50 protein-coding genes and 1 riboswitch (1 of these 51 running past the window's edge) are annotated in these 57,671 nt (G+C 43.5%); of the genes, 48 read left to right on the top strand and 2 right to left on the bottom strand.

Features of this window, described 5'->3' with window-relative positions:
• Together EJP82_RS22730 and EJP82_RS22725 are read right to left on the bottom strand one after the other, a co-directional pair.
• Positions 1-2,472, bottom strand: partial view of an efflux RND transporter permease subunit gene (locus EJP82_RS22730; RefSeq protein WP_127194364.1) — the 5' portion only. 672 nt of this gene lie to the left of the window's left edge; 2,472 of the gene's 3,144 nt are visible here — the first part of the coding sequence; it begins with the start codon at positions 2,470-2,472; its stop codon lies beyond the left edge, outside the window.
• A 78-nt stretch (positions 2,473-2,550) separates the two neighbouring features.
• The gene (locus tag EJP82_RS22725) at positions 2,551-3,468 is read right to left on the bottom strand and encodes a TetR/AcrR family transcriptional regulator (protein ID WP_281278210.1); all 918 of its coding nucleotides are present in this window, start codon (positions 3,466-3,468) and stop codon (positions 2,551-2,553) included.
• A 174-nt stretch (positions 3,469-3,642) separates the two neighbouring features.
• On the opposite strand from EJP82_RS22725, the gene cls reads away from it, so the two are divergent.
• From cls to EJP82_RS22485, 48 genes are all read left to right on the top strand, one after another.
• Positions 3,643-5,151 carry a cardiolipin synthase gene (gene cls / locus EJP82_RS22720; RefSeq protein ID WP_127194362.1) on the top strand — a complete coding sequence of 503 codons (1,509 nt, stop codon included), beginning with the start codon at positions 3,643-3,645 and terminating at the stop codon, positions 5,149-5,151.
• 52 nt (positions 5,152-5,203) lie between these two features.
• On the top strand, positions 5,204-6,232 hold the full coding sequence (gene fni, locus EJP82_RS22715) for a type 2 isopentenyl-diphosphate Delta-isomerase (protein WP_127194361.1): 1,029 nt from the start codon (positions 5,204-5,206) through the stop codon (positions 6,230-6,232).
• 216 nt (positions 6,233-6,448) lie between these two features.
• Entirely contained in the window at positions 6,449-7,009 is a 561-nt protein-coding gene (locus tag EJP82_RS22710; protein WP_127194360.1) for an ECF-type riboflavin transporter substrate-binding protein, read from the top strand.
• A 14-nt stretch (positions 7,010-7,023) separates the two neighbouring features.
• On the top strand, positions 7,024-8,733 hold the full coding sequence (locus EJP82_RS22705; protein ID WP_127194359.1) for an ABC transporter ATP-binding protein: 1,710 nt from the start codon (positions 7,024-7,026) through the stop codon (positions 8,731-8,733).
• A complete protein-coding gene (locus EJP82_RS22700) occupies positions 8,726-9,553 on the top strand; it encodes an energy-coupling factor transporter transmembrane component T family protein (protein ID WP_127194358.1) in 828 nt (275 codons plus the stop codon). The genes EJP82_RS22705 and EJP82_RS22700 overlap by 8 nt, the downstream gene beginning before the upstream one ends.
• A 25-nt stretch (positions 9,554-9,578) precedes the next feature.
• Positions 9,579-10,055, top strand: a complete 477-nt coding sequence (locus EJP82_RS22695; protein ID WP_127194357.1) for a GNAT family N-acetyltransferase — start codon at positions 9,579-9,581, stop codon at positions 10,053-10,055.
• Positions 10,056-10,286: 231 nt separating this feature from the next.
• Positions 10,287-11,387 carry a redox-regulated ATPase YchF gene (gene ychF, locus EJP82_RS22690; protein WP_127194356.1) on the top strand — a complete coding sequence of 367 codons (1,101 nt, stop codon included), beginning with the start codon at positions 10,287-10,289 and terminating at the stop codon, positions 11,385-11,387.
• Between the two features lie 278 nt (positions 11,388-11,665).
• Complete coding sequence (gene prfA / locus EJP82_RS22685; protein WP_127194355.1) at positions 11,666-12,733, top strand: peptide chain release factor 1; 1,068 nt, start codon at positions 11,666-11,668, stop codon at positions 12,731-12,733.
• Positions 12,734-12,737: 4 nt separating this feature from the next.
• Positions 12,738-13,628 carry a peptide chain release factor N(5)-glutamine methyltransferase gene (gene prmC, locus EJP82_RS22680; protein WP_127194354.1) on the top strand — a complete coding sequence of 297 codons (891 nt, stop codon included), beginning with the start codon at positions 12,738-12,740 and terminating at the stop codon, positions 13,626-13,628.
• Positions 13,629-13,831: 203 nt separating this feature from the next.
• Entirely contained in the window at positions 13,832-15,190 is a 1,359-nt protein-coding gene (locus EJP82_RS22675; RefSeq protein ID WP_127194353.1) for an FAD-dependent oxidoreductase, read from the top strand.
• Positions 15,191-15,233: 43 nt separating this feature from the next.
• Positions 15,234-16,532, top strand: a complete 1,299-nt coding sequence (locus tag EJP82_RS22670; protein ID WP_246054398.1) for a citrate transporter — start codon at positions 15,234-15,236, stop codon at positions 16,530-16,532.
• A gap of 65 nt (positions 16,533-16,597) precedes the next feature.
• Entirely contained in the window at positions 16,598-18,745 is a 2,148-nt protein-coding gene (locus EJP82_RS22665; protein ID WP_127194352.1) for a hydantoinase/oxoprolinase family protein, read from the top strand.
• Between the two features lie 61 nt (positions 18,746-18,806).
• Complete coding sequence (locus EJP82_RS22660) at positions 18,807-19,463, top strand: hypothetical protein (protein WP_246054397.1); 657 nt, start codon at positions 18,807-18,809, stop codon at positions 19,461-19,463.
• A gap of 107 nt (positions 19,464-19,570) precedes the next feature.
• A complete protein-coding gene (locus EJP82_RS22655) occupies positions 19,571-20,431 on the top strand; it encodes a MurR/RpiR family transcriptional regulator (RefSeq protein ID WP_127194351.1) in 861 nt (286 codons plus the stop codon).
• A gap of 236 nt (positions 20,432-20,667) precedes the next feature.
• A complete protein-coding gene (locus EJP82_RS22650) occupies positions 20,668-21,897 on the top strand; it encodes an FtsW/RodA/SpoVE family cell cycle protein (RefSeq protein ID WP_127194350.1) in 1,230 nt (409 codons plus the stop codon).
• Between the two features lie 105 nt (positions 21,898-22,002).
• Positions 22,003-23,184, top strand: coding sequence for an FtsW/RodA/SpoVE family cell cycle protein (locus EJP82_RS22645; protein WP_127194349.1), 1,182 nt, complete (start codon positions 22,003-22,005; stop codon positions 23,182-23,184).
• Between the two features lie 113 nt (positions 23,185-23,297).
• Complete coding sequence (gene spoIIR / locus EJP82_RS22640) at positions 23,298-23,951, top strand: stage II sporulation protein R (RefSeq protein WP_211350250.1); 654 nt, start codon at positions 23,298-23,300, stop codon at positions 23,949-23,951.
• Between the two features lie 875 nt (positions 23,952-24,826).
• Complete coding sequence (locus tag EJP82_RS22635) at positions 24,827-25,972, top strand: L-threonylcarbamoyladenylate synthase (protein WP_127194347.1); 1,146 nt, start codon at positions 24,827-24,829, stop codon at positions 25,970-25,972.
• 35 nt (positions 25,973-26,007) lie between these two features.
• Entirely contained in the window at positions 26,008-28,029 is a 2,022-nt protein-coding gene (locus tag EJP82_RS22630) for a Na+/H+ antiporter (protein WP_127194346.1), read from the top strand.
• 65 nt (positions 28,030-28,094) lie between these two features.
• Complete coding sequence (locus tag EJP82_RS22625) at positions 28,095-28,655, top strand: manganese efflux pump MntP (RefSeq protein WP_127194345.1); 561 nt, start codon at positions 28,095-28,097, stop codon at positions 28,653-28,655.
• 82 nt (positions 28,656-28,737) lie between these two features.
• The gene (locus tag EJP82_RS22620) at positions 28,738-29,322 is read left to right on the top strand and encodes a low molecular weight protein arginine phosphatase (RefSeq protein ID WP_127194344.1); all 585 of its coding nucleotides are present in this window, start codon (positions 28,738-28,740) and stop codon (positions 29,320-29,322) included.
• 78 nt (positions 29,323-29,400) lie between these two features.
• Positions 29,401-29,483: riboswitch (ZMP/ZTP riboswitch) on the top strand.
• 145 nt (positions 29,484-29,628) lie between these two features.
• On the top strand, positions 29,629-30,216 hold the full coding sequence (locus tag EJP82_RS22615; RefSeq protein WP_127194343.1) for a TIGR01440 family protein: 588 nt from the start codon (positions 29,629-29,631) through the stop codon (positions 30,214-30,216).
• Between the two features lie 36 nt (positions 30,217-30,252).
• A complete protein-coding gene (locus EJP82_RS22610; RefSeq protein ID WP_127194342.1) occupies positions 30,253-31,503 on the top strand; it encodes a serine hydroxymethyltransferase in 1,251 nt (416 codons plus the stop codon).
• Positions 31,504-32,130: 627 nt separating this feature from the next.
• Positions 32,131-32,652: a MauE/DoxX family redox-associated membrane protein gene (locus EJP82_RS22605; protein ID WP_127194341.1), complete on the top strand. Its 522-nt coding sequence runs from the start codon at positions 32,131-32,133 to the stop codon at positions 32,650-32,652.
• Positions 32,653-32,673: 21 nt separating this feature from the next.
• Positions 32,674-33,213, top strand: a complete 540-nt coding sequence (locus EJP82_RS22600; protein ID WP_127194340.1) for a thioredoxin domain-containing protein — start codon at positions 32,674-32,676, stop codon at positions 33,211-33,213.
• Between the two features lie 324 nt (positions 33,214-33,537).
• On the top strand, positions 33,538-34,017 hold the full coding sequence (locus EJP82_RS22595; protein ID WP_127194339.1) for a peroxiredoxin family protein: 480 nt from the start codon (positions 33,538-33,540) through the stop codon (positions 34,015-34,017).
• A 48-nt stretch (positions 34,018-34,065) separates the two neighbouring features.
• Positions 34,066-34,587: a hypothetical protein gene (locus EJP82_RS22590; protein ID WP_127194338.1), complete on the top strand. Its 522-nt coding sequence runs from the start codon at positions 34,066-34,068 to the stop codon at positions 34,585-34,587.
• Positions 34,584-35,033: a hypothetical protein gene (locus tag EJP82_RS22585; protein ID WP_127194337.1), complete on the top strand. Its 450-nt coding sequence runs from the start codon at positions 34,584-34,586 to the stop codon at positions 35,031-35,033. The genes EJP82_RS22590 and EJP82_RS22585 overlap by 4 nt, the downstream gene beginning before the upstream one ends.
• 24 nt (positions 35,034-35,057) lie before the next feature.
• On the top strand, positions 35,058-36,233 hold the full coding sequence (locus EJP82_RS22580) for a cysteine desulfurase family protein (RefSeq protein WP_127194336.1): 1,176 nt from the start codon (positions 35,058-35,060) through the stop codon (positions 36,231-36,233).
• A gap of 67 nt (positions 36,234-36,300) precedes the next feature.
• On the top strand, positions 36,301-38,133 hold the full coding sequence (locus EJP82_RS22575) for an ABC transporter ATP-binding protein (protein WP_127194335.1): 1,833 nt from the start codon (positions 36,301-36,303) through the stop codon (positions 38,131-38,133).
• Positions 38,134-38,166: 33 nt separating this feature from the next.
• The gene (locus EJP82_RS22570) at positions 38,167-39,462 is read left to right on the top strand and encodes an ABC transporter substrate-binding protein (RefSeq protein ID WP_127194334.1); all 1,296 of its coding nucleotides are present in this window, start codon (positions 38,167-38,169) and stop codon (positions 39,460-39,462) included.
• Between the two features lie 81 nt (positions 39,463-39,543).
• Complete coding sequence (locus EJP82_RS22565; protein WP_170220276.1) at positions 39,544-40,944, top strand: ABC transporter substrate-binding protein; 1,401 nt, start codon at positions 39,544-39,546, stop codon at positions 40,942-40,944.
• Positions 40,945-41,075: 131 nt separating this feature from the next.
• On the top strand, positions 41,076-42,368 hold the full coding sequence (locus tag EJP82_RS22560; RefSeq protein WP_127194332.1) for an ABC transporter substrate-binding protein: 1,293 nt from the start codon (positions 41,076-41,078) through the stop codon (positions 42,366-42,368).
• A gap of 420 nt (positions 42,369-42,788) precedes the next feature.
• A complete protein-coding gene (gene upp / locus EJP82_RS22555) occupies positions 42,789-43,418 on the top strand; it encodes a uracil phosphoribosyltransferase (RefSeq protein ID WP_127194331.1) in 630 nt (209 codons plus the stop codon).
• Positions 43,419-43,433: 15 nt separating this feature from the next.
• Positions 43,434-44,600 (top strand): non-hydrolyzing UDP-N-acetylglucosamine 2-epimerase, encoded by a 1,167-nt coding sequence (gene wecB / locus EJP82_RS22550; protein WP_127194330.1) that lies wholly within the window; start codon positions 43,434-43,436, stop codon positions 44,598-44,600.
• 227 nt (positions 44,601-44,827) lie between these two features.
• Positions 44,828-45,205: an ATP synthase subunit I gene (locus EJP82_RS22545; RefSeq protein WP_127194329.1), complete on the top strand. Its 378-nt coding sequence runs from the start codon at positions 44,828-44,830 to the stop codon at positions 45,203-45,205.
• Positions 45,206-45,239: 34 nt separating this feature from the next.
• Positions 45,240-46,007 (top strand): F0F1 ATP synthase subunit A, encoded by a 768-nt coding sequence (atpB, locus tag EJP82_RS22540; RefSeq protein WP_127194328.1) that lies wholly within the window; start codon positions 45,240-45,242, stop codon positions 46,005-46,007.
• A gap of 90 nt (positions 46,008-46,097) precedes the next feature.
• Positions 46,098-46,316 carry a F0F1 ATP synthase subunit C gene (gene atpE, locus EJP82_RS22535; RefSeq protein ID WP_127194327.1) on the top strand — a complete coding sequence of 73 codons (219 nt, stop codon included), beginning with the start codon at positions 46,098-46,100 and terminating at the stop codon, positions 46,314-46,316.
• A 102-nt stretch (positions 46,317-46,418) separates the two neighbouring features.
• Positions 46,419-46,910 (top strand): F0F1 ATP synthase subunit B, encoded by a 492-nt coding sequence (gene atpF, locus EJP82_RS22530; protein ID WP_127194326.1) that lies wholly within the window; start codon positions 46,419-46,421, stop codon positions 46,908-46,910.
• Positions 46,907-47,455 carry a F0F1 ATP synthase subunit delta gene (locus tag EJP82_RS22525; protein ID WP_127194325.1) on the top strand — a complete coding sequence of 183 codons (549 nt, stop codon included), beginning with the start codon at positions 46,907-46,909 and terminating at the stop codon, positions 47,453-47,455. Before atpF ends, EJP82_RS22525 begins: the two co-directional genes overlap by 4 nt.
• A gap of 15 nt (positions 47,456-47,470) precedes the next feature.
• Positions 47,471-48,988 (top strand): F0F1 ATP synthase subunit alpha, encoded by a 1,518-nt coding sequence (gene atpA, locus EJP82_RS22520; protein WP_127194324.1) that lies wholly within the window; start codon positions 47,471-47,473, stop codon positions 48,986-48,988.
• A 265-nt stretch (positions 48,989-49,253) separates the two neighbouring features.
• A complete protein-coding gene (atpG, locus tag EJP82_RS22515; protein ID WP_127194323.1) occupies positions 49,254-50,114 on the top strand; it encodes an ATP synthase F1 subunit gamma in 861 nt (286 codons plus the stop codon).
• Positions 50,115-50,144: 30 nt separating this feature from the next.
• Positions 50,145-51,545, top strand: coding sequence for a F0F1 ATP synthase subunit beta (gene atpD, locus EJP82_RS22510; protein WP_127194322.1), 1,401 nt, complete (start codon positions 50,145-50,147; stop codon positions 51,543-51,545).
• Between the two features lie 60 nt (positions 51,546-51,605).
• The gene (locus EJP82_RS22505; RefSeq protein ID WP_127194321.1) at positions 51,606-52,019 is read left to right on the top strand and encodes a F0F1 ATP synthase subunit epsilon; all 414 of its coding nucleotides are present in this window, start codon (positions 51,606-51,608) and stop codon (positions 52,017-52,019) included.
• Positions 52,020-52,540: 521 nt separating this feature from the next.
• Positions 52,541-52,792: a DUF1146 family protein gene (locus EJP82_RS22500; protein ID WP_127194320.1), complete on the top strand. Its 252-nt coding sequence runs from the start codon at positions 52,541-52,543 to the stop codon at positions 52,790-52,792.
• Positions 52,793-53,074: 282 nt separating this feature from the next.
• Positions 53,075-54,418 carry a UDP-N-acetylglucosamine 1-carboxyvinyltransferase gene (gene murA / locus EJP82_RS22495; protein ID WP_127194319.1) on the top strand — a complete coding sequence of 448 codons (1,344 nt, stop codon included), beginning with the start codon at positions 53,075-53,077 and terminating at the stop codon, positions 54,416-54,418.
• 515 nt (positions 54,419-54,933) lie between these two features.
• Positions 54,934-56,766 carry a stage II sporulation protein D gene (spoIID, locus tag EJP82_RS22490; protein ID WP_246054396.1) on the top strand — a complete coding sequence of 611 codons (1,833 nt, stop codon included), beginning with the start codon at positions 54,934-54,936 and terminating at the stop codon, positions 56,764-56,766.
• A gap of 77 nt (positions 56,767-56,843) precedes the next feature.
• Positions 56,844-57,593, top strand: coding sequence for a M23 family metallopeptidase (locus tag EJP82_RS22485; protein ID WP_127194318.1), 750 nt, complete (start codon positions 56,844-56,846; stop codon positions 57,591-57,593).
• Positions 57,594-57,671 lie beyond the last annotated feature (78 nt).

Here is a 57,671-nt window from a genome sequence, read left to right as displayed (position 1 = left end):
CATTTTACCGTCGATACGCATGATAGAGTCTGGTGAGCTACCTTTCTCTACCTTAGCAATATCTTTAATGGGCACTTGTATGCCTAAAGGAGAAGTTAAGGTTTCGTTCTCAATATCTGCGATACTGGTATAGGTGTTGGTATCCGTTTCAATATATACCTTATAGTCCTTCCCATCGATTGCGACTTCCGTCAGGACGGGACGTTCATGTAATGGACTTAGCTTCATAGCAAGCTGTCCAGCCGTGAGACCAAGAGAACTCAGTTTCTGCTGATCCGCTACGAGTGTATACTGACCATAAGCTTCGGAAAGGCTGGTGCTTGCTTTCTCAAATTGTTTAGTGTCAGCTTCGATCAACTTGAGGATTTGTTCAGTAACGGGCTTAATATCCTCCAAGCTATCGCCAAACACGTTGACGCTAAGGGAGCCACCGCCTAATCCTCCCATCATCATTTCGGACATGTCAGACCAAGTGCCCTTGTCAACTTGCTCTTTCAAACCATTAATGAGTTCTTCTTTGACCGTTTCAAACTTCTTAGTGTCTTCATTATAAGCAACATAGAAGAGTGCTGAGTTAGAAGAACCGATCCCCATAGGAGTGCTTCCCCCAACGGAGTATTGCATTTTCTCAACGTCAGGTTGATCTAGAATATATTTTTCTGCTGTAAGCATTTTTTGCTCCACATCGGTTAGACGATCGCCAGGAGCTGGAGAATAAGTAAGCATGACGTACTTATCACTTTGTTCGGGTAGGAAGCTGACACCAACTAGTGGGTAAAGGAATAAGCTTCCGACTAGTAGAACCACGGCAGACCCGAAGGTGATTAGTTTATGGGATAATGACCAGTTAAGTGCACGTTGGTATACACGGGCGAGTCCTTGTGGTTTCTCTTCGTGATCATGTTTCTTCTTGAGTCCATTACGGAAAAGTGTATGCGCTAGTGCAGGGACGAGAGTAATAGCTACGACTAGGGAAGCGAGTAGCGAGAATACCATAGTCAGTGCAAATGGCTTGAATAATTCGCCTACCATGCCGCTAACGAATGCTAACGGTAAGAACACCGCAATCGTGACAATCGTTGAAGCCATGATCGGCAAGAACATTTCGCGAGTAGCATCTACTATAAGCTTACTTCCACTTAGCTTCTCACCCGTAAGAGACATACGGCGATATATGTTCTCTATGACGACAATGGAGTCGTCGACAACCCGACCAATCGCTACTGTCATAGCGCCAAGAGTCATCATATTTAAGGTAATATCCATCTGCTTAAGGCAAAGAACAGCAATCAGTAGCGATAAGGGAATGGAAATAATGGAGATAATAGTAGAACGTAAATTGCGTAGAAAGATCATGATGATCAGGACCGCAAATAACGCACCGAATACGGCTTTTGACAACATCGTATTAACGGAATCCGTGATCGGTTTTCCTTGATCCATCAGGACTGTCAAATCAATATGAGGATAGTCTTTCTTTAATTGTTCTGCTTTGTCCTTAACTAGGTTCACGACGTCTACTGTGTTGGCATCGTTAGATTTCACAATTTGGATACCTATAGATTCTTTACCGTTTGTACGGGAAATGGATTCTGCTTCACCAACTACTTCGATTGTAGCGATGTCACTGAGTTTTACAGTAGGAATCCCCATCGCCATTTCTGTCGGTGCTCCAGGTACAGCTGTATTATTCGCAATACCTGGTACTGCGTTAGAACTTGCATTAGGTATAACTGGGATTGCAATGTTCTGTAGGTCCTCGACGTTCGTTATGTTCCCATCGACGACAATAGCCTTTTGAGATTCCTCCATCTCAAACAGGCCGAGTGGTACGCGAAGTGCCGATGCCTGTACAATCCCTTTCACTGTATCTTCGCTAAGACCTAGCTCCTGCATCTTTGCTTGATTAAACTTAAGGGTTATTTCCTTGGCAAATTGACCAGAGACTTGCACAGAGGCAACGCCGTCCAGATCTTCTAGAACTGGCTTGATATCGTTCTCCACGGTGCGGGTTAAATTTTCTAAATCCCCCGACTCGTTATCCGATAAACTGAGAGAAACAACAGGCAATGAGTTCATACTGAATCTTGTGATTTGAGGTTTTTGTGCGCCATCAGGGAGCTTAACATCATTGAGGGCTTCACGAAGTGCTGCGGTAGCATTATCGAGGTTGGTGTCGTATTTAAATTCGATGAACAACGAAGCAGCGTTCTCCATCGAGGTGGAGGTTAATGTCTTAACGCCATCGACGTTACGTAGTCGTTGCTCCAACGGCTTGGTGATATCTTTCACGACACCTTCTGGTGCTGCACCAGGATAAATAGCTGTCACACTAAGAAAAGGGACATTGATGTTCGGAATGGTCTCCTGTTTCATGGTTAACCCGCTATATATACCAACAGCGGTAACAATAATAGTCAGAAGCCAGATCGCAAACTTATTGCGAAGTGAGAATTGAATCAGGTTTTTCATACTTTAGTTTCTGCTCCTCTCTTTATACTCTCTAGGTTTTGTGGTTCAATAGATAATTCGACAAACTTTTTCCTGTAATTACTTGTTCAAATAGGGCTGTAATAAAACTTTTAATTCTAAAAGTTGATTCTCAAGCCCCCAGAAATCTGTAAGATTGCCAAGCATCCCGTTAATAATGGCATGACGAGGACGAAGTGCTGCGATTTCATCCTCTAGAATCTGTAATGATTCTAGAACGTGCTTGCGCTCTCGCGGGTCATCAAGTAAGTCTTCAGATGCTGTCTTCAATTCTTTGATCACTTGTAGTGGATGCCGACTAGGTTGCATTCTACAAGGCTGCTTATGACTTAACCCAGTTAATATTTCTTCAGAGATGAGCGGTTGGGGGCGGTCCCGCAACAGACTAGCAGCGGTGACATCCAATAAATCCACGAGGTGGCTTGCCAAGCGAGAGGTTTCAATGGCAACCTGCGGATGAAATAGCAATTGGGTATAAGAACTAATCATGCCATTCGCGAGCATTAGAAGGTCCGCTATATACGGTGAGATATCTATACCGTACAGACTGATAAGCTTTTCCTTACCGAAAATGAACAACTGATCGTTGTGCTTCTTAATAAAATGCTGTTTATGATTAGGATCTCCATTGGTTATCCAGTCTTTTAACTGCATCATTAAAAACTCACGAAGCTCAAGGACCAAATTCAGCAAGACTTCAACTTGACGGCATAGTTTCTCGCGTGGGGGGAGTTCTGGCTGACGCTCTACCTGAAGCAGATGATCTTGAAGCATCTCGTAACAGTAGTCAAATACACTGTGTTCCAATTCTTCTTTCGATTTGAATTGCAGATAGAGACTTCCTTTGGACATCCCGCAAATATCGGCGATTTCTTGCATGGACGTGGCGGGGACTCCTTTTATAGCAAAGAGTTGCATCGCTGTTCTTAATATTAGTTTTTTCTTTTCCTCTGATTTTGTTGATAACAGATCCTTCATCATCCCTTCTGACTCAATGGTTCTTATTATGACTCAATAGTCAGAAAGATTATATTACAAAACAAAATCAGATAGCAAATATATCCAACGTATTATAATTTGGCTAGGAAGTAGGGCGTAGTTCATGTAAGATATAATCAATTACCATTCACCAAAGTGTAGAGGAGTACAACTATGAGACGTGGGTTACAAATTATTTTAATTGCCGCAGTTTTATTTGCCTTTTATTATTTTGGTTTCGGCGTCTTCGGGCATTTTGGTGGTACGCTAATTAGTATATTTCAAACTTTGACAGTCATTACGATTGGATTCGCTATCTTTATGGAGAACCGTAATCCCTCCAGTACAGTGGCATGGATTTTAGTGCTGGCATTGTTACCGGTCGTTGGACTGGTTATATATTTCTTGCTCGGCCAAAACTACTTCAAACGGCGGAAATACGATAAAAAGGCGGAGCAGGATCGTAAAGGTTACGAAATGATCGATCACATAGGCAGTAAGCAACCGCGTGATTTATCACAATTTACCCCTGGCCAGCAACGGCTACTTCAACTGTCACAACGAATTGCTCGTACACCTTTCTCTATGGCAACAAGAACAAGGGTGCTGACCAACGGAGAAGAGACCTTTTCTTCACTCTTGAGAGAATTGAAGTTGGCTGAGCACCATATTCATATGGAATATTATATTTACCGTGCAGATGACATTGGTCGTGAAATTCAGAAGACATTAATTCAGAAGGCTCGTGCAGGTGTAGAGGTACGATTTATGTTCGACGCCGTTGGTAGCATTGGCTTACCTAAATCGTTCATTAAAGAGCTGGAGAATGCAGGTGTTAAGGTCGGTATTTATGGACAAGTACGATTCTTGGCGCTATCGAGTCGGGTGAACTACCGTAATCACCGGAAGATTGTCGTGATCGATGGTAACACGGGGTTCATCGGTGGCTTAAATGTGGGTGACGAGTATTTGAGCCGGAGTAAGACATATGGCTTCTGGCGGGACACCCATATGCTGGTGAAGGGAGAGGCTGTTCGATCACTGCAAGTTATTTTTCTTCAGGATTGGCAGTATGTCACCGGTGAGAAAATTATGGATATAGAATATCTATCACCTGAGCTTGAACAAGGTTGTAGTGGGGCGATACAGATTATCCCGAGCGGCCCGGACAATGAGAGTTCGACGCTTAAGAATATTTTTTTCTCAATGATTACAACGGCCAAGAAATCGGTATGGCTTGCTACGCCATATTTCATTCCTGACGAAGATATCCTTACGGCGCTACGGGTAGCGGGGTTGTCTGGTCTTGATGTGCGGATATTGTTTCCAGCAAAACCTGACAAATGGCTGCCCTTCCTTGCATCCCATTCGTACTTTCCTGCATTGTTGGAGGCGGGGGTTAAGATATACGAGTATGAAAAGGGCTTCCTTCATTCAAAGCTACTTATTGTAGATGGGGAGGTTGCTACGGTGGGTACGGCGAACATGGATATGCGTAGCTTTCATTTGAACTTTGAGGTGAATGCATTACTCGTACAAAGTGATAGCGTGGCCAAAGTTGTGAAGGACTTTGAACGCGATCTGATTTCAGCCACCTTAATAGATATCGAGGCTTTTGAGAAGAAGAGAATGATTGTACGTTTTATGGAATCTGCGGCACGGTTATTTTCACCGCTACTATAAGTAAGCAGAGTATTGTATTCGTATCTTGGTGTAAAGGAGGAGGAATGGCAGCGTGACTGATATAGGGGGACGAAAAACGGAACATATCCGTCTTTGCTTGGAAGAGGAAGTGGGTGCGGAAGGCATAAGTACAGGGTTTGAAAAATATATGTTTCGGCATAATGCCTTACCAGAGTTGAATTTTGAGGATATTAGTTTAAAAACAACATTTTTAGGCGCACCCGTTCGTACACCGTTTCTTATTAGTTCTATGACCGGCGGAAGTGAACTTGCGGCGATGATTAATGATCGGCTTGCCGAGGCAGCAGAGCGACGGGGCTGGGCAATGGGTGTGGGTTCGGTTAGAGCTGCAGTGGAAAGAAACGAGTTGTCCTCGACGTTTGCGGTTCGACGTAAAGCTCCCAGCATTCCGATTATTGCTAACTTAGGTGCTGTTCAGCTTAATTATGGATTTAGTACTGAGGATTGTATGCGTGCGGTAGACATTGTAGGAGCGGACATGCTAGTGCTGCATTTGAACAGTCTGCAGGAAGTGTTCCAGCCGGAAGGCAATAAAGCCTTTGGAGGCTTGTTGTCTCGTATCGAAGATATATGCCGTAGCTTGCCAATCCCAGTAGGGGTTAAGGAAGTAGGCTGGGGAATCGACGGAGTGACGGCGAAGCGGCTACGCGGAGCAGGTGTAGCTTTTATTGATGTAGCTGGCGCAGGCGGAACGTCATGGAGCCAGGTCGAGAAGTTCCGCAGCGCAGACCCTGTGCGCCGCGCGGCAGCGGAGGCTTTCGCGGATTGGGGCATCCCCACCGCGGAATGCATCCGCGAAGTACGGGCGGCGGTGCCAGATGCCGCCCTGATCGGTAGCGGCGGCCTGAACAACGGCGTGGACGCGGCCAAGGCGCTTGCGCTGGGCGCGAACCTGGCCGGATTCGGCCGGGCGCTGCTTGAACCGGCGGTGCATTCAGAGGAGCGGCTTGACGCGCTGCTTGAGCGCGTGGAGTTTGAGCTCCGCACCGCCATGTTTGGGATTGGCACCGGAGATATCCCGGCGCTGAATAGCACGACGCGATTAGTGCGGAGAGAGTAGTAACGTAGTAAAAAAACAATAATCTTATAATTCCTAGTGGTATACAGAGAATTTTTCATTGCTTTTCAGAGAATGACCCCTTATATTAGGTGTAGAAGCTAACTTGACCGGTACGACAGTAGGAAATGGACTACGGTGGCAAGAAGGCAACCAAACTTAATGAACACAGGGATCCAAGGTAGTGGTTCCAGTGGAGAATGTAAAGGGGGATTTTTAATGAAACCATCAATTTGGAAGTGGAGTACCCGTACGGTTGTAACAATTGGGATCGGTGCTGCACTATACGGTGCGACGAGCTGGATTGGTATTCCTATCGCTCCAGATACGCAGCTTCGCCCAGCGATTGCGTTGTTAGCTATTTTTGGAGCATTATTTGGTCCGGTGGTTGGCTTTATTGCTGGATTTATCGGGCATGTCATTAATGACTTTATCCAGAGTGGTACGGTATGGTGGGGATGGGCGCTTGGCTCGGGTATTACTGCAGCGTTTATGGGATTGATCTATCTTTCTAAGGATTTCAATCCGAAAGATGGAGTTATTAAGAAAAAGCACTTGATTTCATTTATTATTTACGGAGTAGTTGGCATTTTCGTATCCTTGGCATTTTCGGGTTTGTTCGATATTTACGCAATGGGCGAGCCAAATAACAAGATTGTTATACAAGTAATCTCTGCAGGTCTTGTAAATCTAGCTGTATTTCTGATTCTGGGTGTTCCGGCGGTGTGGGCATACGCGAAGCGGAATCGAAACAATGCGAACTTGACTGTGGAAAGATAGGAGTTACCTGACATATGCAACCTGTTATTTCATTTCGGGACTTTAGTTTCCGTTATAAAAGCCAGTCCTCCGCAACACTAAAAAACATCAACCTCGACATTGTGCGAGGCGAGAAAATATGGATTGCCGGACCAAGCGGTTCTGGTAAGTCGACCTTAGCCCATTGTATCAATGGGCTAATTCCTTTTTCATACGGAGGCGAGATCACTGGCGAACTTTACGTGAATGGGAAGGACTCAAGCTCGCAGGATATTTTCGAACGCAGCAAGAGTGTAGGGACTATCCTACAAAATCCAGATGCTCAGTTCGTGGGGCAAACCGTAGGTGAAGATGTAGCATTCCAGATGGAAAATGAAGCGACTCCGCAAGCGGAGATGAAGACTGCGGTCTTCTCGGCGCTTGATCTAGTGGGTATGCTGGACTACGAAGGGCAGGGTCCACATGATCTGTCCGGTGGTCAGAAACAAAGTGTCTCATTGGCTGGGGTTCTATCAACAAAGGCGGATATTTTACTGTTTGATGAGCCGCTGGCAAATCTGGATCCGGCAAGTGGAGTCAAGGCAATGCGACTCATAGAAGAAATACACCAAGCCGGAGGTAAGACCGTTATTATCATAGAACATCGAGTAGAGGACGTTCTACAAGAACCAATCGACCGGATCGTTGTGATGAACGAAGGGGAAATTGCGGCGATTGGAACACCGGATGATTTACTTGCAGGAGGTACTCTTGCCTCATTTGGACTGCGACAGCCGATTTATTTAGATGCCATGGCTTATGCTGGATTATCACTACAAGGTCTTAGCAATTTGAGGACACCGGAAGGGATACTCGGCACGTTAGATAAGGGCAAGCTTGAAGTATGGATGGACAGCGTGGAATCGCCTCAAGAACAAAGGGATGGGGATGTCCTGCTAGAGCTACGGGATGTAACTTACGCGTATGATGCTGGGCGTGATGTTGTTCGGCAAGTATCTCTATCTATTGGAGCGGGTGAGACGATTGCGTTGCTTGGAGGCAACGGAGCAGGCAAATCTACCTTATCCGGTATTATTACAGGGCTCTTCAAACCCAGAATTGGGGAAGTTCGGCTATGGGGTGAGTCCATCAATAATTGGTCGATCCGCCGTAGAGGTACGGAAATTGGATATGTGATGCAGAATCCGAATCATATGATCACCCAACATATGATATGGGATGAAGTGGGGCTAGGTCTTACCGCACGAGGATTCTCACCTACAGAACGTGAGGAGAGAAGTGACGAAGTATTGAAAATATGCGGATTATATCCCTACCGTAACTGGCCGGTATCTGCACTGAGTTTCGGACAGAAGAAACGCCTCAGTATCGCTTCGATCCTAGCTTTGAGCCCGAAGTTAATGATTCTGGATGAACCGACGGCGGGACAGGATTATCGGCATTATACCGAATTTATGGATTTTATAGCCGAACTATCGAATCAAGGGATGGCATTTTTGTTTATTACGCATGACATGCACTTGGCATTAGAATATGCTGATCGTGCTGTTGTTATGGCGGAAGGCGGAGTCATTGCTGCGGATACAGTGGCGAATGTACTCTCAAACAGCGAGGTTACTAGCAAGGCACGCCTAAGGGAGACGAGCCTTGCAAGGTTTGCGAGAGCCTGGGGATTATCGTCCCCATCGCGATTTGTGCAAGCTTTCATCGATTATGAGCAGAAGGGAAAGACGTCACATGAGTAAATCAAGCAGTTTATATGTGGACGGTGATTCCTTCTTCCATCGGATGGATGGAGCAGTGAAACTTGTGTTGCTGCTGGTATGGACGGCAGTGACGTTTCTGTTCCTTGATCTGCGTATCTTTGTCGTTCTGTTGGTTGCCGGTATATCCATGTTATTAGTGGCTCGGATTCCGATTAAACGAATGAAATTCCTCTTCTGGATGTTAACCCTATTTACACTGATGAACAGTATTTTCATTCTACTGATTACACCTCGCTTCGGGTCAACACTGACCGGAAGTAACACACCACTTATTCCACTTGGCTATGATACAATTAATGTAGAGACCTTATTTTATGTATTAACGTTGTCTTTGAAATACTTAACTTTATGTCCGATTACACTGCTGTTTATTTTCACGACGCATCCGAGTCGGTTTGCCGCAAGTTTGAATAAGCTTGGCGTCCCGTACAAAATGGCTTACGCCGTCAGTATTGCTTTTCGATATATTCCTGATTTAAGTCAGGAGTTCCGTCATATTCTGAATGCAATGCAAATGCGCGGTCTAGGAATTTCACGGGGCGATGGTAATCTCAAGCAGCGAATGCGGAATCTTTCGCTTGTTGTTGTGCCCTTATTGCAATCATCACTTCAGCATATCGAATCGGTATCTGATGCGATGGATCTACGTGGTTTCGGTACGAAGCCTAAACGTACGTGGTACATGGGCACTAGGGCTATGCGGAGTGACAAGATAGTCGTGCTGCTTTGTGTTCTGTTACTTACAGTAGGTATTGTACTGAAACTGCAGGTAGTTCAAGGATTCTGGTATCCGCTATGATGAAGATTTGAATGGAGATGTTTAGATGGCAAAGGTTCAACTCAAAGAAATGAGCGCTGGAGAATACGAAGTGTTCTTAAATCGTTCTGCTAAGGATTACGCAAATGATAAGGTTGAGGCAGGTACATGGAGCGAAGATGAGGCTATGGCCCGTTCGTTGGAATCGTTTCAGAAATACCTTCCAGAAGGTAAGGACACTAAGGATGCCTTTCTCTATACGGTTGTGGATCAAGAGATAGGAAATGAGGTAGGGTACGTCTGGTTTAACATTGCCGAAGAACCAACGGGACGAACCACTTTTATTTACGATATTCTTATATACGAGGAATACCAAGGCAAGGGCTACGGCAAGGCAACGATGTCTGCTGTAGATGAAGCAGCTAGAGAACAGGGAGCGTATAAGATTTCTCTTCATGTATTCGGACATAATCAAAGAGCGTTCCAATTGTATCAGAAAGTGGGATATGAGGTTACGGATATTTCAATGACGAAGAAATTATAGAGCAGAAGTGACGCCTGTATATCTTAATAGTTGTACAAAATACACTTATTTGTGAAAAAGGTAGTAGAGAGGTAATAGTTGCATGAAGTACAGTTAAAAATAGGGTTAGCAGTATAACCTAATGCTCAATTGTATGGGAATATTTACGGAACATCCTTGAAATATGGGCGGGGTATATGTACTATGATTGAAGAAGATGAGTGAATACAAGAATGAGGAGTTGTCATAGATATGGCTTTAAAAGCGGGAATTGTCGGACTTCCAAATGTAGGGAAATCCACCCTGTTTAATGCAATTACACAAGCGGGGGCTGAATCCGCGAACTATCCATTTTGCACGATCGATCCAAACGTTGGTGTGGTAGAAGTTCCAGATGAGCGCCTTGATAAACTGACTGAGCTGGTCGTTCCAAATCGTACGGTACCTACTGCATTTGAATTTGTTGATATTGCGGGATTGGTGCGCGGTGCAAGTAAGGGCGAAGGCTTGGGCAATAAATTTTTGGCTCATATTCGTGAAGTAGATGCAATCGTACATGTTGTACGGTGCTTTGAAGATGAGAATATTACCCACGTTGAAGGTAAAATCAACCCAATCAGTGACATCCAGACGATCAATCTTGAATTGATTCTGGCTGATTTGGATAGTGTAGAGAAGAAAATTGATCGCTCCCGTAAAAATATGAAGGGCGGCAACAAACAATCTGCAATGGAAGTGGAAGTACTCGAACGTGTCAAGGAAGCGTTGTACAACGATCAACCAGCACGTAGTTTGGATTTGACAGAGGATGAGAAAGCGATTGTCCGCGATCTTCATCTCTTGACGCTCAAACCCGTATTATATGCTGCGAACGTTAGTGAAGACGGTGTTACCGATGCTGAGAACAATCCTTTTGTTCAACAAGTAAGAGAATTCGCAGCGGCGGAGAATGCTGAAGTAGTTCCGATTAGTGCCAAAGTGGAAGCAGAAATTGCTGAGCTTGAAGGCGAAGACAAGGCAATGTTCCTCGAGGAGCTAGGTTTGGAATCCTCAGGACTCGACCGTCTCATTACTGCGGCGTATCGTTTGCTTGGTCTATATACGTATTTCACTGCAGGAGTACAAGAAGTACGCGCTTGGACGATTCGTAAAGGTACAAAAGCCCCTGGAGCTGCGGGTGTCATTCACACTGACTTTGAACGTGGTTTCATTCGTGCAGAGGTTGTATCTTTCAATGATCTAGCAGCTGCGGGTACGATGAATGTGGCTAAAGAGCGTGGTCAAGTTCGTTTGGAAGGTAAAGATTATGTCGTGCAGGACGGCGATGTTATGCACTTCCGTTTTAACGTATAAATAAGATGTAGAGCTTAGGGCTCTTGTGAAAAGGAGCCGTCCCTTAGGTAGTCTTTGTCTACTGGAGGGGTGGCTTCTGTTTTTTGTAAAAAATGAGTGCGGAAGGTTGAGCGAGTTACGTCGTTATCTTGGATAAACCATCCCTGTTCGGGCTAACCCTACCTATTCACATTTCCCAAAAGTATGCTATAATAAAAAGTCGTTTATCCTTTTTTTAGTGAAAAGGAACGGCCTTTTTTCAGAAGTTTGTTATGTTAAGTAAAGAGAGGTGATCTCCCTTGTTGGACCGACTAGAATCCCTAGCTGGACGTTATGAGAAACTCAGCGAGTTGCTCTGTGATCCGGATGTAACTAATGATACAAAGAAATTGCGAGATTATTCTAAGGAACAATCGGATTTACAACCAGTTTATGATGCATATATCGAATATAAGAGTGTTATGGAAGAACTCGAAGCCGCAAAAACAATGCAGGCGGAGAAGCTAGACGAAGAAATGCGCGAAATGGTCAAGATGGAAATCGATGAGCTTAGCATACGTCAGAAGGAATTGGAAGAGAAGATTCACTTTCTGTTGCTTCCAAAAGATCCGAATGACGATAAGAATGTTATTGTGGAAATTCGTGGTGCTGCTGGTGGAGATGAGGCGGCGTTGTTTGCGGCTGATTTATTCCGCATGTACACGCGTTTTGCTGATACACAAGGCTGGCGAGTAGATGTTATGGATACGAATGAAAGCGACCTTGGCGGATTTAAAGAAGTAATCTTTATGATTAATGGCCGCGGGGCATACAGTAAGATGAAGTTTGAAAGTGGTGCGCACCGTGTACAACGGATTCCTGCTACAGAATCGGGTGGACGGATTCATACATCAACTTCGACAGTCTCGGTCATGCCGGAAGCTGAAGAATTAGATATTGAAATTCACGATAGAGATATTCGTGTTGATACGTTCTGTTCCAGTGGTGCAGGTGGTCAGTCTGTTAATACAACGAAATCCGCTGTGCGGGTTACACATATTCCAACGGGGATTATGGCGACTTGTCAGGATGGTAAATCGCAAAACTCCAATAAGGATAAAGCATTGCAGGTACTTCGTGCTCGTATTTCAGACAAAATACGTCAAGAAGAAGAAGCTAAGTATGCTGGTGAACGGAAGAGTAAGGTAGGTACAGGTGACCGTAGTGAGCGTATCCGTACGTATAACTTCCCGCAAAGCCGCGTTACTGATCATCGCATCGGATTGACCCTTCATAAGTTGGATCAAGTGATGAACGGGGATATCGAAGAGTTTGTTTCGGCGCTAACACTAGCTGAACAGGCTGATATGATGGATAAAGGAGAATAATATTTTGAACGATGACGGATATGTTCTATCTGGAGCGCTCAACATTTCAGAAGCCCGTAGAGAGGCTTCTTCTTTTTTAGAGGCAGCTGGGGTGAGTGAGCCCTTATCTAATACGGAGTTATTACTCCGCCATGTGTTAGGGCTCTCTGGCGCCGCATATTTGACGGCGCTACGTGATCCTTTCCCACAAGACCGTAAGGCCCTGTGGGAAGAGGCAATCCGCCGCAAGGCGGCGGGCGAGCCAGCGCAGTACATTATCGGGGAACAGGAATTCTACGGCTTGACCTTTCAGGTCACGCCGGCGGTGCTGATTCCCCGCCCCGAAACGGAGCTGCTCGTGGAGGCGATTGCTGACGCAGGCAATCGCCTCTGGCCAGGCGGCGCTCCGCTGGTCGCCGACATCGGCACCGGCAGCGGCGCAATTGCCGCTGCGCTCGCGCATCTGCGCCCGTCGTGGCGCATCACGGCGAGTGATATCTCGCCGGAAGCGCTGGCGGTGGCGCAGGCGAATGTCCAGCGGCTCGGCCTAGACGTTACGTTCAAGCAGGGAAATCTGCTTGAACCCTTCGCGGGCGAACCGCTGGACATTGTAGTGTCGAACCCGCCATATATACCGGCGGAGACGATTGAGGGCCTTCAACCAGAGGTGCGCGATTATGAACCTCGTGGTGCACTTGATGGTGGGCCGGATGGTTTGGGACCTTACCGCATCATGATGGAGCAGCTTAGTCTTCTGCCACAGCCGCCTCGCCTAATAGGTTTTGAACTGGGAATGGGGCAAGCAGAAGAAGTGGCGGAGATGCTACGGCAGGCAGGTTTTTGGAACGAGATCGTAACGATCCCTGACCTGGCTGGAATTGACCGCCATGTGCTGGGGCTGGCGAGAGAAGAATAGATCGGACTGAGTGTCCTTGGACGAGAGTATGCAGGTGTAGATACCGCTGAAATCGAACAAGGATTTTTTTGCGCCTGAAAATGATTTTCTTTATTTACGTTTATTAAGAAAATAATATCCTGAAAGCATTTACATTTTGGTTTTGTTTTGTTAATCTAGATTCAGGAAGCGAACAAACATTACTTTAGGGAGTGAAGTTTGGAATGGGGAATAGTCAACAATATGACGTTGTTGTGATGGGCGGAGGTATTTCAGGCGCCATGGCAGCGATTGCTGCATCTAGTGCAGGGGCAAGGACACTGATCATAGAATCGCAGGGTTTCTTGGGCGGTACGTTAACGGCTAACGGGGTAGGACCCATGATGACGTTCCATGCAGGTGAGAAGCAAGCGATTCAAGGATTCACAGATCAACTTATTGAACGTCTGAAAAAGCTAGGTAAATCGCCAGGGCACATCGTTGACACGGTAGGTTTTACGTATTCTGTTACACCATTTGATGCAGAGGCTATGAAACATGAGTTGGAATTAATGGTGGTGGAGAACGGCGGCGAAATTTTATACCACACCATGTTAGTCAGTGTGAAGACTGAGAGCGGGAACATTGTTAGTGTTACCGTATGCAACAAGTCGGGACTTAGTGAAATTGAGGCTACTGTGTTCATTGACGCCACTGGTGATGGTGACCTATCTGCTAGAGCTGGAGTTGAATATACGAAGGGCAGAGAGTCCGATGGGGCGACGCAGCCGATGACACTGAATATGAAAATGTATAACGTGAATATTCCTAGAGTCAAACAGTACATTCATGAGCATCCAGATGATTTTCCACTGTATAACGGTGATACCTCAATTATTGAAACATCATCCCGGTTATCTGTGGGCGGATTCGATAGCCTATTCAAAGAAGCGAAGGCTAGAGGAGAAATATCGATCCCTCGGGAGAATATTCTATTCTTTGAGACCAATAATCCTGGCGAGGTTATTCTGAATACTACCCGAATTTTGGGCCACGATGCAACAGATGCACTCAGCTTAAGTAAGGCAGAAATGGTAGGCCGTAAACAGTGTCGAGAGCTCGAAATGTTCGTACATAAATATATTCCTGGTTTTGAGGATGCAGTAGTAGAATCTACGGGGCCTTCTATCGGTGTAAGGGGTTCAAGGCAGATTAAAGGTCTATATACGCTAACTGCTGAGGATCTTCTTGAACAGCGGAAATTTACAGATACGATTGCTCATTCGGGATATCCGATTGATATCCATAGTCCAGATGGAGAAGGAACGAAGCATGAGAAGCTAGAATGGGGCGGTATGTACAGTATTCCGTACTCTTGTATGATTACGGAATCGGTTAAGAACTTGATTGTTATTGGTAGATGTATTTCAGCAACCTTTGAGGCTCAAGCAGCCATGAGAACTACACCAACAACAGGGGCCATTGGTCACGCCGGAGGTGTTGCAGCTGCAATGGCAGTCAAGAAAGGTACAACGGTACAGGATGTGAACATCAGGGATGTGCAGGCTGTCTTGAAAGAACAGGGTGCATACCTAGAGGTATAGACAAGTGCGGTGAAATGCAATCATTTTGAGAGGGGAAATTATAGTGACATCTTTAATGTGGTTTCAAGCTATTGGAATTCTTGCGGTCTTCTTAATATTCATAGGATTAATGATGATGAGGAAGCTTCCAACGATTCTTGCATTGCCAATTATGGCAATCCTATTTGCATTGATTGCAGGAGTTCCGTGGATGTCGGACGATCCGGAAGTGACTACAACAATAGCCAAGACGGTTCTATCTGCGGGCTCGATGAGGTTGTCGGGTGCAATCGCAGGTTTGGTATTCGGTGCTTGGTTCGGTCAAATTCTTAATAAAGTAGGAATTACGAAATCGATCATACGAAAAGCGGCTGAACTTGCGGGTGATAAGCCGGTGATGATCGCAGTACTATTCTTTGTTACCGGCTCGATTATCTTCTCAGCAGCGGGCGGTCTTGGTATGGTTATCTTGGTAGGTACGATCGTTATTCCGATCATGCTGACAGCCGGGATATCACAGTTCGTAGCTTCTATTGTCGTAATCTCGTCAGTCGGTGTGGGTGCGTTGTTTAACGTATCTAACTGGGCGGTGTATGTAGATGTTCTTGGTCTGGATGTTCAGACGATTGGGGATTACACACTTGTTGCTGCACTACCACTAATTATCATTTCCTTGGCTATGATTATCTTCAATATTAAGAAAGATGGCAAAGGTAAAAAGGCGTGGGCAATGCCAAACGCCACCGGAGGAGGAGAGGGCAAGAAGGTTCCGACCATTGCGTTGATTAGTCCACTCGTTCCAGTTATTCTCGTCTATGCATTCAAGCTCGATATCGTTCCTGCTGTTATTATCGGTGCGATCGTGACAATTATTCTGACTTTACCGAAACGGCCGATTCATATTCTGTCCAGTGCCCTCGTAGAAGGAATCCAAGATATTGCTGGGGCTATGGCCCTGATGATCGGTATTGGTATGTTGCTCAATTCTGTTATGGCGCCACAAGTAGCATCACTCATATCACCATTGATTGAAAGTGTGCTTCCAAGCACTCCGTTGATGTACATCATCTTTTTCACTTTGTTATCACCTCTTGCGATTTATCGCGGACCTCTAAATGTGTGGGGACTCGGTAGCGGTATTGCTGCTCTGTTTGTAACTGCTGGCATGACGCCGGTAGCAGCTATGCTGGCCTTACGTGTTGTAAGTAACGTCCAAGCTGTATCTGATCCAACCAATTCACACAATGTTTGGGTAGCGGACTTCACTAAGAGTGATATTAATGAAATTCTGAAAAAGACGTTGCCTTGGATGGTTGTTTCTGTCCTGATTTCCATGATTATTGGATCATTCATGGTGTTCTAATTGTAGAAAATATATCAGGCAGGGAGCCTTTCGAGGGACCCTGCCTATCATTTCAGGAGGATAATATGGAGAGAAAAAAGGTTAGAGTAGGGATAGATGTTGGGGGTACGTTTACCGATGCTGCTGTTATAGACAATGAAACGTTCGAAGTAATTGAGAAAATGAAAATTCCGACCACTCACCACGACGAAGATGGCGTGGCGAAAGGGATCGTTCAAATTTTGAATCAAATATTGGAGAGCCGGGGTATCCTGCCGGAAGATGTTACTTTTATTGCTCATGGAACGACCCAGGCCACGAATGCACTGTTAGAAGGTGATGTAGCACGTGTAGGTATTATTGGTATGGGCTCCGGGTTAGATGGTATCGGTGCTCGTTCGGAATCTAATACCGGGGACATTGAGCTTGCCCCAGGTAAATATTTAAAGGCTTATCATACGTATATAGATTCTAAGGACTTGAAGGAAGAGCAAATTGTTGCGGCGATTGATGAACTAGTGAAGCAAGGTGCTGAAGTCATTGTTGCATCCGAAGCGTATAGCGTTGATAACCCGACCAATGAGCTTCGTGTGGTAGAAATTGCGAATAAGAAAGGCATTTACGCGACAGGAGGCCATGAGATTTCCCAATTGTACGGATTGAAAACACGTACAAGAACTGCAGTTGTTAACGCCTCGCTCATTCCGAAAATGATGGAAACGGCTAACATGACGGAGAAATCCGTTAAGAACGCAAACATCAAGTCCCAACTGATGATTATGCGTTGTGACGGCGGAGTGATGAGTATTGATGAAGTTCGTAAACGTCCGATTCTTACGATGCTGTCCGGTCTTGCAGCGGGTGTTGCCGGAGCGTTGATGTATGAAAAGATCTCAGATGGGATTTTCTTTGAGGTCGGCGGGACAAGCGTGGATATATCCGTAATTAAGAATGGGAAGGTTATGATCAAGAATGCCCAGGTTGGCGGGCATCGCACGTATCTGCAATCCCTAGATGTTCGCACCCTTGGTATCGCCGGGGGAAGTATGATAAAGGTAGTCGACGGCAAAATAACAGATGTAGGACCGCGAAGCGCGCACATTGCAGGCAAAGAGTATGAGGCATTTGCACCAAGTGATCAAATTGTGGATCCCAAAGTGAAATTCCTTAGTCCTAGAGAAGGAGACCCGCAGGAATATATAATTTGTGAAAGTGCGAATGGGAAAGATTATTCCTATACTCTGGCTGGTGCGGCTAATATCCTAGGATACATACCTAAAGGGGATTATGCCGAGGGTAACAAGGAAGCGGCGATTAAAGCGTGGGAAGCGCTCGCCTCCCATACTGGCCTAACGGTCGAGGAAGCGGCTAGACAGGTGATGAATATTGCAATAGACAAGACGATGAAGACAGTGAATGAAATGATTGATGATTATGAATTGGATCGATCCTTCGTAACCTTGGTAGGTGGAGGAGGAAGCGGTACGGTACTCGTTCCGGCGATGGCTGAACGGGAGAACATGAAATGCAAGATAGCTAACAATGCGCCTTACGTTTCTACAATCGGTGTTGCTTTGGCTATGGTTAAGGAGCAGTTAGAGAGAACGGTTGTTAATCCAACCGAGGACGATATTAAGCGGATTCGATCTGAAATCGTTGAACGAATTGTCAAATCAGGTGCTAGTGAGGAAACGGTTGAGGTTACCATTGAAATTGATAGTCAGAAAAATATTCTGCGTGCAGTAGCCACGGGTTCGACGGAGCTTCGTTCCAAAGATTTGGGCCAGGAGAATATGTCTGTCGAGGCCATGCGTGAAACAGCTGCTCATTCGGTAGACCAACCGCTTGAATTAACGAAAATGGTGGCGCAAACGGGGAGATGGAGTCTTTTTAGCAGTGAAAGTGTAAAGAAATCATTCTTCGGTTTGATGAAGAAGAGATCAACATATGCTAGCGTACTCGACCGTGAAGGAGTCGTCCGCTTCAAGAAGGGCAATGTCCAATTTACGAAAATCACCAAATCCCAGTTTGGAGGGTGGCTCGGTGAATTTCTGGATGACAACACAATTTATTCCGATGCAAATGCAACCATACCTAAGGTATTTGTTTTTTATAAAGAAAAGATGTTGGATCTGACAGGGATGCAGACGAAGGAGCAACTTATGTCTATTCTTGAGATTGAGACGGAGATGCTGAGAGCAGAAGACGAACTGATTGTAATCGCGTATCAATAGTAATAACATATCAAAGAAGTAACACCAATATATTGTGAAGCAATAGAAGAGGAGATGGGCCGTGTCGATACAGGAAGTGATAAACTCTCTCTCTGAAGAAATGCTGGCTTGCGCCGAATTGGAGCAGGATCCTCTATTTCACAAAATACCTAGAGATAAAATTCCTTATTATGTGAAAGAGTCGTTAGACAAGGGTAAGCAGATCGGTGCTGCTTTCACTGGAAACTCAGTGAGAGCGCTATGTCAGCGTGAAGGCTTGAAATATGAAATTACGGGTAAGTCAGGTAAATTTCATCAAGTCTCTTTTCGTGCACAGATTGATTTTGCTAAGGCACCGCCGGAAATTACAGTGTATTCCGCTTCTTTGTCAGAGATGCAACAAGCTCTTGAGGCGCTTATGGGACATCACGAGAGCCCAGATATGGAGCAACTCATTGATATTCACTTGGCACATGAATTCTATCATTACCTTGAATACAAGTCAGGACGCTTTACTAACGAACTATTGGAACCGATAGATGTTCTAAAGCTTGGGTTCTACACGAAACGATCCAGTGTGGTGAAATGCAGTGAAATTGCAGCCCATGCTTTTTGTAAGGAGATCACTGGACTTACATATCTACCAAACTTACTAGACTACGTTTACCTTATCGAGAACAAGACGATGTCGATAGAACAATTCAAGCATAAAATGCAAGATTGGAAAAGTTGGTTATGATTTACTTTTGATTCTCTCAATACCTTACTTGGTGTGATATAATGTATAATGCTAGCGGGGAGTAACCGGGTAGCCATATTCCATCGTTAGATCAGGGGGAGAGTATCATGTCTTCGCAGGTTCCGGCAGTTATTGCAAAGATCGTATCGCAAACGCAAAAGTTCACATATGGAGAGAATCAGATCGCAAGTTTTGTTATCCATAATCCGGAGTTCATTACTAGCAATACGATTACTGGAATTGCTAATGAAATAGGTGTATCTGAGACGAGTATTAACCGTTTCTGTAAAAAGGTTGGTTTCAAAGGGTTCATTGACTTTAAAATCGCTTTTGCCCAGGACGCGTTCTATAGAGAGATGCAGGCTAAGAAGAAAGAGAGACGAGAGATCAATCCTATTGATGCGCTCGCTTTGGATTACAATGAATTGATTGTGAATACTTCAGCACTTGTGACGGAGGAGCAACTCCATCGTGTTGTGGACATTCTGAAGAGTTCGCGAAGAATTTTTATGTTTGGACTGTTCGACTCCTTTCTGGCGGCTATTGCATTAAAGAACCGGTTAGCTATTATCGGTATCATATCCGAGGCGATCAGTGATAGCAGAGCAATGAAGATTGCAGCATCTCAATGTACTTCCGAGGATGTAGTCATTGCCTTCTCCAGGTCGGGATCAACGAGGGAAATCGTAGACGGAGTGTCTATTGCCCAGGTAAATCAGGCGAAGACGATAGCGGTAACTTGCTACGATTCTTCACCTATTACAGAGAATGCGAATGTAGGCATTATCGTTCCCGACAAGATATCTGTAAATAACAGTGCATTAATGTCCAATCATATTACGTTTTTGTTCGTCGTAGATTTGATTATGAGTATATTCATTTCATCTGATAAATCTTATTTGAAGAAGAAGCTGGACAGTGAAGCGATATTAGCCCGAGATCAATCGATCACCAATTACTTTTTATAACTTTGGGTTCCTTTTCTATATTTATTCATGATCACAACCTTGGTGTCAAAGCAGGCATGAGCCGCTATGAAACCAAGGTTTTTTTTGTATAACTGATTTGTTTTTTTTAAAGCTGTGGGTATTTTTTCATGTGCTTGGAGTTAACTTGTTCAGATACGTAAAGATGGTGTACGATAGGATGAGTATATTGTTGCCTAGAAAACAACAATACAGTGTGAAAAAGGAGCCATTCATTCATGATTAATAAGTGGAAAAGAATTGATTGGTCCATTGTTATCATTTTATTGTTTTTTATGGGGCTCAGTATTTGCCTCATTCATAGTGGAATTGCAGCTTGGCCGAAATTTAAAGGCTCCGACACCCGCATGCTATTTTATTACATCCTCGGATTTTTTGTTTTTTTCGGTATTTTACTTGTCGATTACCGAATTCTCATTAAATATCACATGTATATTTTCGCTGGTGGTATTCTTCTGCTAGTGAGTGTTCTTTTTATAGGTTCTGAAGTGAATGGAGCAAAAGGGTGGATCAAAATTCCAGGGGTAGGGCTTAATTTACAACCCGCGGAGTTGTTTAAGCTTATACTGATCCTTACTCTAGGAGCGTTATTGGCGAAAAAATCGAAACTAGGGCTTTCCTTCTGGAGAGACATCGTGCCACTGGGACTGGTTACAATGATTCCTTTTGGTATGGTCATGGCACAAAACGATATAGGGAATGCACTTAGTTACTTAGTTATTTTGCTTGGCATGTTGTGGGTAGGTAATATTAAATACTCGCATACACTCATTATTTTGGTTATATTTACAGCCACTTTTTATGGTGGAGTTAAAGCGTACATTAATTATCACGACGATATTGCAACTGCATTGGAAAAGTCGGGCAAGGCGCACTGGCTCAAAAGAATTGATCCATGGTTAATGCCGGAGACAGCTAGTTCAGATGCATCTTATCACACCAGAAATGCGAAGTTAGCCATTGCATCTGGTGGTATGTTCGGTAAGGGCTACATGAAAGGTTCGATGGTACAATCCGCTTTAGTGCCTTATACTTATTCAGATTCTATTATTGTCGTTGTTGGCGAAGAGTTTGGATTTATAGGCGTATCCGTACTTATCCTGCTGTATTTCATTCTGATCTACCGTTTGATTCTTATTGCGCTGGAATGTCGGGACCGTGCCGGGCCCCTGATTATTACTGGGATTGTAGCGATGTTTCTTTATCAAATTTTCGAAAATATAGGTATGTTCATTGGGCTAATGCCTTTGACAGGAATAACACTTCCGTTCATTAGTTACGGAGGGACCTCGTTGATTATTAATATGGTAAGCTTGGCTTTAGTTATGAGCATTCGATTGTATGGTCAAGACGTGGACGATATTCCCTTACCTTCGGCAAATAAGAAACTAGATCAAACTCTTTTGAAATCATTGATGTCAAGATGGTCCGGTCAGTCTGAGCAATAAGTTGGTTATTAAGATGGATTGTCAGGTCATATGTAACAGGCTTTATAATAAAGCTTAGAAAGTATAATGAACGTCAACAAGAATACTAAGAAAAAGAAGTGACTTATGCTAACTAAATTTAAAAAGATTGACTTCGCTATCGTGATCATCCTCTTTTTCTTGATGGGGATCAGCATTGCCGTGTTATATAGTGCGACTAAAGACACCCAGTATGAGGGGTATCATCTGCGGATGATTGCCTATTACGTTGTAGGATTTATAGCTTTTATAGTTTTTTCATTCTTGGATTTTCGAATATTTGTGAAGTATGCTCCTTATATTTATGTGTTTGGGGTAGGGTTACTTGTCGTTGTTATGTTTGTAGGTAATACGTACCATAATGCGACGGGGTGGTTAACACTACCGGGCGGACTTAGCTTTCAACCAGCTGAATTTTTCAAGCTACTTCTCATTATTTTTCTAGCGTTCTTGCTGATTCGTAAACGTAAAAGCCAATTGCTATTTTGGCGGGATGTTGTGCCATTAGGTCTATTTACTTTTATTCCCTTTGCAGCGGTTATGGCGCAGAATGATATGGGTAACGCGCTAAGTTATATCGTTATTCTTGCAGGCATGCTATGGATTGGAAATATTAAGTATACTCATGCTTTTATAGCTGTTGCGGTATTTGCTGGTGCAGCCATCGGGGGAATAAGTGCGTATAAGGCTTATCATGATGAAGTATACACCTTCTTCGAAGAGATTGGGCGGGAACACTGGATTGAGCGGATCGATCCATGGCTCGTGCCTGAGAAAGCGACAGCAAAAGCCATATATCACACCAAAAATGCCAAACTAGCGATCGCCTCTGGTGGGATGACAGGTGAAGGCTATATGCAAGGAGAGACGGTGCAATCACAACGTGTTCCGTTAACCTATTCTGACTCTATTTTCGTTGTTATTGCGGAGGAATTTGGTTTTATCGGTAGCTCGGTGTTACTACTACTTTATTTTGTCTTGATACATCGATTAATCTTAACCTCGTTGGAATGCCGAGATCGAAGTGGGCCGTATATCATCGTTGGTATTGTGGCGATGTTACTGTATCAAATATTTGAGAATATCGGGATGTTTATCGGACTCATGCCGCTGACAGGGATTACCCTACCGTTCATTAGTTACGGTGGTACATCACTGCTTATTAATATGGCAAGCATCGGAATAGCTATGAGTATTCGTATTCATGGTAATGAGGGCGAGGACGTCCCACAGATTACATCAGCACGTTTGAAGGCAAATAAAGCTTGAACTAAGGGACTCTACTATTAATATCGAACTTTACTAGATTGATAGGTTTACGTTTCTCTTAAACGGACATACTGATAGACATCAGGAGTTTTCGTTTAGGAGGAATACTAATTATGCGTAAGAAGCTAGCACTTATTATATTTTGTTTGATGATTTTAGTGATGTCTTGGGAATCCCAAAAGATAGATACGGCCGTTGCGGAAGGTGTCATTCCACAGGATTCCATCCGACTTAGAATTCTAGCTAATTCAGATAATGCCTCCGATCAAGTGGTAAAACGGCTTGTTCGGGACGCCGTTGTGGAACAAATGAATAGTTGGGTAAGCGAACTTGACGATCCTCAAAGTTTAGAAGAGGCACGCTGGGTCATTCGCAATAATTTAGAAGAAATCAAGGAACAAGTGAATCGAACACTTAAGAGCAGTGGCAAAAACTATAGCTACAATGTAGAGCTAGGCGTTGTACCATTCCCGACAAAGATGTACGGAGGGGCTGTATACCCTGCGGGCGATTACGAAGCACTTCGCGTTACACTTGGCGAGGGAGAAGGTAAGAATTGGTGGTGCGTGTTATTCCCTCCACTATGTTTCGTTGATGCTGGTAGTGGTGATGCTGTGGCGAAGGATACAGCAGGGGGGCAGAATGCTGTCGCTGATGGTGCACCTCCATCCTCTTCCCCTGTACAGCCGGAGGATACAGAAATTCGTTTCTTCCTATGGGATAAGGTGGTTGAATTTTGGGACTGGGCTACGGGGTTATTTGCATAAGGAGTTCTTGCGTATCAGTTACATTTTGTGTCTTGTATAGAAGTTTGCTGTGTATTCTACGAAAACCCGCCTGGGTTGGTGTAGTGCATGGCAAGCTTCTTTTTGTAAGAGTGACCCAGTTGAGTGATATCCATTGATAATCATGAGATGCTGTGTAGATGCAGATTTTTCAAATAGTAACTTCTAACGATTCCGATGAAACAATTGTGTACATTTCGGAAAAAATTTTGGATATGATTGAGGGGGAGCTTATTCAAATAGGCTCATTAGGTAGCCGGACACTGAGTACGCTATTTCCTATAAAAGCTTCCTTTTGCGAGCTTTTGAGGACATACAATCCGTTATTGAGCCGAAATCAAGCTAAAAAGCTGGCTGAATCAACAAATAACAGATCATATGTCCGCAATTTCTTCGTATGAGGGCATTTTTATTGAAATAGAGGAACCAGTGTCCGCTTACACCATCGTAGTTGCATTTCTTACAACTAAATTAGTCATGTAAGACAGATTGCGCAATTATTCGTATGCGACAGGTAATCGGGCTTGTTGGTATGATAAGTATAACGCTAAATCAGTGGGTTGGTTATATATAGACGAGATGGCACGGTCAAAGTGATTTTAATTGCGAGGGAACTGAGAATTGAATACTTTACTGTATTAGGAAGTTGTAGAACAGAGCATTGAAATGAGCTTCATGTTATAATTTGTTTGTTTTTGGTTGGGATATACTAGTTAAATCAGCTTGGGTTAAATCATACAGGATTCTACATGATTCGCATTCAGATAAGACGCTTGTGTCTTGTAGATGGTAAAGTGAAAGATTGTAGTGGATGACTCATGATAGATCACAAGAATAATGAAAGTTTGGGATGATGAATGATGGATACTGAACATAGTAAATCTAATAAAAATGAAACTCGGGATACTCAGTGGTGGGATGTGACTGTGTTGAACGAGACAAATGGGGAAGCGGCAGCTCTGGCTATGGCTGAGATTGCAGTGGGAGAAGCAGCAGAAATATTGGCGTCAGGGGGGACTGTGGCATTTCCGACGGAAACTGTGTACGGTCTTGGAGCTGATGCTCGAAATACGCAGGCAGTGGAACGAATTTTTGCCGCAAAGGGAAGGCCATCTGATAATCCCTTGATCGTACATATTGCTGAAATGGCGCAGCTAGAAGGCTTGGTTACTGAAGTGAATGAGACGGAACGCCGACTTATGGAGGCGTTCTGGCCAGGTCCGCTGACACTGGTGATGCCAGCGGTGCCCGGTGCCGTCTCGCCTCGCGTGACGGCAGGTTTGTCCACGGTGGCCGTGCGCATGCCGGCCCACGATGTAGCGCTGCGGTTGATTGCCGCAGCGGGTTGTCCGGTGGCGGCGCCTAGCGCCAACCGGTCGGGACGACCGAGCCCAACGTTGGCACGCCACGTGGGCGAGGATTTGGCCGGCGCGATAGACGGTATCGTTGACGGCGGGCCCACGGGAGTGGGCGTTGAGTCAACGGTGGTGGAGGCCGGCCGGGATGGTACCGTGACCGTGCTCCGCCCTGGCGGGATCACGGCGGAACAGCTCGCCCGCGTAGCGGCGGGCGGCGTCAAGCTGGACATCGCCCTGCAAAGCGAGGGCGATGCCCAGCCCGGCAGCCCGGCGCCACGCTCGCCGGGCATGAAGTACACCCACTATGCGCCGCGCGGCGTCATGCGCATAGTGAAAGGGCCCGCCCCCGAAGCGGTGGCGGCCCATATCCAAGCCGCGCTCGATGAAGCCACCGCGCGCGGGGAGATCACGGGATTGCTCGCCTTCGACGAGCATCTCCCGCTCTACCATGCCGAGACAATCATCTCGCTCGGCAGTCTAGACCAGCTGGAGACGGCGGCGCACCGTCTCTACGCAGCGCTCCGCCGTCTGGACGAAGACGGCGTCACTTTCATCATGGCCGAGGCCTGTCCAGAGGAAGGGCTTGGCTCAGCTATTATGAACCGCCTGCTTAAAGCGGCAGGTCATAACGTAACTTACGTATAGCAAAGACAACCGGAAGAAAGAGATGAGAGCGTAAGATGGAAATGTTTGAATTAGTTCTAATCATGCTGATATTAATTGGCGTTTCTAACGTACTTAACAGATTCATCCCTAGTGTTCCAGTTCCTTTGTTTCAGATTGCACTCGGAACCTTGGTTGCACTTTTGCCACCAGGTCTGCATATGACACTCAATACAGAGCTGTTTATGCTCCTATTCATTGCTCCGCTGCTTTATAATGACGGGAAGCGAACCCCGAGGGAAGAATTATGGAATTTAAGATCTCCGATTTTACTGCTTGCACTCGGACTCGTATTTGTAACCGTAATTGCTGGCGGGTACTTCATTAATTGGCTAATCCCAAGCATTCCCTTGCCTGCAGCGTTTGCCTTGGCGGCAATTTTATCGCCAACGGATGCTGTAGCAGTTGGAGCTTTGGCTGGACGAATCTCGTTACCTAAAGGGATTTTACGATTGCTTGAGGGAGAATCGTTGATGAATGATGCTTCCGGCCTTGTGGCGTTCAAGTTTGCTGTAGCGGCTACAGTGACGGGGGTATTCTCTTTAACTCAAGTTACATTCAGCTTTATATGGATCGCCCTCGGAGGGATTGTCTGCGGGGCACTGATATCTTTCTTGATTGTATGGATCCGCATCTTCCTTCGCCGTTTGGGGATGGAGGACGTCACGATTCATATGCTACTTCAACTTTTGACGCCATTTGTCATTTTTATTATTACAGAACACCTAGGATTTTCTGGGATTTTGGGAGTAGTGGCAGGCGGTATTGTTCATGCTATTGAACGGGACCATACAGAATCGAATCAGGCGGAGCTCAGAGTCGTCTCGACGAATACATGGTCAGTTATACTTTACATATTAAATGGACTTGTATTTGTCATCCTCGGTCTGCAAATTCCGAACGCAACGGAGACGATTTTCCAAAGTCCGGATTATAGTAATATGCAAGTAATTGGGTTTATCGGTATCATCTCCGTAGGTTTGATCCTACTACGTTTTATCTGGGTATACCTGTTCTGGGAAGGCTCTTGGCTACTAGGAAGTGGAGAGCAGATGGGTAAGCCGAAGCTAACCTCTTCCGTGCTTATCTCGTTATCGGGAGTACGAGGAGCGGTAACACTTGCTGCTGCTTTCTCCATTCCTTACGTTCTGCAGGATGGGAGCCCATTTCCAGAGCGTGACTTGATTATCTTTTTGGCAGCAGGGGTCATATTGTTCTCTCTAATTATTGCAAGCGTTGTGTTGCCTATCATATCGAAAAGTCCTGAGGATGAGTCAGGCAAATTCGATCCTGAAGCAAAGGCTCGAATCAAAATTGTACAGGCTGGGATTGATGCCGTGCGAGCGGCTACGAATGATGAGAACAGAACGGCAGCTGGATATGTCGTTGCGGACTACAAAAAGAAATTGAAGAAGTTACAGAACGGATCAAGTAGTGAATGGTCCGATACCAAGCGAAATAGGATGGAGATCAAACTTCGGTTGGTAGCCATACAGGCAGAGCGTCAGGAAATTCAGAACATGCTAAGTAGTGGCGATGTTTCGGGTGAACTAGCGATTAAAGTTCAGGAAGTTATCGATCAAATGGAGATGGTTATGTCAAACCGTTCCAAAATGAAAATGGCAGTGGCACTTATCCGAGTTCGACGTTTATTTTCCAAACAATTTACCAAGTTACCTGAGCAGAGGGATATGAACGAGCTTAAACAACTTCGGGAGATCAAAATCCGCACATCTCAAGCAGCGCTTGAGGTGATTAAGAGTCAGATGAATGATAAGAACCGTGAAGCTGCGTTAGCTGTGATTGCCCGTTATAATGAGTCGATTGAGCGTCTGCAGAGTGGCTTTGGAAAGATTGAGAGCGAAGATGTATTCAACCAGCACAAAAATGAACTCGAGATCAAAGCTATTCAAGCAGAGCGGAACGAGGTACAAGCTTTGTTTGAGAGCGGTGAGATAAATTGGGCGGTTGCCAACAAGCTGAGACAGTATATTAATTACTTGGAGGCAGGCATTCTCGAGCCAAGTAACGAAGAGTAGTGTCATGAAGTGCCCCTTGTCCGCATATGGTTGTACTAAACAACCGGACATGGGGGAATAGGTTTATGGGAATGGCAATCGATCAACTTGGTGAGCTGATGACAATTATGCTAATTGCGGTCGCTTTGGGAATGGATGCTTTTTCCCTAGGCATCGGAATTGGAATGAAAGGAGTCCGGCGAAGTGATGCTATTCGCATAGGTAGCGCCGTATCTCTCTTTCATATGCTGATGCCACTGCTTGGCATTTTTGCAGGTCAGTATGTGGGAGGTCTACTTGGTGATCTTGCCCGTTATGTTGCCGGAGGATTACTACTACTTCTTGGCGGCCACATGATTGCGAGCTCGATTAAGGGAAGTGGGATTCAGTCCATTAATCATCGTTCATTACTTGGGGTGCTCTTGTTCTCACTTAGCGTCAGTATTGATTCCTTTTCAGTTGGAGTATCGCTGGGCATGTTTAACGGAAACATGTGGCTATCCGTATTGTCTTTCGGGTTCTTCGGCGGATTGATGTCTATTCTTGGACTTGCCTTGGGGCGCGGAATGAGGCGGGGCCTTGGAGAGTATGGCGAGGCGGCCGGGGGAGCCATTCTGTTAGCGTTTGGTCTAATGTTTATCTTCTGATAAAATAATAAATATATAATTAGTTTGTGTTCATAGAGCAACATGATACACAAAGTAGCCAACTCTGGAGGTAAGATACGTCATGAGAATCTTGTTTGTTTGTACGGGGAATACATGCCGGAGCCCGATGGCTGAAGGACTGCTTCGTAAATTAGCTAGTGAGCGTGGAGTAAATGTGGAGGTTTCATCTGCTGGCGTAGCCGCATCTGAAGGGGCGCCGATTTCACGACATGCCGAGGCTGTTCTGAAGGATCAAGGAATTATGGACTTCATAACGTCGAAGCCACTGTATGAGGAGCTTACCGACTGGGCAGATTTGATCCTTACTTTGACACAAGGTCATAAACGTCATGTTATTCAAAGATTTCCCGCGGCAGCTGACAAAACCTACACATTGAAAGAATATGTAGAGGACGACAAAGCCGTCCTTAACGACCAGGAGGAGCTACATCAGTTGATTGCCGAACTGGAGTTAAGCAAGGTGCTTGGAAAAGAACTGAGTGATATCCAAACTGCTCGTCTGACTGAGCTTTTGCGAGCGATACCTACGTATGACATCTCTGATCCGTTTGGGGGTTCTCGGTCAGATTACGATATGACAGCAGGTGAAATTTCAGCCGCACTAGTTAAACTACTCGATAAGATGATGAGAGAAGGTCTTCTCTAAAGGAACCGTGGGAGGTAAGGCGGTAATAAAATCGGGTTGCAATTGTCTCTGCTATGTTTTATTCTAAGTATAGATATTTAGATCCGATGTAACTGGCGACGAGAGTGGATGAAACCACGATGGAGCATCGGAACATACGGCCGGTCGCCTGGGCAAAGAGCACGACGCAGTTAATGCGTCCTGCTCTTTTTTCGTTTTCGTGTAAGTCCTTCGAAGATTATTATTACCTTGTCCATCTGTTTGATATAATAAGGACAGATGTTGGTAGATCATAGTAATTCTTCTGAAGGAAGGGAGTTCGCGAGTATGGAAACAGACCAGATCCTGGAGAATGTCCGTGAACAGGTTGCCGAGGTATTAGAGGAATTAGTGCTAGCGGCAAAGCTTGGTCCAGGCAGTCTTGTAGTTATGGGAACTAGCACCAGCGAAGTGATAGGAGCTGCCATAGGCAAGGAGGGTGCGGAGAGTATCGCTGAAGAATTGTACAAAGGAATTGAGAGTATTAGGTCGAAGTACAACCTCCGTGTGGCTTTTCAATGCTGCGAGCATTTGAACCGTGCTCTTGTTATAGAACGGAGTTTGCTTGAGGAACTGTGTCTCTGTGAAGTAAGCGCAGTACCCGTGCCAAGAGCAGGTGGTTCGATGGCAGCGGTAGCTTATAGAAATCTTAAGGATCCTTGCCTTGTGGAAAGCATAGAGGCTTATGCCGGCATCGATATCGGTGAAACACTGATCGGTATGCATTTAAGACAGGTTGCTATTCCATTCCGTCCTTCGCGAAGATTCATTGGTAAGGCTCGAGTTACAGCCGCTTGGACACGGCCGAAGTTGATTGGTGGGGAGCGCACGATATATGCACTTCCAGAGGTACAAGATTCACATGTGTGTCTGTAGAACATTACATTTAAATATAGGGAGGACTATTGAACTATGAATCATTTGAAGAAGCAAGACCCTGCGGTACTTGAGGCCATGAATTTGGAACTAAAACGTCAGCGTAACAACATTGAGTTGATTGCCTCAGAGAACATTGTGAGTGAAGCTGTGATTGAGGCAATGGGCTCCGTATTAACAAACAAATATGCTGAAGGATACCCAGGCAAACGCTACTATGGTGGCTGTGAACATGTCGATATCGTTGAGGATATCGCTCGTGATCGTGCGAAAGAACTATTTGGAGCAGAACATGCCAATGTTCAACCTCACTCCGGTGCTCAAGCTAACCTAGCTGTATATCTTACAGCCCTTAAACCAGGTGATACTGTACTTGGAATGAATCTAGCTCACGGTGGACACCTTACACACGGTAGCCCGGTGAATGCCTCCGGTTTGTTGTATAACTTTGTCGAATACGGCGTACAGGAAGATACCTTCCTTATCGATTATGATGAAGTTCGCAAAGCTGCATTCAAACATCGTCCGCGTTTAATCGTGGCTGGAGCTAGTGCCTACCCACGTGTAATCGATTTTGAAAAAATGGCATCAATCGCAAATGATGTAGGTGCCCTCTTTATGGTTGATATGGCTCATATCGCTGGATTGGTTGCAGCTGGACTTCATCCGAGCCCAGTACCACACGCTCATTTCGTAACTACAACTACACACAAGACACTTCGTGGACCTCGCGGTGGACTAATCCTATGTAAGCAACCATGGGCAGCAGCTATCGACAAGGCTGTATTCCCAGGGATACAAGGTGGTCCGTTGATGCATGTGATTGCTTCCAAGGCTGTAGCTTTGGGTGAAGCATTGCAACCATCATTTAAGGTTTATGCTCAAAATGTTGTGAAGAACGCACAGGCATTAGCTAAGTCTCTTACTTCAGAAGGCCTAAATCTTGTGTCTGGTGGTACAGACAACCATTTAATGCTCATTGATACTCGTAATTTGAACATTAGCGGTAAAGTAGCAGAACGCGTTCTGGACTCCATCGGAATTACAGTCAATAAGAATGCTATTCCTTTCGATCCAACAAGTCCGTTCGTTACAAGTGGTATTCGAGTGGGTACTCCTGCTGTAACGTCTCGTGGAATGGACGAGGAAGCTATGAAAGAAATCGGTCAAATCATTGCTCTTGTACTTAAAAATTCCGATAATGAAGCTGTCTTAGCTGAAGCCCGTCAAAAGGTTGAGAAACTAACAGATAAGTTCCCGATTTACCCTGAAGTTAGTTACGAGTAAAACCATAGTTATTCCGTATTAAAAGGCCAACTAGTTAGCACTGGTTGGTCTTTTCTTATATGTTGTAATGTCAATAATGCCAGTAGAAACTTCCGCTCTATGAATTTTAAACAAATACCAAAAGTTATAATTTGATATATATTACATATAATAAAATAATTGACAAAACTAACTTATGTATTATAATAAGGATGAAATAGTATTTATTTACAATAATAGATTGTGATTCCGTCTAATAAAGCTGTTTACTAAGTACATATTAATATGGCTTAATGCGCTTCTTTGGGCAAACGATTGCATAACGGGTTTCAGTCAGCCGAGTATTCCAGATAGTTTATAAGGATGGATGTAAAATTCGGCACAAAATTGGAGAGTTCAAACCTTTTACTAGTTACAACGAGTGAAGTGCAGAATAATTTCCATGTTCATGTGAGCGAACGATTGCACAAGTAATAAGATAGCAAAGGCTATATAAAACCAAATAGGAGATGATGAGATAAATTTATACATTAATATAATTAAGAATATTTGGTAGTGATATTTATCTTTTGGGATTTCTTACGAGATTTTAGTTGATAGTTATGTTAGCGGTTACATTTAAAGTTTACCAGGGGAGATGAGAGGAATATGCAATTGTTTATTTTTATCCAATTTTTTATGAGTGTAGTGTTCTTTATGGCAGCGTTAGGTAAGTTGGTCAAACCTATTACATTCTCAGAAACAATGAGACAGCTAGGAATTAATCGATTATGGGCAAAATCTGGGGTATTGATAATTGCTTTCTTAGAAATAATTGCTTGTGCACTATTAATCATTCCTTCTACTTTATTGTTTGGGCAAATACTTTCTCTTATTCTGATATGTTCATATGTTTGGGCATCTTGGAAAGCGAGAGGAAGACTAGTTAAATGCAACTGGTTTGGAGGATTAGTCATTGAACAATTTGGTGTTGTAATGACTTTAAGAAATTTAATATTTTTAATCATGTGTATATATATGATCGTTATGCCAGATACCTCAGTAGTTGGAATCTATTCTTTAGTAGATATTAGTCAAATCATATTCTCCTCAATTGGCTTAATAATTATTTATTCACTTGTTGTAATGGTAACTCAGTACATCAAATTATATCCAGGAGAACAACAATAAAGGAATGAAAGGGTGTAGAACATGCTTGAAATGCTGGATTTATCCAATATCATTCTATGGTGTATTGTAATCGTTGTCTCTATTAGTGTGTTTGTAATTTTAAGAGAAGCTATAAAAGCTAAAAGTAACCTATATGAGCAACAAGAGGGATTACCCAAGGGCAGCGATTTTCCTTTAGAAAGTAATATACCTATTAACGGAAGCCCAATGAATATAAGGAATAACGAAAAGATAGGAACATTAATATTTTTGACAGCTACTAGTTGTTCAACTTGTTCCAAAGTGTATCCAATTATTAACGATTACCAGAAAAATAAACCTTTGTATCAATATCTAATATTTATGTTGGGAACCGAAGAGAGTGTTAATAACGTTATAAAACAATATAACATTCAGTCACCAGTTGTTAGAATGGATGATTTAAAAGATCTTCAGGCTCCTTTTGTTCCATTTGGATATTTTGTTTCGCAGGATGGAGTTATCCGAGCAAAAGGGGTTGTTAATAATGAAGGACATATCCAATCCTTGATATTGTACGGTGAAGAGAAGGTATCTGCATAAGGAAAATTGTAAAGAAAAGAGAATTTTTGTAATGAGAAGGTTAACCATTAATCGAATTAGATTCCAGGAAAGGAGGTGAAAAAAATGTGCTCAGGATCATATTTATATACTTACTGTAATACTGTCAAATGCAGCAAAGGGACTGAAACATGCACGAGATGGGGTGATGGTTGTTACGAATGCAACTGTAAGAAGGACTCTTGTGGTAATTAATTAAAAACGAACAAAGGTCTGCCGTTTTCAGATAGAACGGCAGACTATTTAATAATCATTTTATATGTTATTAAATGATTGAAAAAGTTATCAAACAAACGGAGTGATTCTATGATTAAGGTAACCACTCTATTCAATAAACTCTTCTTAACAAAAAACGTTAAAATACAAGTATCAAAACCCGCAGAGTCTAATTTGCTACGAGGTGGAGAAGTTGGTGATGTACTCCCTCTTTTTAAAGTACGCGATCAGATGGGAAAGAAAATTACTTCTGAAAAAATTACAGGTTCTATTACTAAATTAATATTTTTGAGTGATACCTGTGGATTTTGCTTTGAGGTACTTCAACATTTAGCTAATAAACCAAGTATTAAAAACCATTTGGTATTTAAAAGTGATGAGGATACATATTTAAAAACGGGTCATAAGGATTTTCATTTTATGTTTCCCATTGTACGCTCTACCGAGGTTGTGGATCTATTTGGGGTTAAAAGAGTTCCTACGATCTTAACGTTGGGTCCGACGGGAATTATTGAGAGAATTGATGAGGTGGCAGAGATCGAAGATTTGTTCATATGTTTAGAAAGTTAATTTGATAGGATAAAGTCCAATTTGGTGACTGAAGCAGGGGGCGCTGTTATGCGACAGTTATTTTTGAAGCTATATAGGTATGTGTATTTTAGTAAAGTACAAAAGAATAAGGCGAATCCTACATTTTTACTAAGGGATCAGGGGTTAGCTATGGGGAGTCGATTCCCTAGTATGGCGGAATTGTTTGGTCAAACGAGATTAAAGGAAAATGACGGAATTATTATTCTGTTTCTATCGACGACGTGTCAGGCATGCATTGAAATATTCTCGGGAATAAATAACCTCTCAGAGAGGTGGTCCAGTAAGGAAGTTATTCTATTGATCAATGGTGATGATACTGAATTTAGAAATATTCAACGGGAGAATCATATAGAAGTTCCCATGATTAAATATGAACATACACAGTTTGAATTATATAAAACCACGATTTTCCCCTTTACTTATTATCTTTCACATCAAGGAATAATTTTAGCAAGAGGTCCGGCAAATTATGAAGCTCAAATTGATGTGATCGTGAACAAGGGAATAGAGAATACTCAACTTACTAGGACTGGGGGAGAAAACGTATGACCCTTGATAATGGTCTGAATCTAGGAGAACTCATTACGAATAAAGAATATAGTGATCAGAATGATCAGCTATTTAATCTATATAAGTATAAAGGAAAAAAAGTACTTATATTTGTATCCATGCACTGTGTTCGTTGTATTGAATTGTTGCCTGAGATAAGAACCGTACATTTGCCCAATACAAGTGTAATTATATTTTCAACAGGTAATCAGGAGGATCATGAGCAACTGGATGATTTTTTTCAGAGAAAAATGAAGATTGTATCTCTTACCTCGGAGCAAATGGAACAGGACTTTTCTGTTACTACTCACCCGTTTTGTATCTTTGTAGATGAATATCAACAGGTCTGTAACAAAGGAACTGTGTATAACGGGAAGGATTTACTAGAGCTTGTAAGTGTAATTGGAGAAGGAAAGCGAAAGAAATTATTCAGTAACTTATTTTGAATCCATGAGTTAGGGGGAGGCATAATGAACAAATTGTATTTTGATTATTGCGCATCCACGCCATTGCATCCTAAGGTCGCTGAGCAGCTATTTTGTACATCCGAACAATTATATGCTAATCCATCATCTGTACATGAAATGGGTTTTGAGGCTAACCAACGAGTTGAGGAATCTAGAGAAAGGTTATCTACAATACTTCATGTAGAGCCTAGTGAAGTAATTTTCACGTCGGGGGCTACGGAAAGTAATAATTTGGCGATTATAGGGGCGGTTCGAACATGGATGAAGAAGACGAGCCAGACACCACATGTGATTTCAACACAAATCGAGCATTCCTCTGTCTTTAATTGCTGTAAACAATTAGTGGGGGAAGGGGTGGAGATTACTTTTCTGCCTGTGGATCACAATGGAATCGTGAGTATAGCTTCTATTGAGAAAGCAATACAAGTAAATACGATGCTTGTAAGTGTTATGCATGTTAACAATGAGACAGGCTCCATTCAACCTATTCATGAAATAGGGAAGCTATTAAGAGCTAAGCCTCATATTTATTTCCATGTAGACGGAGTACAGGGCTTTGGAAAACTAGCTTTAGAATTAGATGATATTGACCTATATACCTTATCAGGGCATAAAATTGGGGGACCCAAAGGAATTGGTTTATTAATCGTAAAGGAGCATGTTGAGCTCACTCCACTGTTTTTCGGCGGAGAACAAGAGAATGGGTTAAGACCTGGCACAACCAATGTTCCGGGGGTGTTAAGTTTAGTCGAGGCCATAGAAATATCGTATAGTGAACGTGAAGAGAAGATGCAGGGTTTAACCGTGCTTCATGATCTTGTATATTCAAAGCTTGAAGAAATTCCTGAAATCATCATGAATAGTCCGAGACCCCCGTTATCTGCACCTCATATTATTAATTTTTCATATAAGGGAACAGGAGTAACCTCTGCTCTATTAATTAGTATTCTTGCCAAGCAAGGAATTATTGTGTCCTCCCAGTCCGCTTGTTCTTCTACAGCGAAGACGAGTCGTGTGTTAATGGCTATGACGAATGATGAAATACTCTCTTCTAGTAGCATTAGACTTAGCTTCCATGAATCAGTTACTCCCGATGATGTCCGATATTTAGTACATTCAATTTCTCATATGATACATCAGGTCAAGTCGCAAAATAAATTTGCCTTGTTGCAAAGATAATCTTTTATTAAATTACGGGCATTAGTGCCTAGGTGCAAACCAAAAAAGAGAGAAGTGGCCGATCTGGATGAATCATAGAGGAGTCATTCGTGGGTTAATCTTTGAGATTGTTCCATTTATATGGAAGTCATCTCCGGTAAGATTAATCATCATGATTATCATTCGAATGTTAGAAGCGCTTCAACCAGCTATTCAGATCTATTTAACGAAGCGGCTTGTAGATCAGGCTACGTTATTGTTTCAGGGCGAGTCGGACTTACTTTTACCAGCACTAACAACCATCGGATGGCAAGCTTTGTTATTTCTTGCTTCATTAGGAGCAAGATCTCTTACTCACATGCTTCTATTAGTCATTAAAAATAAGGCACAATATGAGATGGATCGCGTCATTGCAGACAAGTGTTCGAGGCTCGATTATATTTATTTTGAAGAGTCGGAGTACTATGATCGGCTTCAGAGAGTGACGCAGGGACTCGCTAATCGCGGACTTTCTGTATTAGATCATTTCTTCTTGGTATTGCAAAGCATCGTGACACTAATCTCACTCCTTGCTGTTCTGTCAAGCTTCCATTGGATACTATCCTTAGGTGTATTGTGCTTAATCATTCCATCATTCTTCATTAATATGAGGCTAGGCCAGAAGCGATATAAGCAAATGTTTCGTCAAACTCCATCCAATCGTAAAGTGAGTTATCTTATGAGCTTGATGACAACAAGAGAATCTGCAAAAGAGATGAAGCTATTCAAGCTATATCCCTATATTTTAAATCAATGGAGGTCAATATATTGGAAGAACGCTGGAGAGAAAATCGCTCTGGAACAGCGGGGCCAGTGGTATGGTGGATTCTCTGAGATGTTCTCTTACTTGTTCACGGCGTTATCTACCGTAGTTGTGCTTCTAGTAAGTAGTGGAGGGACTATGACGGTTGGTGGTTTTGTAGCTATGATTCAGACAGTTACGACGGCAAAGGATAGCGTGATGCTAATTGCAGTAAATTTGTCGGGTATATACGAGAATGCACTATTTACTAGTGATCTCATACTGTTTCTACACCTTCCAGATAAAAAACTGAATGAGGACCCTGAGGCTGATAATGTGAATATAAGTCCTTATGAACTGGCCGAGGGTGGTCTTGTAGTCGCTGAATTAAGCTTTACTTACCCAAATCAGTCTGTACCTGCATTATCTGATATTGGGTTTCACATTAAACCAGGTCAAAGAGTAGCTATTGTCGGTCACAACGGGGCAGGTAAAAGTACGCTTGCGAAATGCTTGCTTGGTCTATATAGACCAGAGCGTGGAAAGCTTCTATGGCAAGGTAGGGACATATTTGAGGACGATGAGAATAAGTCTGTCAGTGCAGTGTTTCAGGATTTTGTACAGTATCAATTAACCTTAAGGGAAAACATCGGATTCGGCAACATTTCCTCCATCGAGGATGATGGGCAGTTAGAAATCGCCGCTACCAAGACTGGTGTAGATTCAATTTCACGTCATTTATCTAATGGCTATGATACGCAATTAGGTTATGAATATGAAGGAGGAAAAGAACTATCTCAAGGGCAATGGCAGAAGGTGGCACTAAGCAGGTCATATTTTAATGCAAATGCAGAATTGGTTATTTTTGATGAGCCTACCGCTGCACTAGATCCGATAGCAGAGGCCGCCCTGTTTGAGCAGTTCTCCGAGCTTGTAGCAGGTAAGACGAGTATTATGATCTCTCACCGCCTCGGGAGCTGTAGAAATGCAGATCTTATTCTGGTGCTCAAGGGTGGTCGCCTTGTGGAGCAAGGGACACATGAGCAATTACTTCACTTGCATGGTGAATATGCGCAAATGTATAGAGCGCAATCACAGTGGTATGAAGCGGTTGTTACTTTCAATCCAACGAATACGTGATGAATCAATTCAATATTAATAGGGGGCTATTCAATGAGTAAGCGATTAACAAAATGCTTAGCAGTAATCATGCTTATGTCTGTCTTTTTTACAGCTTGTTCATCTACTAATGAAACACTTCAATATGAAGCTGATCCTCAAATGGAGACCACCATCACAGTGGGGTATGGGGATACAGAATCATTCGACTTTTTTTATGGAAATTTATTTAGTGCAAAGTATCCAAATATTGATGTTAAAATAACTAATAATGTAGATGAACCGGATGTATTTCTACTAGGTTTCGATGAATATGGTGAATATTTGGATGAAGGCAAGCTGTATGATTTAAATAACGTAATTACGGATGAAGCATTTAAGTTAGAGGGTATGAATCAGGGAGTTATTGATATCCTTAGACAACGCGGTAGAGGAAAATTATACGGTTTACCACCTTACTTTAGTAATCGAGCTCTTTTTTACAATAAAGATTTATTTGATAAGTACAATATTCCGTACCCAACAGATGGAATGACATGGGAAGAGGTTCTTCAACTAGCTAAACGATTTCCGATAGAGGATGGAGTAAGTGGTCTGTATACTCGTAGTCTGGGCGATCTTCTAGGTGACATGCTAGAAGCTAAAGGTCTTGAGAAAATCAATACGAAAGATATGAAAGTTACAGTGAATACGGATTCCTTTAAGGAGTTATTCGAGACTATTCTAGATGCTAATAAATCACAAGCGTTAAATATATTTGAACAAGATGGATTCGATAAGAATGATCCTTTTATAACGGGGCAAAGTGCAATGTTTTTTGGATACTATACTTATCTAAATAACAATATTTATTGGGTCAAGCAAGAGCGTGGTGAAGATTTTAATTTAAATTGGGATGTAGTTACTGCACCGGTAGATGAATCCAATAGAGAAGCAACACCATACTTCTTTTATCCAGCGATATTCGCTGTTAACGCTAAAGCTCAAAATGTTCAAGCAGCATGGGAGTTTGTAAAGTTTGTTAATGGTGAAGAGTTTGCAAAAATTAAATCTCGGACAACTACGAATAATATTCCAACTAGAACTGATTATGTATATAATCCGGAAGGTAAAAGAATGGAATCTTTTTATTCAAATCTTAAAATGAACAGGACTTTAATGAGTCATAGTTACTATGATAATATCCCTAATAATTTTGGAAGTGTTTTTAACGGCATAGTTGAATCGGAATTAAAGGCTGCTGCAGTTGGTGTCAAATCCATTGACGAGGCACTTGTGTCTATTGAGGAGCGTGGGCAACAACAATTGGATAAACAATTGGCTGAGAAGAGTAAGAAAGAAGATAAATAAATGATTACAGTATTAAAAGCTGGGCCTCCAGAAGTCTTTCAAAGAACAAACATGTTCAATGACGGGTCTGGAGGTTTTTCAATGAATACGATATTAAGATTAAACATCTATATTTTTAGAAACAGATTGTTATTTATAGTAGGGATCATTAACTCAGATATTAAAAAGGGGGGCTATTCAATGAGTAAGCGATTAACAAAATGGTTATCAGTAATCCTGCTTATGTCTGTCTTTTTTACAGCTTGTTCATCTACTAAAGAGGCAATTCAATACGAAGGTGACTCGAAAATGCAGGCTACGATCACAGTGAAGTACTCGGGGGGAGATGAGGCCTTTAATTTTTTTTATGGAGATTTATTTCGAGCAAAGTATCCAAATATTGATGTTAAGTTAATTAATAATCTAGAAGATGAACCGGATGTATTGCTACTAAGTTTCGCTAAATATGGAGAATATTTGGATGAAGGCAAGCTGTATGATTTAAATAATGTAATTACGGATGAAGCATTTAAGTTAGAGAATATGAATCAGGATGTTATTGATTTCGTTAGAAAACGCGGTAGAGGGAAATTATACGGTTTACCACCTTACTTTAATAATCAAGCTCTTTTTTATAATAAAGATATGTTTGATAAGTACAATATTCCGTATCCAACAGATGGTATGACATGGGAAGAAGTCCTTCAACTAGCTAAACGATTCCCGCTAGAGGATGAAGAAGGTGGTCTGTATACTCGTAGTCTGAGCGATTTGTTGAGTAACATGCAACAAACTAAAGGTCTTGAGAGAATCAATACCAAAGATATGAAAGTTACAGTGAATACGGATTCCTATAAGGAGTTATTCGAGACTATTCTAGATGCTAATGAATCACAAGCATTAAATATATTTGAACATGATGGATTCGCGAAAAATGATCCTTTTATAATGGGGCAAAGTGCAATGGCTTTTGAATACTATTCTTATCTAAATAACAATATTTATTGGGCTAAGCAAGAGCGTGGTGAAGATTTTAACTTAAATTGGAATGTAGTTACGGCACCGGTAGATGAATCCAACAGGGAAGCAACACCATACTTCTTTATTCCAACTATCTTCGCTATTAACGCTAAAGCTCAAAATGTTCAAGCGGCATGGGAATTTGTAAAGTTTATAAATGGTGAAGAGTTTGCTAAAATTCACTCTCGGACAACTACGGGTGATATTCCAACTAGAACTGATTATGTATATAATCCGGAGGGCAAAAGAATGGAGGTTTTTTATTCGAATCTTAAAATGGATTGGGCTGTAGTAAGTGATAGAGACTATAAAAAAATCCCTATAAATGTTTGGGATACTTTTAATGGTATAGTTGCATCGGAATTAAAGGCTGCTGCGGTTGGTGTAAAAACAATTGACGAGGCACTTGGGTCTATCGAAGAGCGTGGTCAAGTACTATTGGATAAACAATCGGTTGAGAATAGTATGGCAGATGATAAATAAACGATTACAGTATTAAACCTAAGCCTCCAGAAGTCTTTCAAAGAACAAACATGTTCAATGATAGGATCTGGAGGTTATTTTCAATGAATATGATGTTGAAATATTAAGATGCATTGAGAGAGGGAGAAATTTTGAATAAAAGAACAGGGGTAATAATAGTTGGGATCATATTTTTAATGATTTTTTCTACAGCCTGCTCATCCAGCAAAGAAACGATCCAATATGAAGGCGATACAGAGATGAAAGCTACACTAAAGGTGATGACTAATGCAGATCAAGACTATTTTATGAAAGAATATGGTGACATGTTCCGAGTTAAATACCCTAATATCGAACTTCAGGTGGTTAATTATACTTCTACTAATTTTAAAGAGGTAATTGAGAAAGAGAAACCGGATCTTTTTACCCTTTCGCTGAAGGAATATGAACAATTGGCTCAGGAAGACGTTTTGTATGACCTCAATACACTTATTATTGATGATAAATTTAACCTGGATGGAATTCACCCAGGAATTGTAGATTATCTTAAACAATTAGGAAAAGGTAAATTATACGGATTGATATCAGAGTTTCAAAGTAAAGCTATCTATTACAATAAGGATTTGTTCGACAAGTACAGCATTCCTTATCCGCAGGATCAAATGACATGGAAAGAACTTATTCAACTTGCTAAACGTTTCCCGGCAGAGGATGGGGTGAGTGGCCTATATATGCAAAACTTTTCTGTTCTTGCTGAAAATATGTCTTTGAGTCAGCATCTAAACGAAGTCAACGTCAAAGATATGAAGGTAACGCTTAACACGGAATCCTATAAGGAATTATTTAATGTGATCATGGATGCGTATGAATCGAAGGCAGTCGTGTTACCAGACATTGATACATTTGAGGTATATGATCCCTTTATTACTGGAACCAGCGCTATGACAGTGGATTACTACTATTACATCAATAATAAGATAAACTGGGCCAAAGAAGAGAAAGGGGACAAGTTCCATTTGAATTGGGAGTTGGCCACAGCACCTGTAAATGAGTCCAGTCGTGATACATCACAATATTTCACCATTGGTGGTTGTATGTCGATCAACGCCGAATCGGAACAGAAACAGGCTGCATGGGAGTTTATCAAGTTTGTCCACAGCGATGAATTCGCCAAGGCAAAATCAAAGACACCTGGATTTTATGTCCCAACTCGAACGGAATACACGTATAACCCAGAGGGAAAACGGATGGAAGCTTTTTATTATTTGAAACCTGATGTGAGTAGTGTTTTTGTCGATTACGAACTACTTCCAAAGGGATTTTACGGGAATATAAGAGGAATTATCAATTCCGAAGGTAAAGCTGTGATGGTTGATGCTAAATCTCTTGACGAGGCGATGGCCTCGATGCAGGAGCGTGGACAGCAATTATTGGACAAGAAGTAGGCGGCCATCATAACGGAGTCCTCCGCGGTTTATTGTTTGAGATCGTTCCGAATTAATAGGGGGTGCTATTCAATGTGTAAGCGATTAACAAAATGGTTAGCAGTAATCCTGCTTATGTCTGTCTTTATTACAGCTTGTTCATCTACTAAAGAAACCACCATAGTTTGAAGGGCGTGGGCAGTAAGTATTGGATAAACGATTTTCTGGGGAGTAATGAATATTCTGGGTATTTCTACTGGGTATGACGGTAAATTAATACTCTTAATACTAGATGCACAATTTGTCGTTAGATCCACGAAAGCAGAAGTCTATATGATGTGACAGTTCGTAGCAATCATAAAACGACAGTGATATAATAAATAGGATTTGGACATCATTAGACGAAAAGAAGACTTAGTATAATTACCGGAGGGACAAACTATGGAAAAATTGGTGGTATGCGATCACCCCTTAATTCAACACAAACTGACTTTCATTCGCGATATGCGAACCAACACGAAGGATTTTCGTGAATTGGTGGATGAAGTCGCCACGCTAATGGCTTATGAGATTACAAGAGATATCCCTCTTGAATCGATTACGGTACAGACACCAGTTGCTGAGGCGCAGGCAAAAGTTATATCTGGACGGATGTTAGGTCTCATTCCGATTCTCCGTGCAGGACTTGGGATGCTGGATGGCGTCTTGAAGTTGCTTCCAGCAGCAAAGGTTGGACATGTTGGTTTGTTCCGCGATCCACAGACCCTGCAGCCAGTCGAATATTACATTAAACTACCGACTGACGTTCAAGAGCGAGAACTCATTGTAATTGATCCGATGCTGGCAACAGGTGGTTCTGCAATCGCGGCGATTGACGCACTCAAGAAACGTGGCTGTACACAAATTAAAATGATGAATCTTATTGCAGCTCCAGAGGGTGTAAAAGCCGTGCACGCAGTTCATCCGGATGTAGATATTTACGTTGCTGCAATGGACGAACGTTTAGACGAACACGGGTATATTATTCCTGGTCTTGGTGATGCTGGTGACAGACTATACGGAACGAAATAAAGGAAGGACTATACCATGTCAAAAATTAAGGTAATGACGATCTTCGGCGTTAGGCCTGAAGCCATTAAGATGGCTCCGCTGATTCTTGAACTGGAGAAGCATCCAGAGCACATTGAATCCGTTGTTTGCGTTACGGCGCAACATCGTGAAATGCTGGATCAGGTTCTTGATGTGTTTAAAATAGTTCCAGATTACGATCTAGATGTAATGAAACCTAACCAGAGTTTAAATGAAATTACGATACGTGTACTGCAGGGCTTGGAGAACGTTCTACGTGAAGCGAGACCTGATATTGTATTAGTCCATGGGGATACTCTGACAACTTTCCTAGCAAGTTATGCTGCATTTTTGCAAGGGATCAAAATTGGGCATGTAGAAGCAGGACTTAGGACCTGGAACAAAATGTCACCATTTCCTGAGGAGATGAATCGGCAATTGACAGGTGTCCTTGCAGATTTACATTTTGCTCCAACGGAGGTTTCTGCTGGTAATTTAAGGAAAGAGAATAAGGCTGAGTCAAGTATATATGTCACAGGCAACACGGTTACTGATGTGTTTCAATATACAGTACAGCCGAGTTATAGTGATTCCGTGCTGGATTGGGCCGCCGGAAAGCGGCTTATTCTCATGACGGCTCACCGCCGTGAATCGCAAGGAGAACCGCACTTGAATATCTTCCGTGCAATCAAGCGAATCGCTGATGAATTTGAAGATATAGCGATTGTTTATCCGGTTCATCCTAGTCCTGCGGTGAGACAGCCCGCCTATGAAACTTTGGGGAATCATCCCCGTATCAAACTTATCGAGCCTCTTGATGTGGTGGAGTTTCATAATATTTACGCTCACACCTATCTTATACTTACGGACTCTGGCGGTATGCAGGAAGAAGCGCCATCTTTTGGCGTTCCTGTACTTGTGCTACGCGATACGACAGAGCGTCCTGAAGGTATAGAGGCAGGTACGTTGGAACTTGTAGGCACGGATGAGGAGATGGTGTATGAGCGGACTAAGGTGTTGCTTAGTGACAGAGGGACTTATGAATCTATGAGCCGGGCCGCTAACCCGTACGGAGATGGAAAGGCATCGCAAAGAATTGTCAATGCTATTCTTCACCATTTCGGATTGGTAAGCGAACGTCCTGAGAATTTTCACAGAAAGTTCACAAATGGAACGCAAGAATAATTGTGTTTTTTAACTAGATAGCATACAGTTGTACTGTACGGTTTCTTTAATTTTTCTGTGATATTTGTTATAAAATTCAAGTTTTTTTGCTTTAACGCTTTCATTGACAAAAAGTCGTCACATTCTGTAAAATGAGTTGGTATTACTTTACACAGAAAATAGGTATATTATGTTGTTTTTTTTGTGCCGAAAAAATTGCGTAATCTACAAATTTATGGGGGAGCAAGATGGATGATTTGAGCTCCATTGTTAGAGCCGTATCCCGGATAATGATGATATGGTTGTCCATTTTGTTTCTCGGATGGGCTTTTCTTCCGGATCATAGGCCTATTATTATAGGCTTAATTTTTGGATCTGCTTTCGGAATGTTTTATACCCGATTCTTATCCATTAAGGTACGCGGATTATTTGCGTTTTTGCTCGGTAAGGATAACAAAAGATTCAATTTCGGATTTCTTACCAGAATGTGCCTAGTCTTAATTGTAGTTATGATTGCAATGAAGCTAGAGCATGTGTCTGTTATGGGAGTTATAATCGGATTGTTCATTTCACAATTATTGACCATTCCGGTTGGAATCGTGATTGGACTCCGAGACAAATCTTGAACATCTTACTTGGAAAAGAGGTGAATACATACACATGCATGAATCACCGGTTATCATACTTGGTGGATTTCACTTGGATTTATCCGCTATTTTGATGCTTTTAGTAAGTATGCTCATCGTATTTGTTGTTTGTCGTTTAGCTGTGGCCAACTTGTCGGTCGAGAATCCTTCCAAAATGCAAAACTTTATGGAATGGGTTGTTGAATTCGTTCAAGGTATCGTTGGAAGTTCTATGAGCTCGAAGAAAGGCAAACCGTTCATTTCTCTCGGATTGACCTTGATTTTGTTCATATTCGTATCCAACCTTCTGGGATTGCCGTTGGGAGTTATTACTGAGGCGCATCAACAGGAGACAATCTTTGGACAAGTGATTGAAGCCACTCGGGGACTAGCGGGGGGAGAGCATGCTGAGATCTTATGGTGGAAGTCACCAACTGCGGATGTTTCTGTAACTGCGGGACTCGCCTTGGTCGTGTTTGTCCTGATGAATTACTTAGGACTCAAGAACAATAGGAAGCACTATCTCAAGCACTTTGTTGAGCCATTTGCAGTCTTCTTACCTCTGAATATTATTGAGAATTTGTCTAAGCCAATCGCATTGGCACTACGTCTATATGCGAATATATTTGCAGGTGAGGTCTTAATCTCGGTAATTCTCAAGCTAGGCTTCATTGGAATTCCGTTTATGGGTATTTGGCAAGCTTTCAGTATCTTTGTAGGCGGTCTTCAGGCGTATATCTTTACGATCCTGACTATGGTTTATATTTCACAGTATGCAATTCACGAAGAAGAAGCGCATTAGTAAACTCTTAAGGGGGCAGTCTTTTGGCTGATTCCTGTGAGGTCTAATATATTTAAAATATGAGGAACAAATCTAAGGAGGAAATTTAAGATGGGATTACAGTATTTGGCAGCAGCTATTGCAGTAGGTTTGGGTGCACTTGGTGCAGGTCTTGGTAACGGGATGATCGTAAAGAGTACAGTTGAATCGATCGCACGTCAACCAGAGGCAGCAAATAAACTTCAAACAACAATGTTTATCGGTGTAGGTATCGTCGAAGTAGTTCCACTTGCAGCAACTGTTATCGCGTTCATGATCATGGGTTCTTAATATATTATGGTTTGGCGGGGAGGGCCGATGCCATCCGCGCCTTCCTTTTATGAGCTTTTTTATAACATAAGTCAGTTGTGTTAACGGAAAGGAGTGACATCGGTGAAGATCCTTTGGGAGAATATTCTTATTACCATGATTGCATTCGTAATACTTTATTGGCTACTGAACAAGTTTGCTTTCAGTAAACTCTTTGCGGTAATGGAGCAACGTCGTGAGTTGGTGCTCGGACAGTTAAATGAAGCGAAGCAAACGAGAGAACAAGCGACCGTTTACGTAGAAGAGCAGAAGGACGCGCTTAAGCAAGCTCGCCAAGATGCCTTTGAAATTATTGAGCAATCGAAACAAAGCAGTAGTAAACAAGCGCATGATCTACTAGAACAAGCCAAGCTTGATGCATTGCGCATGAAGAACGAAGCAGTTCGTGATATCGAGAGTGAGCGTAATAAAGCGGTTGAAGCTCTTCGTACCGAGATTGGAACTTTCTCCGTAAATATCGCATCGAAGTTAATCGAACGCGAAGTCGAGAACAATCCGGCAGAACAAGAAAAGCTTGTAAACCAATACTTGGATGAAGTAGGTAAAAAATCATGAGCCGGGAGTCTGTGGTAGCCAAAAGATACGCCAAAGCAATGTATGAGATTGCTGCACAAGAAGGGCGTACACTGGAGGTCGAACAGGAGTTAAGGGCTTTGGTATTAGCGATGAGCGAAGATGTTGCAGTTCAACAGTTCATTGTGAGTCCGAATATTTCTGAAACAGCGAAATGGGAAGTGCTCGGAGGTGTACTGGAAGGTAAGCTTTCAGTGCCCGTAGTTTCTCTAGCTAAGTTGCTAGTAGAACGGGGAAGAACCGATGTTTTGCCGGAACTTTTGAACAGTTATATCAAAGTCGCAGGTGATGCATTAGGTCTAGCTAATGCCACGGTCTATTCGACATATGCTCTCTCTGATGAGGAGAAACGATCGATCGAGGTTGAGTTCGGTACACTGGTGAATAAGAAGATCCGTGTCCTGAATGTAGTTGATAGTGATCTGCTCGGCGGAATGAAGGTCAGAATCGGCGATACGCTGTATGATGGCAGTTTGTCCGGCAAGCTGAAACGGTTGGAGAAGTCTTTTCGAAGACAAGCACTGTAGATAGGGGTGAAACACTTGAGTATCAGACCTGAAGAGATCAGTACACTGATTAAGAGTCAGATCGAACAATATAAATCAGAAATTGAAGTGTCCGAAGTCGGCACCGTTATTCAAGTTGGTGACGGTATTGCCCGTGTCCACGGACTTGAGAACGCCATGGCAAACGAATTGCTTGAGTTTGAGAATGGCGTTTTTGGTCTTGCGCTCAACCTGGAAGAGAGTAATGTCGGGGTTGTAATCTTGGGACCTTACACCGCTATTCGCGAAGGTGACCAAGTGAAGCGTACCGGTCAAATCATGCAGGTTCCAGTTGGCGAAGCGTTGCTTGGTCGGGTAGTGAATCCGCTAGGACAGCCAGTTGATGGCAAAGGTGCCATCGCTACGACGGAATTCCGTCCAGTAGAGAACAAAGCACCGGGTGTTATCGACCGGAAATCGGTACACGAGCCGATGCAAACAGGGATTAAAGCAATTGACTCCATGGTTCCAATTGGCCGTGGTCAACGGGAACTCATTATCGGTGACCGTCAAACAGGTAAAACAGCGATCGCCATCGATACAATTATCAATCAAAAAGGTAACGGCGTGAAATGTATTTACGTAGCTATCGGACAGAAACAGTCCACGGTTGTTAACGTAGTTGAAACGCTTCGCCGTCATGGAGCTCTTGAGTATACGATTGTCGTAACGGCTGCCGCATCGGATCCGTCACCACTTCTATACATCGCTCCTTATGCTGGTGTTAGTATGGCCGAGTACTTTATGTACAAAGGCGAGCATGTACTTATCATCTATGATGACTTATCTAAACAAGCAGCGGCTTACCGCGAATTGTCCTTGTTGCTTCGTCGTCCACCGGGTCGGGAAGCATTCCCAGGGGATGTCTTCTATTTGCACTCCCGTTTGCTAGAACGTGCAGCTAAACTGAGCGACGAGCTTGGTGGTGGATCCATTACGGCGTTGCCGTTCATTGAAACACAAGCTTCTGACGTATCGGCGTACATTCCGACGAATGTTATCTCGATTACAGACGGTCAGATCTTCCTTGAATCCGATCTATTCTATTCCGGTCAACGTCCGGCGATCAACGTCGGTATTTCCGTATCCCGGGTAGGGGGCTCTGCTCAGATCAAAGCGATGAAGAAGGTAGCGGGCACACTCCGTTTGGATTTGGCTCAATATCGTGAACTTCAAGCGTTCTCCCAATTCGGTTCCGACCTCGACAAATCAACGCAAGCGCGTTTGACTCGTGGTTCCCGGATGATGGAAATCCTGAAACAAGGCGTGAATCAACCACTTCCGGTTGAGAAACAGGTGCTTAGTCTGTACACTGCCGTTAAGGGATATTTGGACGATATCGCATTGGCTGACGTACATCGCTTCGAAGCTGAATTCTTGTCCTTTATAGAGAGTCAGTATGCTGAAGTACTGAAATCAATTACGGATACTAAAGACTTGACTGCTGATAATGAAGCGAAGTTGAAGGAAGCCATTGAGAAGTTCAAAAAAGGTTTTGCAACTTCTGCAAAATAATTCTATGAACCGGCTTTGGCACGGTGCTGAAATGCCGGTTCTTAGTGATGTAATCTATGTTCAAGGGTCTATGACCTAAGTTTCTATAATGTTTATATCCGTTTTGGCTCCAGCCAAAACATAGTTGATGCTTTCGAAGTTAGTTTTGGCCCCAGCCAAAACTTAGTGAATGCTTTCGAAGTTAACTTTGGTCTCTAACCAAAGTTTAGGATTATGCTTTCGAAGTTAGTTTTGGCCCCAGCCAAAACTTTGAGGTGGTGAAATCATGGCAAAAGGGATTCGCGAAATTAAACGTCAGATCAAGAGCATTCAGAACACCCGTCAAATTACGAAGGCGATGGAGATGGTAGCTTCAGCCAAGCTGAGAAAAGCGCAGGAGAAAGCCCAAGCTTCTAGGCCTTACGTAGAGAAGTTGAGAGAGGTTGTTTCTAGCATTGCAGCAGGTAGCGAGGGCATCTCGCATCCTATGATGGTCTCTCGTCCAGTGAAACGTACCGCTTATATTGTAATTACGTCTGACGGTGGTCTTGTTGGAGGTTACAATGCTAACGTTCTCCGCAAGGTAATGGATGAGTTGCATAGCCGTCATTCTTCTAAGTCGGAATATGGATTGTTCGTAATTGGACGTAAAGGTCGGGAATATTTCAATCGCCGAGACCTTCCCGTTGTGAGTGAAATTACCGAATTGTCCGATGCACCCAGATTTGCTGACATCAAATCTCTAGCTTACGCAGCTGTTCAAGGCTTCGAAGAGGAAGAGTATGACGAGGTTTATATTTGCTATAGCAAATTCATTAACGCGATCACTCAGGTACCAACCGTCGATCGTTTACTACCTTTCGACCGTGTTGATCAACATGGAGTGTCTGCAACTTATGAATATGAGCCGTCTCCTGAAGGTGTATTAGAAGTTCTGTTGCCGAAATATGCGGAGACCCTTATATTCGGCGCCCTTTTGGAAGGCAAAGCGAGTGAACTTGGCGCGAAGATGACAGCAATGGGCAGTGCAACGAAGAATGCGACGACAATGATCGGCGAGCTTACCTTGACTTACAACCGTGCTCGTCAAGCGGCAATTACCCAGGAAATCACGGAAATTGTCGCCGGAGCGAACGCGCAGAGCTAATAGTAGGGACTTTCTAGGAGGGAAACAAAGATGAACAAAGGACGCGTTGTTAGCGTAATGGGTCCGGTCGTTGACGTTGAATTTCAACGTGGACAATTGCCGGAAATATATAACGCTATTGAAATTGTGAAACCAGACGCGCAGGCTGGTGAAGAAGCGCTAATATTAGAAGCTTCTAACCACCTGGGAGACAATCTGGTACGCTGTATCGCTATGTCCACAACGGACGGCCTTGTGCGCGGAACCGAAGCTTTGGATTTAGGAGCACCGATTTCCGTCCCTGTAGGCGAAGCGACCCTAGGTCGGGTCTTTAACGTACTAGGAGAAACGATTGATAACAAAGGTGCTGTGGCAACGGATGCTAGAAATCCGATCCACCGTCAACCCCCTTCATTTGAAGAGTTGTCTACACAATCTGATATTTTGGAAACTGGAATTAAAGTTATCGATCTATTGGCACCTTATGCAAAAGGCGGTAAAATCGGCCTCTTCGGTGGTGCCGGTGTAGGTAAAACGGTAGCAATCCAGGAGCTAATCAATAATATCGCACAGGAGCATGGCGGTATTTCTGTATTTGCTGGTGTAGGTGAACGTACTCGTGAAGGTAACGACTTGTATCATGAAATGACAGACTCAGGCGTTATCAATAAGACAGCCATGGTGTTCGGTCAAATGAATGAACCTCCAGGTGCGCGTCTTCGTGTGGCCTTGACGGGTCTGACGATGGCAGAATACTTCCGCGATCAAGAAGGCCGCGATGTGTTGCTCTTCATCGATAACATCTTCCGCTTTACACAAGCAGGTTCAGAGGTTTCAGCCCTTCTTGGACGGATGCCGTCTGCGGTAGGTTACCAACCAACACTTGCTACAGAGATGGGGCAACTGCAAGAACGGATCACTTCTACGAAGAAAGGTTCTGTTACTTCGATCCAAGCGATCTACGTTCCTGCGGATGACTATACTGACCCGGCTCCAGCTACCACGTTTGCTCACCTTGATGCAACGACTAACTTGGAGCGTAAGATTTCCGAGAAGGGGATTTTCCCTGCCGTGGATCCACTAGCTTCCAGCTCCCGGATGTTGGCACCGGAAATCGTAGGCGAAGAGCACTACAATGTTGCTCAAGCTGTTAAACGACTACTGGCTCGTTATAAAGAGCTTCAGGATATTATCGCCATCCTTGGTATGGATGAATTATCTGAGGATGACCGTTTGCTCGTTGCACGTGCACGTAAGATTGAGCGTTTCTTATCGCAACCGTTCCACGTTGCAGAACAGTTTACAGGTTTGAAAGGGAAATATGTTCCGATCGCTGAAACCGTTCGTAGCTTCAAGGAAATTTTGGATGGTAAGCACGACAACCTTCCAGAAGCAGCATTCCTCTTCGTAGGTACGATTGAAGAAGCTGTGGAGAAAGCAAAAACGCTGTAAATCGCACCGTCAAGGCGGATGCTTCAGAAATGAACTGTCCCACGAACAGGAGGGATGAATATGAGCACCTTTTTATTGGAAATCGTCACACCAGAGCGTGTGGTGTTCTCACATGAAGTGGACAGTTTGACTGTCCGCGGGATCGAAGGAGAGCTTGGTATTCTACCAAGTCATATTCCACTTGTGACACCACTTCAAGTCGCTCCTATTGTGGCTAAAGTCGGGGGAAAAATCATTTCGATCGCAGTACACGGCGGTTTTGTCGAAGTACAGAGCGATAAAGTGATTGTTCTTGGGGAGAGCGCAGAATTACCGGAGTCGATTGATGTCGAGCGGGCTATTGCTGCCCGGGAACGTGCTGAGCGCCGCTTGTCTGCTCGGGGCAATCAGGATCGCATCGATCATCGTCGTGCTGAACTCGCACTGCAAAGAGCTATAACCCGGATTAATGTATCGAGCAACACTAAGAAATAGTGTAAGAAATGAAAGTCGGACATCTATAAGGTGTTCGGCTTTTTTGCTGTAAAGGAAGATTTTTCGAGAATTTTATAAATTTAATGGAGATTAATAGGCAACATTTCCTATCAAATTGGAACTGGTAAATGAAGGACATTTAACATCCTGTGTAGAACCTACTAATAATGCAAATGATAACTATAGCAATATCGATTTTACGTTAACGTTACAGCGAAGTATTAAAGTTTTGGATGCATGTTTATAACTAGGAAAGCCCCGCTTAAACCCTATATATTTGGAACACTTTTCCTCATATCGTATGTTCATATTTACCCAATTCAATATTTGAAAAAAAGTTTTTTTGATATATTCAATTGAAAACCCTTTCATTTAAAAGAAAAGCTGGATTATTGTCACTATGGCAAGTATGATAAATAGGGTCTATATTTTTACAGATTGCTGACCAATATATTTAGTGTGAGTGTTAACCGATTCAAGGTTAGCGGCATAAATATAAACGTGACAGGGAGGAAGAACATGTGAGTCCAGTCGAATCATTACCTGCTTCGGTCGGTGTGAGTGGCCTTACAGCTATTCTCATCTCACTGGTTTGCATCGCTTTGTCTTGGTGGGCCTTGCAAAATTTAAAACTTGATTTGTTTGTTCGTCATCCGAAGGGTCCACAGGGCAAATTACTTCAGTTGCTGTTGTCTGTGGTACTTGGGCATTTTGTTGCCTCCTTCATTATGGATTACATGGGATACACACAATTGCTACGGTACTTGTTTTAATACCTAAGTCTTTTGGTTAAAGTGTGTTAGACTATGTTAGTCTAAGAAAATGTCGAATAACATCAAATCATTGTGTCAACAATGAGAATAGGGATTATTACACGTTATTTGAATGTATGTTTTAGGGGAGGATGATTTCCTCCAACATGCGCTCTTTTTCTACTGTAGTGGAACTTTGTGCGCATGAATTGACTAATGATATGATGAAATTTAGTGAATGAACGAATATTCTTTTTTAAAATTAGAGGATCAGATGAAAATGAACGCGCGGAGGGAAACAAGATGAGTAAATTTATCGTCCGCGGTGGCAATGTTTTGGCCGGGAACGTTAAAGTTAGCGGAGCTAAAAATTCAGTGCTACCGATCATTGCAGCATCGCTATTGGGTGAGGATGGGATCAGCATTATTCGTGATGCACCTCCCCTTGATGATGTAATGACCATTAATAAAGTGTTGGAATCACTAGGAGCGAACGTTACATATGACCGTGAAGTCATTACGGTTAATGCGCAGAATATCGCTTCTTGTGAAGCACCGTACGAATGGGTGCGGAAAATGCGGGCGTCTTTTCTTGTCATGGGTCCTTTGTTAACTCGAACGGGTTATACTCGGATCTCATTGCCAGGAGGCTGTGCTATCGGTACGAGACCGATTGACCAGCATTTGAAGGGCTTTGAGGCTATGGGCGCGGAGATTAATCTCGGTCAAGGTTTCATTGAAGCGAAGACAAAAGGCCGTTTGCGTGGCGCTAAGGTATATTTGGATGTAGCAAGCGTAGGTGCAACGGAGAATATTATGATGGCTGCGACTTTAGCTGAAGGAACAACTGTTATTGAGAACGCAGCAAAGGAACCTGAAATTGTCGATCTGGCTAATTACCTGAACGGCATGGGGGCTATTGTGCGGGGTGCAGGAACAGGAGTTATTCGCATTGAAGGCGTAGAGAAATTATGCGGAGTAGAGCATACAGTTATTCCTGACCGAGTGGAAGCAGGCACCTTTATGATCGCTGCCGCTATGACTGGTGGTAACGTGTTTGTAGAAGGGGCTATAGCAGACCATTTAGGACCTGTTATTTCTAAGCTGGAGGAAATGGGTGTTAGTATTGACGCGCAAGAGAACGGTATCCGTGTACGTGCGGATAAGCCACTGAAAGCTGTCGATGTCAAAACACTTCCGTATCCAGGTTTCCCGACAGATATGCAGTCACAAATGATGGCGTTGTTGCTGGTGTCAGAAGGCACGAGCGTAGTCACTGAGACCGTGTTTGAGAATCGCTTTATGCATGTCGATCAATTCCGTTTGATGAATGCAGAGATCAAGGTTGAAGGCCGTGGAGCTATTGTTACGGGTGGTGCTAAACTAAGCGGTGCTAAAGTGTGTGCTACTGATTTACGAGCAGGTGCGGCATTGATTATTGCTGGTTTAGTGGCGGATGGAACAACTGAAGTTAGCGGAACACACCATATTGATCGGGGTTATGTACATTTGGCCGAGAAACTCTCTGGATTGGGCGCTGATATTTGGCGCATCACAATGGATGAGCCAGTAGCTGAATCTACCAAGGTGCAATTGCCTCAACATGAGGAAAGACCTGTCCTTAAGATTCAACCGACTTGGGCGTAACTCTCAATAGTCCAAGGACTGTTGTATTGATCATTTGAACATCCGAAATAATTATAACTATTATAGAAATTAGACGAAGGACTATGCCACCTGGCATGGTCTTTTGCTTGTATTCATGGGCTTTGGAACACTCGATATGAGATCAGTCGGAATCTGCGACTGGTCTTATTTATATTGGAGGCTGTGAGAGGCATGAGCGGCTAGGATAAGTTATTGAATAGTATTTGGTAGGGTCCGTTGTTGCTTCGAAAGAATAGTTGCATAGAGTGCAGTTAATTTTATGGAAATGTAGGTGACCTTTTAATAGTTGTAAAAAGTATAGTTACTACTTTATGCAATTAGTATCTATTTGGGCGCGGTAAGAGTCGATTTTGAGTTCTAGCAAAAGAGAGAAACTCATATCTATAAGTATAGCGGACAAAAGATATAAGGATCTTAAACGCTAGGGTTACCTGATACCTTGTAGAATGGGGTCCTGTAACTGCACCATGAATTGGATGGAGGTAATTAACGACATGGAACAAGAGGGCTCTCTTTTAAAAATAAACTTGGCAGCTCGTAGAAATGAAGAGCCTATCGGGCCTATAGTCTCTGTAAATGAAAATAAGGTTCAACGTTCAAAGGTAGAGAGCCGGAAGGAGCCAGTTGCAGATACATCTCTATTAAAGGCTAGTAGCAGGATTAATGGTCTAAGTGAGTATGAAGTTGCTAAAGCGGGTCAATCTCATAGTATGGGTAAGAGAGATACCCCGAAGAAAAGGGAAGAGCAATTCTCGCAGGAGCATCCAAATGTAGCGCTGGATTCGCAAGCATCACGTGTGCTCGGTGAACCTAAGAGTGCCGAGTCGACGCATTTGCGGGCGGTGCAATCTGTAGAGCGGCGCATAGATCAGCCCAGAGCTGGAGCTGATGCGGGTGCCGGCGAGCAGGCTATGCCGCTCACCGTGCCGGCACAGCCAACACCAGTGCGGGCAACCGCACCAGCGGCGGCACCCATCAGCGCAGCAGCGCCTGCGCAGCCGACATTGCCGGCACTGCGGCCACTGCCGCCCGGCTACCACGTGCCCGCGCGTGCTCCGCTCCGAGGTTCCTTCCGCCTACGCGGAAGGAACCTCGGAAAGCTCGCCGCCGCTGTGGCTGCGCTAACTGCGCTCGCCGTGCTGCTGCCGGCGCTGCTCACTGGCCGGGCTGCGCCACCGGCCACAATGCCCGTAGACCCTGCGGCACAATCCGCCGCACCACAGAAGCATTTGCCTTCAGCACTTGACTCACTCGTTCCGGGCACATCGGGCCTTGCTTCAACAACTCTTGGCCCACTCACTCCCGGCTCATCAGCTCTTGATCCAACAGCGCTTGGTCCACACACATTCGGCTCAATCACCCTTGATCCATCCGCTCTCGGTAATCCCGCTGTCGGCGGATATAACTTCATACCCTCAGCTTTCACGCCAGCGGCATCTGCGGTTTCCGTACACGTCTATCTCTCAGACAGGGGTGTCGTAGAAATCCTGCCATTAGAGCAATATGTGACAGGGGTGCTCGCCGCTGAAATGCCAGCCGATTTTGAATTGGAGGCTCTCAAAGCGCAAGCTATTGCGGCTCGCACCTTTATTGCTCGCCGTTTGGTAGCGGGTGATTCTAGCGGTGTTCCCACACTTGATGCGGATGTGACTGATACAGTTGCCCATCAGGCGTATCTATCTAAGCAAGATCTGCGCGGGTGGGTGAAGAGTGGTAAGTCCGAGCAATTGGCCAAGCTGCAACAAGCCGTCAGAGAAACTAGTGGAATGATCATGACTTATCGGGGTGAACCGATAACCGCGTCCTTTTTCTCAGCTAGCGGCGGATATACCGAAAACTCGGAAGAATACTGGACATCCCAAATCCCCTACCTTCGCAGCGTGCCTAGCCCATGGGAGGCGGAAATTAATCCTCATTATAAAGAGACAATAACACTACCATTAAGTGAAATGTTCGGGAAGTTGGGTTTGCGAGCGCCAGCACTCCCAGCAACAACAAGTGCAAAGCAAGAGACACTCACTATGAATAAATTAATCAAGATTCTATCACTTACATCTGGAGGTAAGGTGAAGAGCATATCTATTGGCGGCGAGATTTTTACAGGCCGAGAAGTAAGAGAGAAGCTGAAACTTCGCTCTAGTCAGTTTACATTCAAATTGGATGGTAAGAATGTGAATATCACGACCTACGGGTATGGACACGGGGTTGGGATGAGCCAGTGGGGCGCCAATGGTATGGCAAAAGAGGGGTATACTAGCACGCAAATTCTCAAACACTATTATACGGGAATATCTTTTCGGCAAACCTCGCTTATACTTAAAAATTAACTTTTTTAAAAAAAATGATATAAACGAAGTATAAAAGAGTTGGACCCGGTAACACTGGTTACTGAGGTGATGACAAAATGAATGAACAAAATCAAAAAAACAAATCCCATGAGGAATCTCCTAAAAAAGGATTGGGAGAGCCGATAGCACCGGTATCCGCATGGAAAAGACTGTTGTCGAAAAGATGGGTCTATCCGGCAGCGTATGTAGCGGCAGCGGCAATTATACTAACTTTAGTGTGGGTCTACCAGGATGCTGCTCAAAAGCCGATGGAATCGACCCCCGCTAGTGTTACAGACTCTTTGAATCTTCCAGGCAACAGCGATGCGCTGGGTCAAGAGGATGGCAAGGATGGTGCCGCAGTTGAGACGTTAGCTAGTTACGAAGATCTGGCATGGCCTGTCGCGAAGGTAGCCGATGTTGCTATTGTCAAACCGTTCTATGAGAAGGATGGTTCAGCCGAGGATCATCAGGCAGCTCTTGTGCAGTACAAAGATACTTTTACACCGAACACCGGAATTGATCTGGCGCGCGGAGATGACAAATCTTTCGAAGTAACGGCTGCGCTAAGCGGTAAGGTTACACGAATTGAAGAGCATCCGTTACTCGGCTATGTTGTGGAGATTACACATGCTAATAACCTGAAGACGGTATACGAAAGTTTATCGGATGTAAAGGTGAAGCAGAATGCCGAAGTGAAGCAAGGTGATTCCATTGCAACTTCCGGACATAACGAGCAGGAGAAGGAACTTGGTAATCACGTACACTTTGCAGTGTATGAGAATAACGAATTGATCAATCCTACATCTGTGCTTCCGAAGAAATAAAATCTTTGGGTGAGATGAAGAAGCGGAGAGCTCATGCTCAATGTCATTAAGTTAAAGCATAGGTCCAAAAATTAAGAA

Source organism: Paenibacillus anaericanus (assembly GCF_003994475.1).
GTDB classification, from domain to species: domain Bacteria; phylum Bacillota; class Bacilli; order Paenibacillales; family Paenibacillaceae; genus Fontibacillus; species Fontibacillus anaericanus.
The sequence above is the reverse complement of the archived record's forward strand: the minus strand, read 5'-3'. Positions and strand labels throughout refer to the sequence as shown.

Coding starts and splice junctions, on each gene's coding strand:
- EJP82_RS22725 (WP_281278210.1), bottom strand. CDS start 3,468: ATGAAGGATCTGTTATCAACAAAATCAGAGGAAAAGAAAAAACTAATA.
- cls (WP_127194362.1), top strand. CDS start 3,643: ATGAGACGTGGGTTACAAATTATTTTAATTGCCGCAGTTTTATTTGCC.
- EJP82_RS22710 (WP_127194360.1), top strand. CDS start 6,449: ATGAAACCATCAATTTGGAAGTGGAGTACCCGTACGGTTGTAACAATT.
- EJP82_RS22705 (WP_127194359.1), top strand. CDS start 7,024: ATGCAACCTGTTATTTCATTTCGGGACTTTAGTTTCCGTTATAAAAGC.
- EJP82_RS22700 (WP_127194358.1), top strand. CDS start 8,726: ATGAGTAAATCAAGCAGTTTATATGTGGACGGTGATTCCTTCTTCCAT.
- EJP82_RS22695 (WP_127194357.1), top strand. CDS start 9,579: ATGGCAAAGGTTCAACTCAAAGAAATGAGCGCTGGAGAATACGAAGTG.
- ychF (WP_127194356.1), top strand. CDS start 10,287: ATGGCTTTAAAAGCGGGAATTGTCGGACTTCCAAATGTAGGGAAATCC.
- EJP82_RS22675 (WP_127194353.1), top strand. CDS start 13,832: ATGGGGAATAGTCAACAATATGACGTTGTTGTGATGGGCGGAGGTATT.
- EJP82_RS22665 (WP_127194352.1), top strand. CDS start 16,598: ATGGAGAGAAAAAAGGTTAGAGTAGGGATAGATGTTGGGGGTACGTTT.
- EJP82_RS22655 (WP_127194351.1), top strand. CDS start 19,571: ATGTCTTCGCAGGTTCCGGCAGTTATTGCAAAGATCGTATCGCAAACG.
- EJP82_RS22650 (WP_127194350.1), top strand. CDS start 20,668: ATGATTAATAAGTGGAAAAGAATTGATTGGTCCATTGTTATCATTTTA.
- EJP82_RS22645 (WP_127194349.1), top strand. CDS start 22,003: ATGCTAACTAAATTTAAAAAGATTGACTTCGCTATCGTGATCATCCTC.
- spoIIR (WP_211350250.1), top strand. CDS start 23,298: ATGCGTAAGAAGCTAGCACTTATTATATTTTGTTTGATGATTTTAGTG.
- EJP82_RS22635 (WP_127194347.1), top strand. CDS start 24,827: ATGATGGATACTGAACATAGTAAATCTAATAAAAATGAAACTCGGGAT.
- EJP82_RS22630 (WP_127194346.1), top strand. CDS start 26,008: ATGGAAATGTTTGAATTAGTTCTAATCATGCTGATATTAATTGGCGTT.
- EJP82_RS22625 (WP_127194345.1), top strand. CDS start 28,095: ATGGGAATGGCAATCGATCAACTTGGTGAGCTGATGACAATTATGCTA.
- EJP82_RS22620 (WP_127194344.1), top strand. CDS start 28,738: ATGAGAATCTTGTTTGTTTGTACGGGGAATACATGCCGGAGCCCGATG.
- EJP82_RS22615 (WP_127194343.1), top strand. CDS start 29,629: ATGGAAACAGACCAGATCCTGGAGAATGTCCGTGAACAGGTTGCCGAG.
- EJP82_RS22610 (WP_127194342.1), top strand. CDS start 30,253: ATGAATCATTTGAAGAAGCAAGACCCTGCGGTACTTGAGGCCATGAAT.
- EJP82_RS22605 (WP_127194341.1), top strand. CDS start 32,131: ATGCAATTGTTTATTTTTATCCAATTTTTTATGAGTGTAGTGTTCTTT.
- EJP82_RS22600 (WP_127194340.1), top strand. CDS start 32,674: ATGCTTGAAATGCTGGATTTATCCAATATCATTCTATGGTGTATTGTA.
- EJP82_RS22595 (WP_127194339.1), top strand. CDS start 33,538: ATGATTAAGGTAACCACTCTATTCAATAAACTCTTCTTAACAAAAAAC.
- EJP82_RS22590 (WP_127194338.1), top strand. CDS start 34,066: ATGCGACAGTTATTTTTGAAGCTATATAGGTATGTGTATTTTAGTAAA.
- EJP82_RS22585 (WP_127194337.1), top strand. CDS start 34,584: ATGACCCTTGATAATGGTCTGAATCTAGGAGAACTCATTACGAATAAA.
- EJP82_RS22580 (WP_127194336.1), top strand. CDS start 35,058: ATGAACAAATTGTATTTTGATTATTGCGCATCCACGCCATTGCATCCT.
- EJP82_RS22575 (WP_127194335.1), top strand. CDS start 36,301: ATGAATCATAGAGGAGTCATTCGTGGGTTAATCTTTGAGATTGTTCCA.
- EJP82_RS22570 (WP_127194334.1), top strand. CDS start 38,167: ATGAGTAAGCGATTAACAAAATGCTTAGCAGTAATCATGCTTATGTCT.
- EJP82_RS22565 (WP_170220276.1), top strand. CDS start 39,544: ATGAATACGATATTAAGATTAAACATCTATATTTTTAGAAACAGATTG.
- upp (WP_127194331.1), top strand. CDS start 42,789: ATGGAAAAATTGGTGGTATGCGATCACCCCTTAATTCAACACAAACTG.
- wecB (WP_127194330.1), top strand. CDS start 43,434: ATGTCAAAAATTAAGGTAATGACGATCTTCGGCGTTAGGCCTGAAGCC.
- EJP82_RS22545 (WP_127194329.1), top strand. CDS start 44,828: ATGGATGATTTGAGCTCCATTGTTAGAGCCGTATCCCGGATAATGATG.
- atpB (WP_127194328.1), top strand. CDS start 45,240: ATGCATGAATCACCGGTTATCATACTTGGTGGATTTCACTTGGATTTA.
- atpE (WP_127194327.1), top strand. CDS start 46,098: ATGGGATTACAGTATTTGGCAGCAGCTATTGCAGTAGGTTTGGGTGCA.
- EJP82_RS22525 (WP_127194325.1), top strand. CDS start 46,907: ATGAGCCGGGAGTCTGTGGTAGCCAAAAGATACGCCAAAGCAATGTAT.
- atpG (WP_127194323.1), top strand. CDS start 49,254: ATGGCAAAAGGGATTCGCGAAATTAAACGTCAGATCAAGAGCATTCAG.
- atpD (WP_127194322.1), top strand. CDS start 50,145: ATGAACAAAGGACGCGTTGTTAGCGTAATGGGTCCGGTCGTTGACGTT.
- EJP82_RS22505 (WP_127194321.1), top strand. CDS start 51,606: ATGAGCACCTTTTTATTGGAAATCGTCACACCAGAGCGTGTGGTGTTC.
- murA (WP_127194319.1), top strand. CDS start 53,075: ATGAGTAAATTTATCGTCCGCGGTGGCAATGTTTTGGCCGGGAACGTT.
- spoIID (WP_246054396.1), top strand. CDS start 54,934: ATGGAACAAGAGGGCTCTCTTTTAAAAATAAACTTGGCAGCTCGTAGA.
- EJP82_RS22485 (WP_127194318.1), top strand. CDS start 56,844: ATGAATGAACAAAATCAAAAAAACAAATCCCATGAGGAATCTCCTAAA.